General features: G+C 67.6%; 49 protein-coding genes (1 of these 49 running past the window's edge). 31 read left to right on the top strand and 18 right to left on the bottom strand.

The window, feature by feature from the left end:
- From DWV11_RS02865 to DWV11_RS02845, 5 genes are all read right to left on the bottom strand, one after another.
- Positions 1-448 carry the 5' portion of an ABC transporter permease gene (locus tag DWV11_RS02865; protein WP_115787394.1) on the bottom strand. 353 nt of this gene lie to the left of the window's left edge, so 448 of the gene's 801 nt are visible here — the first part of the coding sequence; the start codon lies at positions 446-448; the stop codon falls past the left edge of the window.
- 85 nt (positions 449-533) lie between these two features.
- Positions 534-1511 carry an ABC transporter ATP-binding protein gene (locus DWV11_RS02860; protein ID WP_115787393.1) on the bottom strand — a complete coding sequence of 326 codons (978 nt, stop codon included), beginning with the start codon at positions 1509-1511 and terminating at the stop codon, positions 534-536.
- On the bottom strand, positions 1508-2635 hold the full coding sequence (locus DWV11_RS02855) for a LolA family protein (RefSeq protein WP_210725651.1): 1128 nt from the start codon (positions 2633-2635) through the stop codon (positions 1508-1510). Before DWV11_RS02855 ends, DWV11_RS02860 begins: the two co-directional genes overlap by 4 nt.
- Entirely contained in the window at positions 2625-3593 is a 969-nt protein-coding gene (locus DWV11_RS02850; protein ID WP_115787391.1) for a PaaX family transcriptional regulator, read from the bottom strand. Before DWV11_RS02850 ends, DWV11_RS02855 begins: the two co-directional genes overlap by 11 nt.
- Positions 3590-4834 carry a kynureninase gene (locus DWV11_RS02845; RefSeq protein ID WP_115787390.1) on the bottom strand — a complete coding sequence of 415 codons (1245 nt, stop codon included), beginning with the start codon at positions 4832-4834 and terminating at the stop codon, positions 3590-3592. The genes DWV11_RS02850 and DWV11_RS02845 overlap by 4 nt, the downstream gene beginning before the upstream one ends.
- Before the next feature lie 261 nt (positions 4835-5095).
- On the opposite strand from DWV11_RS02845, the gene DWV11_RS02840 reads away from it, so the two are divergent.
- The 6 genes from DWV11_RS02840 to DWV11_RS02815 all read left to right on the top strand — a co-directional run bounded on the left by DWV11_RS02840 (position 5096) and on the right by DWV11_RS02815 (position 9896).
- On the top strand, positions 5096-5590 hold the full coding sequence (locus DWV11_RS02840) for an HAD domain-containing protein (protein ID WP_115787389.1): 495 nt from the start codon (positions 5096-5098) through the stop codon (positions 5588-5590).
- Positions 5591-5772: 182 nt separating this feature from the next.
- The gene (locus DWV11_RS02835; protein ID WP_115787407.1) at positions 5773-6984 is read left to right on the top strand and encodes an inorganic phosphate transporter; all 1212 of its coding nucleotides are present in this window, start codon (positions 5773-5775) and stop codon (positions 6982-6984) included.
- On the top strand, positions 6981-7202 hold the full coding sequence (locus tag DWV11_RS02830) for a hypothetical protein (protein WP_115787388.1): 222 nt from the start codon (positions 6981-6983) through the stop codon (positions 7200-7202). The genes DWV11_RS02835 and DWV11_RS02830 overlap by 4 nt, the downstream gene beginning before the upstream one ends.
- A 171-nt stretch (positions 7203-7373) precedes the next feature.
- Positions 7374-8321 (top strand): hypothetical protein, encoded by a 948-nt coding sequence (locus DWV11_RS02825; RefSeq protein WP_136017859.1) that lies wholly within the window; start codon positions 7374-7376, stop codon positions 8319-8321.
- Entirely contained in the window at positions 8318-9328 is a 1011-nt protein-coding gene (locus DWV11_RS02820; protein ID WP_245953408.1) for a hypothetical protein, read from the top strand. Before DWV11_RS02825 ends, DWV11_RS02820 begins: the two co-directional genes overlap by 4 nt.
- A 13-nt stretch (positions 9329-9341) precedes the next feature.
- A complete protein-coding gene (locus tag DWV11_RS02815) occupies positions 9342-9896 on the top strand; it encodes a dihydrofolate reductase family protein (RefSeq protein ID WP_115787386.1) in 555 nt (184 codons plus the stop codon).
- A gap of 24 nt (positions 9897-9920) precedes the next feature.
- On the opposite strand, the gene DWV11_RS02810 is transcribed toward DWV11_RS02815, so the two are convergent.
- Positions 9921-10388: a hotdog fold thioesterase gene (locus DWV11_RS02810; protein ID WP_210725650.1), complete on the bottom strand. Its 468-nt coding sequence runs from the start codon at positions 10386-10388 to the stop codon at positions 9921-9923.
- A 202-nt stretch (positions 10389-10590) separates the two neighbouring features.
- Here DWV11_RS02810 and polA point away from each other — a divergent pair, with 202 nt between their 5' ends.
- From polA to rpsA, 4 genes are all read left to right on the top strand, one after another.
- Positions 10591-13233, top strand: a complete 2643-nt coding sequence (gene polA, locus DWV11_RS02805) for a DNA polymerase I (protein WP_245953410.1) — start codon at positions 10591-10593, stop codon at positions 13231-13233.
- Positions 13234-13311: 78 nt separating this feature from the next.
- The gene (locus DWV11_RS02800; protein WP_115787384.1) at positions 13312-14610 is read left to right on the top strand and encodes a GNAT family N-acetyltransferase; all 1299 of its coding nucleotides are present in this window, start codon (positions 13312-13314) and stop codon (positions 14608-14610) included.
- A gap of 57 nt (positions 14611-14667) precedes the next feature.
- Positions 14668-15627 carry a polysaccharide deacetylase family protein gene (locus tag DWV11_RS02795; protein ID WP_115787383.1) on the top strand — a complete coding sequence of 320 codons (960 nt, stop codon included), beginning with the start codon at positions 14668-14670 and terminating at the stop codon, positions 15625-15627.
- A 228-nt stretch (positions 15628-15855) separates the two neighbouring features.
- Complete coding sequence (gene rpsA / locus DWV11_RS02790) at positions 15856-17331, top strand: 30S ribosomal protein S1 (protein ID WP_115787382.1); 1476 nt, start codon at positions 15856-15858, stop codon at positions 17329-17331.
- 158 nt (positions 17332-17489) lie between these two features.
- On the opposite strand, the gene DWV11_RS02785 is transcribed toward rpsA, so the two are convergent.
- Positions 17490-18191, bottom strand: a complete 702-nt coding sequence (locus tag DWV11_RS02785) for a YigZ family protein (RefSeq protein WP_115787381.1) — start codon at positions 18189-18191, stop codon at positions 17490-17492.
- A gap of 57 nt (positions 18192-18248) precedes the next feature.
- On the opposite strand from DWV11_RS02785, the gene coaE reads away from it, so the two are divergent.
- Entirely contained in the window at positions 18249-19457 is a 1209-nt protein-coding gene (gene coaE, locus DWV11_RS02780) for a dephospho-CoA kinase (protein WP_115787380.1), read from the top strand.
- Positions 19458-19476: 19 nt separating this feature from the next.
- On the opposite strand, the gene DWV11_RS02775 is transcribed toward coaE, so the two are convergent.
- Complete coding sequence (locus DWV11_RS02775; protein WP_115787379.1) at positions 19477-19875, bottom strand: RidA family protein; 399 nt, start codon at positions 19873-19875, stop codon at positions 19477-19479.
- A gap of 83 nt (positions 19876-19958) precedes the next feature.
- Here DWV11_RS02775 and uvrB point away from each other — a divergent pair, with 83 nt between their 5' ends.
- From uvrB to DWV11_RS02760, 3 genes are all read left to right on the top strand, one after another.
- The gene (uvrB, locus tag DWV11_RS02770; protein WP_115787378.1) at positions 19959-22073 is read left to right on the top strand and encodes an excinuclease ABC subunit UvrB; all 2115 of its coding nucleotides are present in this window, start codon (positions 19959-19961) and stop codon (positions 22071-22073) included.
- 165 nt (positions 22074-22238) lie between these two features.
- Positions 22239-23267 (top strand): TerC family protein, encoded by a 1029-nt coding sequence (locus DWV11_RS02765; RefSeq protein WP_115787377.1) that lies wholly within the window; start codon positions 22239-22241, stop codon positions 23265-23267.
- 139 nt (positions 23268-23406) lie between these two features.
- Positions 23407-24696 (top strand): MFS transporter, encoded by a 1290-nt coding sequence (locus DWV11_RS02760; RefSeq protein ID WP_115787376.1) that lies wholly within the window; start codon positions 23407-23409, stop codon positions 24694-24696.
- Between the two features lie 19 nt (positions 24697-24715).
- On the opposite strand, the gene DWV11_RS02755 is transcribed toward DWV11_RS02760, so the two are convergent.
- The 4 genes from DWV11_RS02755 to DWV11_RS02740 are packed head-to-tail and all read right to left on the bottom strand — an operon-like array spanning position 24716 to position 30545.
- Positions 24716-26077: an alpha/beta fold hydrolase gene (locus tag DWV11_RS02755; protein ID WP_115787404.1), complete on the bottom strand. Its 1362-nt coding sequence runs from the start codon at positions 26075-26077 to the stop codon at positions 24716-24718.
- A 13-nt stretch (positions 26078-26090) separates the two neighbouring features.
- Positions 26091-26612, bottom strand: a complete 522-nt coding sequence (locus DWV11_RS02750; protein WP_115787375.1) for a GNAT family N-acetyltransferase — start codon at positions 26610-26612, stop codon at positions 26091-26093.
- The gene (locus DWV11_RS02745; protein ID WP_115787374.1) at positions 26609-27988 is read right to left on the bottom strand and encodes a CoA transferase; all 1380 of its coding nucleotides are present in this window, start codon (positions 27986-27988) and stop codon (positions 26609-26611) included. Before DWV11_RS02745 ends, DWV11_RS02750 begins: the two co-directional genes overlap by 4 nt.
- Before the next feature lie 10 nt (positions 27989-27998).
- Positions 27999-30545: a DEAD/DEAH box helicase gene (locus DWV11_RS02740; RefSeq protein WP_115787373.1), complete on the bottom strand. Its 2547-nt coding sequence runs from the start codon at positions 30543-30545 to the stop codon at positions 27999-28001.
- A gap of 57 nt (positions 30546-30602) precedes the next feature.
- On the opposite strand from DWV11_RS02740, the gene DWV11_RS02735 reads away from it, so the two are divergent.
- The 17 genes from DWV11_RS02735 (at position 30603) to DWV11_RS02655 (ending at position 50226) form a co-directional block, all read left to right on the top strand.
- Entirely contained in the window at positions 30603-31421 is an 819-nt protein-coding gene (locus tag DWV11_RS02735; protein ID WP_115787372.1) for a trans-aconitate 2-methyltransferase, read from the top strand.
- A gap of 98 nt (positions 31422-31519) precedes the next feature.
- Positions 31520-33301, top strand: a complete 1782-nt coding sequence (locus DWV11_RS02730) for an ABC transporter ATP-binding protein (protein ID WP_115787371.1) — start codon at positions 31520-31522, stop codon at positions 33299-33301.
- A complete protein-coding gene (locus tag DWV11_RS02725; protein WP_115787370.1) occupies positions 33298-35148 on the top strand; it encodes an ABC transporter ATP-binding protein in 1851 nt (616 codons plus the stop codon). Before DWV11_RS02730 ends, DWV11_RS02725 begins: the two co-directional genes overlap by 4 nt.
- Positions 35145-35525 carry a GntR family transcriptional regulator gene (locus DWV11_RS02720; RefSeq protein WP_115787369.1) on the top strand — a complete coding sequence of 127 codons (381 nt, stop codon included), beginning with the start codon at positions 35145-35147 and terminating at the stop codon, positions 35523-35525. Before DWV11_RS02725 ends, DWV11_RS02720 begins: the two co-directional genes overlap by 4 nt.
- A 166-nt stretch (positions 35526-35691) precedes the next feature.
- A complete protein-coding gene (gene uvrA, locus DWV11_RS02715; RefSeq protein WP_115787368.1) occupies positions 35692-38622 on the top strand; it encodes an excinuclease ABC subunit UvrA in 2931 nt (976 codons plus the stop codon).
- Between the two features lie 107 nt (positions 38623-38729).
- Positions 38730-39464 carry an HAD hydrolase-like protein gene (locus tag DWV11_RS02710; protein WP_115787367.1) on the top strand — a complete coding sequence of 245 codons (735 nt, stop codon included), beginning with the start codon at positions 38730-38732 and terminating at the stop codon, positions 39462-39464.
- On the top strand, positions 39451-40119 hold the full coding sequence (locus DWV11_RS02705) for a lysophospholipid acyltransferase family protein (RefSeq protein WP_115787366.1): 669 nt from the start codon (positions 39451-39453) through the stop codon (positions 40117-40119). The genes DWV11_RS02710 and DWV11_RS02705 overlap by 14 nt, the downstream gene beginning before the upstream one ends.
- Before the next feature lie 41 nt (positions 40120-40160).
- Positions 40161-42194 (top strand): excinuclease ABC subunit UvrC, encoded by a 2034-nt coding sequence (gene uvrC, locus DWV11_RS02700; RefSeq protein ID WP_115787365.1) that lies wholly within the window; start codon positions 40161-40163, stop codon positions 42192-42194.
- A gap of 87 nt (positions 42195-42281) precedes the next feature.
- Positions 42282-43205 carry an RNase adapter RapZ gene (rapZ, locus tag DWV11_RS02695; protein ID WP_115787364.1) on the top strand — a complete coding sequence of 308 codons (924 nt, stop codon included), beginning with the start codon at positions 42282-42284 and terminating at the stop codon, positions 43203-43205.
- Positions 43205-44221: a gluconeogenesis factor YvcK family protein gene (locus tag DWV11_RS02690; protein ID WP_115787363.1), complete on the top strand. Its 1017-nt coding sequence runs from the start codon at positions 43205-43207 to the stop codon at positions 44219-44221. The genes rapZ and DWV11_RS02690 overlap by 1 nt, the downstream gene beginning before the upstream one ends.
- Positions 44222-44230: 9 nt before the next feature.
- Positions 44231-45211 carry a DNA-binding protein WhiA gene (gene whiA / locus DWV11_RS02685; protein ID WP_070349529.1) on the top strand — a complete coding sequence of 327 codons (981 nt, stop codon included), beginning with the start codon at positions 44231-44233 and terminating at the stop codon, positions 45209-45211.
- Positions 45212-45385: 174 nt separating this feature from the next.
- The gene (locus DWV11_RS02680; RefSeq protein ID WP_115787362.1) at positions 45386-46009 is read left to right on the top strand and encodes a superoxide dismutase; all 624 of its coding nucleotides are present in this window, start codon (positions 45386-45388) and stop codon (positions 46007-46009) included.
- A 266-nt stretch (positions 46010-46275) separates the two neighbouring features.
- Positions 46276-47283: a type I glyceraldehyde-3-phosphate dehydrogenase gene (gap, locus tag DWV11_RS02675; RefSeq protein ID WP_115787361.1), complete on the top strand. Its 1008-nt coding sequence runs from the start codon at positions 46276-46278 to the stop codon at positions 47281-47283.
- A 9-nt stretch (positions 47284-47292) separates the two neighbouring features.
- Complete coding sequence (locus tag DWV11_RS02670) at positions 47293-48519, top strand: phosphoglycerate kinase (protein ID WP_115787360.1); 1227 nt, start codon at positions 47293-47295, stop codon at positions 48517-48519.
- A 98-nt stretch (positions 48520-48617) separates the two neighbouring features.
- Positions 48618-49433: a triose-phosphate isomerase gene (tpiA, locus tag DWV11_RS02665; RefSeq protein WP_115787359.1), complete on the top strand. Its 816-nt coding sequence runs from the start codon at positions 48618-48620 to the stop codon at positions 49431-49433.
- A gap of 40 nt (positions 49434-49473) precedes the next feature.
- Entirely contained in the window at positions 49474-49731 is a 258-nt protein-coding gene (gene secG, locus DWV11_RS02660) for a preprotein translocase subunit SecG (protein WP_074589634.1), read from the top strand.
- A gap of 117 nt (positions 49732-49848) precedes the next feature.
- Positions 49849-50226 carry an RNA polymerase-binding protein RbpA gene (locus DWV11_RS02655; protein WP_115787358.1) on the top strand — a complete coding sequence of 126 codons (378 nt, stop codon included), beginning with the start codon at positions 49849-49851 and terminating at the stop codon, positions 50224-50226.
- Here the strand turns inward: DWV11_RS02655 and pgl are convergent.
- From pgl to DWV11_RS02625, 6 genes are all read right to left on the bottom strand, one after another.
- Positions 50197-51015, bottom strand: coding sequence for a 6-phosphogluconolactonase (gene pgl / locus DWV11_RS02650; protein WP_115787357.1), 819 nt, complete (start codon positions 51013-51015; stop codon positions 50197-50199). The genes DWV11_RS02655 and pgl overlap by 30 nt on opposite strands.
- A 6-nt stretch (positions 51016-51021) precedes the next feature.
- Positions 51022-51945: a glucose-6-phosphate dehydrogenase assembly protein OpcA gene (locus DWV11_RS02645; protein WP_115787356.1), complete on the bottom strand. Its 924-nt coding sequence runs from the start codon at positions 51943-51945 to the stop codon at positions 51022-51024.
- Complete coding sequence (gene zwf, locus DWV11_RS02640) at positions 51942-53495, bottom strand: glucose-6-phosphate dehydrogenase (RefSeq protein ID WP_115787355.1); 1554 nt, start codon at positions 53493-53495, stop codon at positions 51942-51944. Before zwf ends, DWV11_RS02645 begins: the two co-directional genes overlap by 4 nt.
- 14 nt (positions 53496-53509) lie before the next feature.
- Positions 53510-55141 (bottom strand): glucose-6-phosphate isomerase, encoded by a 1632-nt coding sequence (locus DWV11_RS02635; RefSeq protein ID WP_115787354.1) that lies wholly within the window; start codon positions 55139-55141, stop codon positions 53510-53512.
- A 6-nt stretch (positions 55142-55147) separates the two neighbouring features.
- Positions 55148-56263, bottom strand: coding sequence for a transaldolase (gene tal / locus DWV11_RS02630; RefSeq protein ID WP_115787353.1), 1116 nt, complete (start codon positions 56261-56263; stop codon positions 55148-55150).
- A gap of 20 nt (positions 56264-56283) precedes the next feature.
- On the bottom strand, positions 56284-57671 hold a 1388-nt coding region (locus DWV11_RS02625; RefSeq protein ID WP_281269598.1), incomplete at its 5' end, for a transketolase-like TK C-terminal-containing protein.

Raw genomic sequence — 57671 nt, 5'->3', positions numbered from 1 at the left:
CGATGGTGTCCCCCGAGAGGAGCGTCACCGGCCCCACCGGGAAGAGCGCGACGCCGGCCAGCACGCCGACGGCGGCGACGGTCACCGTCGCGGTCAGGCAGAATACCGCGGCGGCCGCGTACTTGATGAGCAGGAGCCGGACGCGGCCCGCGGGTGCCACCAGCAGGTACCTGAGGGTGCCGAGGTTCGCTTCGCCGGCGATGGTGTCGCCGGCAACGACTCCTACCGTGAGGGGCAGGAACAGCGGCACCGACACCAGCATTGCGGTCATGCCCACAAAGAGCCCGTTCTGGGAGATGCGGTCCAGGAATGCCGGGCCACGGGCTGGCGGCACCGGATGCGAAGTGAGCCGGACCGCCGTGGCGATCAGGAGGGGAATCGCGGCGAGGGCGAGCAGCATGGCCCAGGTCCGGAGCCGCCGGAACAGCACTGAAAGTTCGGACCCCATGAGCGCCCACGCACCCGGGCGCCCGCTCGCCGACGCTGCGCGCGCGGCGGGTCCCGGGGCCGCACCCCCCCGGGCGGCCATGGCTTCATCCCGCAACGTCGAACCCCTCTCCGGTCAGGGACACGAAGCGCTCTTCGAGGCTGGCGTCTTCCACTCCGAAACCCTGCACCCGCACGCCGGCCGCCACGAGGGCGGCCACGATGTCCTCGGGCGCCACTGTGTGGCCCGGCGGACTGGTGCTGAGCAGCCCGCCATGGTCCGTGTCCTGCAGGACGCCTGCCGGTTCGGGGTGCAGGCCAAGGCCCGAAAGGACGCGCGCCGCGGCCGCAATATCCGGTGTCCGCAGCATGATCCTGGCCGTCCCGGCCGCGCGCAGCTCGCGAAGGGTGCCTTGGGCCACGAGCTTGCCGACGCTCATGACGCCCACATGGGTGCACATTTGTTCGACTTCGGCGAGCAGGTGGCTGGAGACGAACACCGTGGTGCCGCCGGCCGCCAGGGAGCGCACCAGGCTGCGGACTTCGCGTGTTCCTTGGGGATCCAGGCCATTGGTGGGCTCGTCCAGGACCAGCAGTTCCCGGGGCCGCAAGAGGGCATTGGCGATCCCCAGGCGCTGTTTCATCCCCAGCGAGTATGCGCGCACCTTCTTGCCGGCGGCATGGGACAACCCCACTCGTTCGAGGGCCTCATCAACCCGTGCGGCCCGGGTGCTTCGCGGGGCGTGCCGATCCGCGGTGTCCAGCCTGCGCAGGTTCGCCGCTCCCGAGAGGAAAGGGTAGAAGGCCGGTCCTTCCACCAAGGCGCCGACTTCCGGCAGCACGGCCGCCAAGCCCGCCGGGACCGGCCTGCCGAGCACCCGGATCCCCCCGCTGGAGGGGGCGGCGAGGCCGAGCAGCAAGCGGATGGTGGTGGTCTTGCCGGAGCCGTTGGGGCCAAGGAAGCCGAAAACGGAACCCCGCGGAACGGCGAGGTTGATGGAGTCGACGGCGGAACGGCGGCCGAAGCGCTTGCTCAGGCCAAGGGTTTCGATTGCCAGTGCGTCCGGCCCGGAAGTGTCGCTCATTGCGGGGCGGCCGCAGCCTGCAGCCGCTCAAGGGGGACCATTCCCGCGAACACCCGGCCGTCGTCGAGCATCAGCACGGTCACGAGGCTGCTGCTGAGGGCGCGGCCGCCGGGCACCGCCTGGGTGAGCTGCGCGAACGCGGGAGCGGAGCGAACACCGGCGGGAAGCACACCTGCGGGGAAAGCCACCACCGTGTCCCAGCCCTTGCCGGTCACAGTAGGCCGCGTCGCCGCCGGGTGCGTCCCGGGAGCGGGATGTTTGCTCTCCGGCACTGGAACCGGTGAGGTAACGGTCTTCTCCTCGATGGAGGCACCGCGGGGCGGCGTGAAGGCGAACACGGAGGATTCGGGGGCGGCGAGGCTGATGTCGCTGAACGCGAGCGAGAACGCGGGGGCGGCCTGCTCCCGCGCCCGCAGCTGGATTCCAAGCGGCAGGCCGGATGCAGAGTCGACGGCGAGGGTCACCGAATCGAGCAAGGTGCCCGTACTGCGTGGCTTGAGGACCAACTGGTACGCTGTGCGGCCGGCCACGGTGGTCGGGTCCCCGACCGTCACTTCAGTACTGGGGTCCACGGCGGCGAGGAAGCGCTGAGCGAGGGCCTCAGGGGTAGTCATTTCCGGTGTCTTCGGGTCCTGGTCCGCCGGTACGTGGGCGTGCGGGGTGCGGGTCCCCGGCGCCGGTGCGTCAGGCAGCGTGATGTGGGCTGCGCTGTTGTCCGCCGAGTTGTACAGCCAGAGGTCCTTGCCGTTGCGGACCACATCGCGCTCGGCCAGCGTGTCCATGATTTGGAAGCGGGCCTTCGACGGTCCATCCAGGTAGATCCGGGCGGTATGCGGGGTGCCCAGGAGTTCGATCACGGCGGCAAGGCCCTGGTTGGCGCCCGGCCGGGCCGAAGGAAGGGGACCGGCCGAGGGAAGCTGCGGAAGCCCCAGCTCGGAGGACTGGCGGAGTGTTCCGGACAAGGCGCGGACGTCCGAACGGCCGATCATGGCGATGATCTCCGCAGCCGACTTCCCGGGGAGACTGACGGCGGCTCCGGCTTGGTACGAACCGGCCAAAGCCGCTGCCGTCAGCGCTGCAGGCACCATGGCAGCCGGCAACCAGCGCAACCACCTACGGGTCATGGAAACCTCCCGGACCACCCGTCACCGGGCCACCCGCCGTCGGCGGCGGCCATGCTTCCAGAGTACTCCCGGTGCCCTGGCTCATCCCCGTCTGCTGCCTACCCCCCCCGGCCACCGTGCGCACGAAATCCGCGCTCGGACCGGCGTGGACAGCCCGGACGCCCTCAAACACGGCGATCCCGTCCTTCCCGGGCCAGTCAGCGGGAAGGAACACGGGCGGCAGCCCGGGGTCAAGGTACGGAATGATCCGCCAACTGTCGATGCATCGCACGTACGAGGCAAAGGCGGCGGCCGGCGGCGGCGGACCGCCGCCCACGGAAGGGTCCTCACCGGCAGCCCATTCCCGGATGAAATCCCGATGCAGGGCCGCGACGGTCTCGAGGTCCCACCACTGCGCGGCCGCGTCCCGGAGGCCTGCGCTGTGGTGGCCACCACCTGGGACAGGGGTGTCCGTGATGAAGAGCGTGGCCTGTTCCCGCAGCCCCAGCCCCGCCAGCACGTCCTCGATCTCGCCCCGGCGGAACGCCGGCGCGATCCACAGCCCGGCCGCCACCGTGCCGCAGCCGGTCCAGTGCAGCCGCCGCCTGAGCTGGTGCCGTTTCTCCCGTTCCGCCTCGGGAATGGAGAAGGACACCAGGCACCAGGGGTCGCCGTCGGCCATGTGCTGCGGTGCGAAGATCCGGCTGTCTCCCCGGGCCAGCATCGTCGCGGCACCTGAGGTCAGTGCGTAGCCGGCGACGCCGTCCCGCGGCTGCTGCTCCAGGACCGCCTTCTTCTTCAGCCGGCTCAGCGCGGTGCGGGTCACGGCGGCCGGCACGTCCAGCGCCTCCATGAGCCGCAGGAACGCCGACGCCGGCAGCCAGCCGCCGGCGTCGCGCAGGTACAGGCCGATCACCGTCCGCAGCAGGCTGGTGGTGCTCCCGGGGCGGGAGTCGACGTCGTCGAGGAAGGCGCTCACGAGAGCCCGAGCAGCACTTCGCGTATGGAGCGGATGCCGTGTTCGAGTTCGGCAAAGCCCGTGCTCAGTGGCGACAAGCCGATCCGGAGGCCGTGCGGCGGCCGGAAATCCGGGATGACACCGCGCTCCCAGAGCACTTGCGTGACCTCGGCGAAGCGGGGGTGGTCCACGGTAATGTGCGAGCCGCGTTCGGCGGCGTCCCGGGGGCTCACCACCTCCGCGCCGAGAGGCACCAGCCATGCATCGGCCAGGTCGAGTGCGTGTTCGGTGAGCTTGACCGACTTCTCCCGGACGGCGTCCATCCCGACGGAAGCGATGAGCTCCACCATGTCCTTCAGCGGCTGCATCGCGAGGATGGGCGGGGTGCCCGTGATGAAGCGGCGGAGGTTGTCGGCGGGCCGGTAGCTGTCCGTCATGCCGAAGGGATCGTGTGCACCCATCCAGCCCCAGATGGGCTGCTGGAGCTGATCCTGCAGCGCGCTGCTCACGTAGGCGAAGGCGGGGGAGCCCGGGCCGCCGTTGAGGTATTTGTAGGTGCAGCCGACGGCGAGGTCCACGTCCCAGGCGTCCAGTTCCAGCGGCACCGAGCCCACGGAGTGGCACAGGTCCCACAGCATCAGCCCGCCGGCGTCGTGCACCAGCGCGGTGATGGCCGGCGCGTCGGCGAGGAAACCCGAGCGGTAGGCAACGTGGCTGAGGACCACGACGGCGGTCCGTTCGTTGAGCAATTCCGCCAGGTCCGCCGGCCGCACGCCGCTGGCCGGCCGGGAGTCGACCCAGCGGATGGTGGCGTTCCGTTCCGCGGCGATCCCTTCGACGATGAAGCGGTCGGTGGGGAAGTTGTCCCGGTCCACGATGATCTCGTCGCGGCCCGGGCGGGCGTCGACGGCCGCCCGGATCAGCTTGTACAGGAGCACCGAGGTGGAGTCGCCGATGAAGGCCTGGCCGGGGGCGGCGCCGAGCGCCACCTCGCCCAGGCGGTTGCCGACGGCCAGCGGCTCGTCCATCCATTGTTCGTCCCAGCCGCGGATCAGCCGGCTGCCCCAGGCCTCCTCCACGAAGCGGGGGAGCCGCTCCGCCGTGGCCTTCAGCGGCCGGCCCAGCGAATTGCCGTCCAGGTACGCGGAAAGCTGCGCCTCATCCGGGCTGTAGAAAAGGTCCCGGCAGTCCGCCAGCGGATCGGCGGCGTCCAAGGCCGCCGAGGCGGCGGCGAAGTCGGGGGTGCCGGGCCCGGTGTTCATCCTTCCGGGGGTTTCGGCTGCTGTATCGAGTTGGGGATCGCTCAAGGGATGCTCCTCACGCGGGCTGTTTTGGTGCGGCCCAAGCGGCCACCTGCGCAATAGAGTAACACTAACGTGACGGTCGTTTCGATAGTGAAATACAAATGGCCTTTCCGGGCAAGGCGCAAGGTATTCTGCGGCCCTGTTTTCCATGCCGCAGCGGCGTTAGGGTGGGACGTGCCGGGGGGTGCGGGGGACGCGTTCCCGGTGACAGGAGAGGCTATGTCCCGGGTGTCCTTGTACCTCGACGTCGACGGTGTGGTGAGTCCCTTCGCTGTCCAAGGCAGGAGCGGCTGGGGGAGCGAGTGGGAGCTGGCCGACGCCGGCGTACTGGAAGTCGCGTTCGCGCCGGAACTGGTGGTCAGGCTGAATGTCCTGTCCCGGCGGCCCGGTGCCCGCTTTGTGTGGTTGACCACATGGGAACGGCTCGCGCCCGAGTTCCTGTGCCCGGCCATCAAGCTTGACGGGCGGGACTGGCCCGTCCTTTCCAGTGCCGGCCTGGACCTGTCGGCGGACTGGTGGAAGCTGGACGCCATCCGCCGGGACGTTGCCGCCCATCCCGCCGATCGCCTTGTCTGGCTGGACGACCAGCTCAACAGCGAGCCGAGGGCGCTGGCGTGGGCCGATGCCTGGGGCGCCCGGATGCTGCATATTTCGCCCGATCCGCGCAGGGGCCTGACGCCGGACCATCTGGACGCCGTCGAGGCTTTCCTGTGAACCGGAGTCCGGCTCCGGAGTGTTTTGCGCTGTCCCCGATGCAACGTAGGATTCTTAAGGTTTCATGCTGGCCACGGAAGGCCTCCGCAAGGGCGGGCAGGTGAATGTCTGCCGAACATGTGGTGTGGCAGGCGCGGGGAAGTGGAACTGCTGAACGTCGACTCTGCAGATTGGGCAACCAGGTGGAAATCACCTTCATGGTCGCGCTTGTCATAGCGCTGGCCTTATTTTTTGACTTCACCAACGGCTTCCACGACACCGCCAACGCGATGGCCACGCCCATCGCCACCGGCGCCATCAAGCCCAAGACGGCCGTGGCCCTGGCCGCCGTGCTGAACCTCGTTGGCGCCTTCCTGTCCACCGAGGTCGCCAAGACCATCTCCGGCGGGCTCATCCGGGAAGGTACGGACGGCATCCACATCACCCCGGAGATCATCTTCGCGGGCCTCATGGGCGCCATCCTCTGGAATATGTTCACGTGGCTCAAGGGCCTGCCGTCCAGCTCCTCGCACGCCCTGTTCGGCGGACTCATCGGCGCGGCGATCGTCGGCATCGGCTTCCATTCGGTGAACTTCGAAACCGTGCTGCAGAAGGTGATCCTGCCGGCCGTCTTCGCACCGGTGATCGCCGGCGCGGTGGCGTACGTCTGTACCCGCCTGGCCTACGCTTTGACCTCCCGGCACGACCCGGAAACCGGTGACAAGCTCACCCAGAAGCGCGGCGGGTTCCGCACCGGCCAGATCTTCACCTCCAGCTTGGTGGCGCTGGCGCACGGCACCAACGACGCCCAGAAGACCATGGGCATCATCACCCTCGTGCTCATTGCCGCAGGGACCCAGGCGACCGGCAGCGGCCCGCAGTTCTGGGTGATCGCGGCCTGTGCCTTCGCCATCGCCATCGGCACCTACGCCGGCGGCTGGCGGATCATCCGCACCATGGGCTCCGGCCTCACCGAGGTCAAGCCGGCACAGGGCTTCTCCGCCGAGTCCAGCACCGCCTCGGCCATCCTGGCCTCCTCCCATCTGGGCTTCGCCCTCTCCACCACGCAGGTTGCCTCCGGCTCGGTCATCGGTTCCGGCCTTGGCCGCCGGGGCACCACCGTCCGCTGGGGCATGGTTGGCCGCATCGCCATCGGCTGGCTGCTGACCCTGCCGGCCGCCGCCGTGGTCGGCGCCCTGACCGCCCTGCTGGTGGGCACCGGCATCGTCGGCGTGGTCATCGCCGCCGTGGTAGGCATCGCCGTCGTGGTCTTCATGTTCCTGTACTCAAGGAAGTCGCACGTTGGCCACCACAACGCCGTGGAGGTCGAAGAGGCCGGCACGGCCGTCAGGTTCCAGAAGAAGTCCGCGCGCAAGAAGGCCGCGGAGAACAAGAGCAAGGACGCCAAGCGATGAAATGGTTGGAACTGCTGCAGGTTGCAGGAGCCACCTTGGTCTCCGCCGTGGTCCTGGTGGTCCTCTATTCCCTGGGTGTGCGCTTGACCGCGATCGCCGGGGACGTCGAGAACAAGTCGCCGGCGCTGTTCCGTTCCCTGGCCTACCTGTGCTTCGCGGCCTGCGGCGCTGCCGTGCTTTTCGGCATCTACCTGATCGTGCCGTACTTCAGCAAGTAGCGGCCCCCCTTCCGGACTCTGGCTGTTCAGTCCATTCGGGAGAATAATCGGCTGTGTAGCTGCGCAAGCTGACCGGCCTCCTTTCCGGGGGCCATTGCGCCGCCCTGGGGCAGGTGTGGGGCCATGTTCGGACGGCTGAAAACCAACGGCAGATCCGGGACATTCCTTCCGGTGATTCTGGCTGCCTTCGCACTGGTGTCCTGCGGCCCGCCTGCGGGAGCGGAAAGCGCCGGCGCCCAGCAGACTCCCGAACTGACCTCGCCCAGCGCCCCGGCGAGCAGCGATCCGGCGCTGCTGGAACCCACGGTCCAGCCCGTGCCGGGACCGCCCGTCCCGGGTGTTCCCCCGCCTGCCGAAGCGCCGGTGGTCCGGTGGATACCGATTGGTCCTGTTGGCCCCAACGATCCCCAGGAAGGGCGGATGTACCTGTTCGCCCAGGGCCGCGACTGCGAGCAGCTCCGCGACGGCGTGGATGGCACCACTTTCAAGGACGTGTGGCGCGCCGCCGGGGCCGTCTGCTACGCACTGCGCGACGGGACCGCTGCGCAGTGGCAGGACGCTGCGACGGCCCTGTCCGCTGTCCAGGCGCCGCCTGAGGGACGCTGCCTGGAACGGGCGGTCCTCGCAGTGGTGCGCAGCGCCGTCGAGTATCACAATGCGAATCCGGCAACCGCGGTCCCTGTGGAGCCCGGCACCGGCGAAGCCTGCCCGCGCAAGCTCACCGGCCTCACGGTGGTCGACGAGAATTTTGTCCCGGTGCCGGGCCTGAGCCGCCCTTCCGGGCCGCGGGCCGGGGGCAGCTGGGTCCGGCTGGACGGTTATTACGTACGGGTCTCGGAGGTGAAGATCGACGGCGCGGCCTCCGGCGTCGAAACCCGCAGCGACGGCGACTACTCGCCGGTCTACTTCAGGACGCCGCCAGCCGGTGACAAGGCCTCGATCACCGTGACGATCACCGACACCCTGGACGCACCCGGCGAGGTGCAGTTCTTCTACGACGACACCGCCCCCACCGGTGGACCGGGTACTCCCTCTCCTTCCGGGCCGGAGTCTCCGGGGTCGGACTCGCCTCAGCCGAGCCCTCCACCGGCCGGGAACACGGGCACGGAGGGGCCGTGAGCGGCGCGCCGGCCGGGACCGGACCCCCTGACGCAGGCGCGGGCGACGCCGGTGCCGGCGAGGGTGGAGCGCAGGCATCCGCCGTCCCTGAACCTGCCGCTCCTGAATCCGCCGCGGGGGAAGGCAGCCGGGCGCTCCTCGACACGCGCTGGCAGCGCACCCTCGAGGTCCTCTCGGTCATCGGCCCGCCCCTCACCGTGGCGACGGCCCTCCTGGTGTACTTCGGCTGGGCCCGCAGCGACGCGCAGGCCAAGTCGATGGGCCTGGACGTCAGCCTTTTCGGCTACACCGTCCAGGACTTCATCCTGCGCAGCATCCAGTCCCTGTTCCGTCCCCTCGCCTGGCTCGCGCTCATCGGGCTCGCCTGGCTCATGGCGGACCGCGCCCTGAACAGGGTCATTGCCGCGGGCCGCTACCGGCGGCCCCTGGGGATCGCGGCTGCGGTCGTCGCCGCGGCCGGCTACCTGTTCGCCGCTGCCATGTGGATCCTCACCGTTGCCCAGCCCGACCGCACGCTTCTCTACGTGCCCTACCTGATCGCCGGCGGCCTGCTGCTGGGCAGCTGGGGCGTGGCGCTGCGCCGCCGCGCGATGCAGCACGCCGCGCGCAGCCCGATCCTCACCCCGCGCGGACTGGAGCGGGCCTTCATGTTCATCCTGGTGACCCTGCTGCTGTTCTGGGGCACCGCCGACTATGCCCAGGCGCTTGGCCGCGGGGCCGCCGTCGACTACCAGGAGCGCTCCGCCCTGCTGCCCACCGCCGTCGTCTACAGCAAGGAGCGGCTCGCCGTTTCGGCGCCGAACGTGCTCGAAGCTTCCGCCGGCACTGCCACTGCGCCGCTCTACCGCTACAGCGGGCTGCGCTTGCTGGTGGTCAGCGGCGGCCGGATCTTCCTGCTCAACGACGGCTGGACGCTCAAGGACGGCCGCGTGGTGGTGCTCCCGGACAACGGCACCGTCCGGGTGGAGTACGGCAATCCTTCCTCTGGGAACCCCGCACCGCGATGAGTACGCTGGGGCCATGTCCGCTTTCCAGTACTACGTGGCATCGTCCCTCGACGGCTTCATCGCCACCTCCGACGACGACCTTGGCTGGCTCCTCCAGTTCGACAGCACCGAGGGGGTGGGGGAGAGCTACGCGGACTTCATGGCCGGCATCGGCTGCGTGGTCATGGGCGGCCAGACCTACCGCTGGTTGCTGCAGCACGAGCCCGGCAAGTGGCCCTACCCGGACCTTCCCTGCTGGATCTTCACGCACCGGGAATACTCCGCGCCGGCGGGGGCGGACATCACCTTCGTCCGCGGCGACGTCGCCGAATTCGCGCAGGACCTCATCGACAGCGCGTCCGGCAGGAACGTGTGGCTGGTGGGCGGCGGGGACCTCGCGGCCCAGTTTGCCCGGGCGCGGCTGCTGGACGAGATGATCGTCACCCTGATTCCGGTGGTGCTCGGCTCCGGAAAGCAGCTGCTTCCCGTTGACCGCCCGACGGCGCCGCTTGAGTTGCTCTCCTCGCACACCATCGGCGGTGCGGCCGTGGAACTGCGGTACCGGTTTCCAGGCAGGAACGCCGGCTAGCAACCGCGGTCCGCGGCGTTCGGGTCAGTGCCCGCGGTTATCCCGGATCATGTTGGTGATGCGTGCCGTGGACAGCCGCCGGCCGGATTCGTCGGTCATGACCACCTCGTGCGTGGCCAGGGTGCCGCCGAGGTGGATTGCCGTGCAGGTCCCGGTGACCAGGCCGCCGGCAACCGAACGGTGGTGCGTGGCGCCCACCTCGATCCCGACGGCGTGGCGGCCGGGCCCGGCATGCAGGGAGGCAGCGAAGGAGCCGAGCGTCTCTGCCAGCACCACATGGGCTCCGCCGTGCAGGATTCCGGCCACCTGGGTGTTTCCTTCCACCGGCATGGTGGCCACGGCCCGCGCCGGGCCAAGTTCCAGGAACCTGATGCCCATCTTCACCACCAGGGCACCCACGCCGTAGCGCTCCAGCCAGCCATGCAACTCCGCCGGAACCCCGGCAGCGATGAGCTCTTCGGTGAACCGGCCCGGCGTGAAATTGTCCATCATGGCAACTAGGCTGGCACCTGTGAGCGAAACAACCAAACCGGCCGGTACCGTCGAAAACCAGGCCATCGACAACACAGCCATCGAAATCCCCGCCGCCGGGTCAGCGGCAGTCCCGCCCGCCTCCGCAGCGACCCTTCCGGACGCCGTTCCCGGGACCGCAGCCGGTGGCCGCTCCCGGCTGCTGGTGCTTGACGGCCACTCGATGGCCTTCCGCGCCTTCTACGCACTCCCGGCTGAAAACTTCGCCACCTCCGCGGGCCAGCACACCAACGCCGTGCACGGCTTCACCTCCATGCTGATCAACCTCATCCGGGACCAGAAACCCACCCACGTCGCAGTGGCCTTCGACGTCTCGGATGACACCACGTTCCGCAAGGCCGAATACAGCGAATACAAGGGCGGCCGCAACGAGACCCCGGCCGAGTTCGGCGGCCAGATCGGCCTGATCGAACGGGTCATGCGCGCCTGGGACATCAAGACCATCAAGATGCCCGGCTACGAAGCCGACGACATCCTTGCCACCCTCGCGGCGCAGGGCGAAGCGGCCGGCTTCGAAGTGCTCCTCGTCTCCGGCGACCGCGACACGTTCCAGCTCATCACGGACAACGTCTTCGTCCTCTATCCGAGGAAGGGCGTCTCCGATATCCCGCGCATGGACGCCGCGGCCATTGAGGAAAAATACTTCGTCTCCCCGTCCCGCTACTCGGACCTCGCCGCCCTGGTGGGTGAGTCCGCGGACAACCTTGCCGGCGTGCCCGGAGTCGGCCCCAAGACCGCAGCCAAGTGGATCAACCTCTACGGCGGCCTCGACGGGATCCTGGAAAACCTGGACGCGATCGGCGGCAAGGTGGGCGGGGCCCTCCGCGAGAACATCGACGCCGTCAAACGGAACCGCCGCCTCAACCACCTGCTGACGGACCTGGACCTCCCGGTCGGCCTGGACGAGCTCGCCGAGCCACGGCCCATCCGCCAGGCCATCGAAGAACTCTTCGACGAACTCGAATTCAAGACCCTCCGCACCCGGCTCTTCGACCTCTATGGCGACGACACGGCCGGCGCCGCTCCGGACACCATCGACGCACCTGACTTCGCCGTCCTGGAGGACGCGGCGGAACTGCAGGAGTTCTTCGCCGCCGGTGCCGGGATGCGTTCCGCGCTGGCTGTTCAGCTGGTCCCCGGCCGGATCGGGTACGACGCCGAAGCCCTCGCCGTCGTCCGTGGCAACGGGGCGGCCTTCATAGAGCTCTCCAGGCTCGATGCCGCGGCCGAAGCCGTGGTCGCCGGCTGGCTGACGGACCCCGAGGAAGCCAAGGTGATGCACGAGTTCAAGGCTGCGCTGAAGGCTTTGCACCACCGCGGGCTCGGCCTGGAAGGCGTGGTCGACGACACCGCCATTTCCGGGTATCTCATTGAACCGGACCGGCGCAGCTACGAGCTGGCGGAACTCGCCCAGCACCACCTGAAGATCACCCTGGAAGCCGCGGCCTCCACCTCCGGGCAGCTCGAACTGGACCTCGGCGATGGCCCGGACGGCGCGGCGGCCAGCGAACTCGTACGGCAGGCCGCCGTCGGGCACACGCTCAGCAAGCACTTCGAGAAGGAACTCAGCGACCGCCAGGCGAGTGCGCTGCTGACCACTCTCGAACTGCCGGTCGCCCGGGTGCTGGCCGGCATGGAACTCGCCGGCATCGGTGTGTCCCTGGACCGCATGAACGAACAGCTCGCGGACCTGTCCAAGGTGATCCAGCACGCCCAGGAGCAGGCATTCGCGGCGATCGGCCACGAGGTGAACCTGGGTTCGCCCAAGCAGCTGCAAACCGTTCTCTTCGAGGAACTCGGGCTGCCGAAGACCAAGAAGATCAAGTCCGGCTACACCACGGACGCGGCCTCCTTGAAGGCCCTCCTGGAGAAGACCGGGCACGAATTCCTGGTCCAGCTCATGGCCCACCGTGAATCGTCCAAGCTCGCCCAGATGGTGGAAACGCTCAAGAAATCCGTGGCCGAGGATGGCCGCATCCATACGGACTACGCCCAGAACGTCGCCGCCACCGGCCGCATTTCCTCGAACAACCCGAACCTGCAGAACATCCCGGTCCGCAGCGAGGAAGGCCGCCGGGTGCGCGGGATCTTCGTGGTCAGCGAAGGCTATGAATGCCTGCTTTCCGCCGACTACTCGCAGATCGAAATGCGCATCATGGCCCACCTCTCCGGGGACGAAGGGTTGATCCAGGCCTACAGGGAGGGCGAAGACCTGCACCGCTATGTCGGCTCGCATATCTTCAACGTGGCCCCGGAAGACGTCACCAGCGCCATGCGCTCCAAGGTCAAGGCGATGTCCTACGGCCTCGCCTACGGGCTGACGTCCTTCGGCCTGTCCAAGCAGCTGGAGATCTCGGTGGACGAGGCCCGCTCGCTCATGAAGGACTACTTCGACCGTTTCGGCGCCGTACGCGACTACCTGCGCGGCGTCGTCGAGCAGGCGCGCATCGACGGCTACACCTCCACCATCGAAGGCCGCCGCCGTTACCTGCCGGACCTTACCAGCACCAACCGGCAGCACCGCGAACTCGCCGAACGCATCGCCCTGAACTCACCGATCCAGGGCTCGGCCGCGGACATCATCAAGCGCGCCATGCTCGGCGTCGCGGCGGAACTGGCCGGCCAGGGCCTGAAGTCCCGCATGCTCCTGCAGGTCCACGACGAACTCGTGCTCGAAGTCGCCCCGGGCGAGCGGGACGCCGTGGAGAAGCTGGTGGCGGAGCAGATGGGTTCGGCCGCAAAGCTGAGCGTCCCGCTGGACGTCCAGATCGGCGTCGGGACCAGCTGGCACGACGCCGGCCACTGAGGTCCCGCAGGGAACCGCACGCAGGGCGCGCCGCCGGAATGGTGGCGCGCCCTGCTTTGTCTGATTAGTCTCGGTGGGGTGGCAGATCCCAAGGAAAACTACGTCATCGAGCGCTTCCCGTCCGCCCCCAGGGACGAACCCGGCTACCGCCGGGCACGCGACTGGATCCGCGCCGTGGGACACGGCTTCCACGACGAGCAACGCGCCGACGAACACATCGACAAGATCATCGCAATGCACCTGGCCGACGGTCGGGAGCTGGCCGGGGCGTACCTGACCGGCGGCACCCCGTCCCACGCGCTGGACGCCGAGCATCCGGTGGCTACGTTCGCCAGCTTCGAAAAGGAGCTCAATATCGGCTTCGGCCGGCAGCTGCGCACCCACCTGATCAGCGCGGTCACGGTCCGCGGAACGCACCGCCGCAAGGGCCTGCTGCGGCGGATGATGGAGGAAGACCTGGCGGCTGCGAAGGCTGCCGGGACCGCGATGGCGGCACTGACCGCTTCCGAGGCTTCGATCTACGGCCGCTTCGGCTTCGGCGTTGCCACCTTCGAACGGAGCATCAAGGTGGACACGGGTCCGAAGTTCCGGCTCCGGCATGAGGCCGTGGGCAGCGTGGAGATCGCGGACCCTTCCGTCCTCCTGGAACTCGCCCCTGGCCTGTTCGAGCTGGCACACCGCCGCACCCCGGGGTCGATCGTGCGGCAGGACTTCTACCGCAGGCACGTCTCCGGCGCCCTGGGCCGCGATGGCAATGCGGACCGGGCGGTCAAATGCGCCCTGCACTACGACGCCGACGGCGCCGTGGACGGCTACGTCTCCTACAAGTTCGCCGGCTGGGACAGCAAGCCCTACACGGTGGAGGTTCTGGACATCGTGGCAGCGGGCGACGCCGCGTACCTGGAGCTGTGGCAGTTCCTGGGCAGCATCGACCTGGTGGAGCAGGTCAGCTGGCAGGACGCGCCGGTCAACGATCCGCTGGCCTGGGCCTTGGCCGACCCACGCTGCGTCACGGATTCGGACCACCGGGACATGCTGTGGCTGCGGATCCTCAACGTCCCCGCTGCGCTCTCTGCCAGGAGCTACGCCGGCGGCGGACGCCTGGTGCTTGACGTCAGCGACGGCCTGGGCCACGCTGAAGGGCGCTGGGTCCTGGATGCCGCGGAGAGCCGGGCCACGGTGGTACCGGCGCCGCCGGGCGCTGCACCGGACCTGGTCCTCGACGTCGCGGACCTCGGCTCGATCTACCTCGGCGCGGTCAGTCCGCTCACCCTCCTGGCGGCCGGGCGGATCCAGGAGCATACGCCCGGCGCGGCGTTCCGCGCCCAGCAACTGTTCGCCGTCGAACGCCCGGCGCACTGCGCCACCCACTTCTAACCGCACAAACACCAGCACCACCTCCCGCTCCGGCGGGCCATAACAGAACAGGAATCCATGGGGGACTCCATCATCGCCGGCACCGAATCCGGGGCCGGTCACCTTGCCGCAGCCGGTCGCCGCACCGTACTGCTTGCTGCCGCCGGACTGGCGGCCGCGGCGCTCGGCGCTTGCGCCGGACCCGGACAGCGCGGCGGGGCGCCCGGACCGCAAGGGACTGCCACGCCGTCGGCTGTTTCCGTGCAGGAGGCCCCCGCGGCCTCCGCAACACATTCCGGGCTCCTTCCTGCAGGCAAGCGCCCGGCACCGCTCTCCCGGGAGGCCGTCGTCGCCCGGTACGGCGGCCGGCAGCCCGCGGAGTGGGGTATGCACGTCAGCGGGGTCGCCACGCGCAGCAGCTCCGGCAAAGCCGTTCTCACTTTCGATGCCTGCGGCGGTCCCGGGGGAGCGGACTGCGACGAGCGGCTCCTCGACACCCTCCGCAAGCTCAACGTTCCCGCCACGCTGTTCCTCAACGGGCGCTGGATCGCGGCCAACCCCGCGCGCGCTGCGGAACTCGGCGCGGACCCGCTGTTCGAACTGGCGAACCACGGCGCCCTGCACCGGCCCCTCTCCGTGGACGGGCGCCAGGCGTACGGGATTCCCGGGACGGCGAGCGTCGGCGAGGTGTACGACGAACTGATGGATGCGAAGGCGGTGGTGGAGCGGCTGAGCGGCAAGCCGTGCGTCTTCTTCCGTTCGGGAACCGCCCATTACGACGACGTCGCGGCCGCCATTGCGCGGCGGCTCGGCCAGGTGCCGGTGAACTTCAGCGTGAACGGCGACGCCGGGGCTACCTTCAGTCCCGCGCAGGTGACGGGCGAACTGGCCGGGGTGGGTGGCGGCGACATCGTGATTTCGCATTTCAACCACCCGGCCAGCGGCACCGCTGCCGGCTACGCTGCGGCGCTGCCCCGGTTGCTGGACCGGGGAGTGGTTTTCGCCCGCCTCGGCGAAGTGGCAAGGCAGCTGAAGTAGAGGTGAGGGGAGGAACCTGGCCCTGGAGGTAACAGGAGGGCCGCGGCGGCGCCCATTTTGACCCTTGTTGGCGGGTGCGACTAGAATAAACGGGCGTGTACTACGTGCACGCGATCAATACAATCCACAATTCAGGATGACCCGGCCTTGCGCTGTGTCCCGGATCCCGGAACGGGAAGCGGGCGGTTTGCCTGACCGACACACTATCCACAACGGAGCCCCTACTACATGACCATCACCTCCACCGAGAAGCCCGGTGCCCCCGTCGTCGCGATCAACGACATCGGCACCGCCGAGGACTTCCTCGCAGCAGTCGACGCCACCATCAAGTACTTCAACGACGGTGACCTCGTCGAAGGTACCGTCGTCAAGGTCGACCGCGACGAAGTTCTGCTCGACATCGGTTACAAGACCGAAGGTGTCATCCCCTCCCGCGAGCTTTCCATCAAGCACGACGTTGATCCGGGCGACGTTGTCGCCGTCGGCGATCAGGTCGAAGCCCTGGTGCTCACCAAGGAAGACAAAGAAGGCCGCCTGATCCTCTCCAAGAAGCGCGCTCAGTACGAGCGTGCTTGGGGCGACATCGAGAAGGTCAAGGAAGAAGACGGTGTTGTCACCGGTACCGTCATCGAGGTCGTCAAGGGTGGTCTTATCCTCGACATCGGCCTGCGCGGCTTCCTCCCCGCATCGCTCGTCGAGATGCGCCGCGTGCGCGACCTGGCTCCGTACATCGGTCAGCAGATCGAAGCCAAGATCATCGAGCTGGACAAGAACCGCAACAACGTTGTGCTGTCCCGCCGTGCATGGCTCGAGCAGACCCAGTCCGAGGTCCGCTCCACCTTCCTCAACAAGCTGGAAAAGGGCCAGGTCCGTCCTGGCGTCGTTTCCTCCATCGTCAACTTCGGTGCCTTCGTGGACCTGGGCGGCGTAGACGGCCTGGTTCACGTTTCCGAGCTGTCCTGGAAGCACATCGACCACCCGTCCGAGGTTGTCGAGGTCGGCCAGGAAGTCACCGTCGAGGTCCTCGAAGTGGATCTGGACCGCGAGCGTGTCTCCCTGTCGCTCAAGGCTACGCAGGAAGACCCGTGGCAGACCTTCGCCCGCACCCACGCCCTCGGCCAGGTTGTTCCGGGTAAGGTCACCAAGCTCGTTCCGTTCGGTGCGTTCGTCCGCGTCGAAGACGGCATCGAAGGCCTCGTCCACATCTCCGAGCTGGCTGTCCGCCACGTCGAACTGGCTGAGCAGGTTGTCTCTGTTGGCGACGAACTGTTCGTCAAGGTCATCGACATCGACCTCGAGCGCCGCCGCATCTCCCTCTCCCTCAAGCAGGCGAACGAGGGCGTTGACGCCGACAGCACCGAGTTCGACCCGGCTCTGTACGGCATGGCCGCAGAGTACGACGAAGAGGGCAACTACAAGTACCCCGAGGGCTTCGACCCCGAGTCCAACGAATGGCTCGAAGGCTACGAAGCACAGCGCGCCGCTTGGGAGCAGCAGTACGCTGACGCCCAGGCCCGTTGGGAAGCCCACAAGAAGCAGGTTGCACAGCACGCTGCTGACGACGCCGCTGCCGCCGCTTCCGGCGACAACGAGTCTGCTGCCACCAGCTACTCCTCCGAGCCGGCTGCTTCCGAGGCTTCCTCGGGCACCCTGGCTTCGGACGAGGCCCTCGCCGCCCTGCGCGAGAAGCTCACCGGCAACTGATTCCGCTCTCCCTGACGGGAACAGCTGAATAGCCACGAAGGCGCCCCCTCCCTTTGGAGGGGGCGCCTTCCGTTTAACGCCAACGCGGGATCATTTCAGCACACGTCCAATGCGTGGGCCCGCCGGTGGACATAGTGCTGCCATGTCCACTGCCGGCTTCACGGGGAGGACATGTCCAGCCCGGTATCGATCCATTCGGTGCCCTGCGGCAGAAGCCCGGCGCTGCCCGCCGTCAGCGCGGCAAGGCGCGCACCGGCGTCGGCGATGTCTGCAGCGTTGTCCGGCAACGCGAGCCGCAGCACGGTATTGACCGCCTCGTAGCTGCTGTCCGCCATGACGAATCCCGCCGCCCGCAGTTCGTTCTCCAGCCGGCCCGCCTGGGCGTGCGGTACGGGCACCGCACAGATCCGCAGCCGGCTCCGCCGGACCAAAGGCGCGGCGTCCAGCGCGGAGGACACCGATTCGGAATAGGCACGGACCAGGCCGCCGGCGCCGAGGAGGATGCCGCCGAAATAGCGCACGACGACGGCACTGATGTCGCTCAGGTCGCTCACTCCGGGCATGGTCTCGCGTTTGACCAGCGCCTCCAGCATCGGAATGCCGGCCGTGCCCGACGGTTCGCCGTCGTCACTGGAACGCTGGATATCACGGTCGGCACCGAGCACGAAGGCCGAGCAGTGGTGCCGTGCGTCATGGAACTCCTTGCGCAGATCCGCCACGAGGGACCGGGCCGCGTCCTCGTCCGCGGAACGGCGCAGCACGGTGATGAAGCGGGAGCGTTTGATCTCGAGTTCATGGCGGAGGTCGCCGCCGGCCGCAAGGGTGGTGTACGCCGTGGCCCGGGTCTCTTGTTCTGGCACTGACCAATTCTAAGCCGGCTGGCTGGGGCGCCCCGTGCCCGGGCTTAGGGTGGAGGGGTGTTGAAAATCGGACTCACGGGCGGGATCGCCTCCGGAAAATCCCTGGTGGCCCAACGGTTCCGCGAGCTCGGGGCTGTGCTGGTCGACGCCGACGTGATCGCCCGGGAGGTCGTCGAACCCGGCACCGAGGGACTCCGCCGGATCGTGGACGCCTTCGGCCCGGACATCCTGGACCGGGGGGGCCGGCTGGACCGTGCCCGCCTGGGCGGGATCGTGTTCGCCGACCCGGCCCGGCGTGAGGTCCTCAACGGGATCGTCCATCCGCTGGTCCGCGCGCGTGCCGCCGAACTCCTGTCTTCGGCTGATCCACGCGGCATCGTGGTCCAGGACATCCCGTTGCTCGTCGAGACCGGGCAGGGGAGCAACTTCCACCTGGTGGTGGTCGTCGATGCCCCGGAAGAACTCCGCGTCGAAAGAATGACCGGACAACGTGGTATGGCCGAGGCCGAGGCGCGGTCCCGGATCGCGGCGCAGGCCACCCGCGAGGAACGGCTGGCGGCGGCGGACGTGGTCCTGGACAACACCGGCTCGCGGGAGGAAATCGTGGCCCGGGTGGACCGCCTGTGGACGGAGCGGCTGCTGCCCTTCGCCGCGAACCTCGCCGACGGCACACGCGCGGAACGCCCAGGCAGCGCCCGGCTGCTGCCGCCCGACCCTGCTTGGCCCGCCATCGCCGAACGCCTCGCCGCGCGGATCCGGAAGGCTGCGCCGGAGTTGCTGGCCGTCGACCACATCGGCTCGACGGCGGTCCCCGGGCTGCCTGCCAAGGACGTCATTGACCTGCAGCTCACCGTTGATTCGCTCGCGACGGCGGACGGCCTTGCCCCCGCCCTGGCGGACGCCGGCTTCCCCGCGGTTCCCGGTGCGTGGCGGGACACGGCAAAGCCCGGATCCGAAGATCCGGACCTCTGGCAGAAGCGGTTCCACGCGAACGCCGACCCGGGACAGGCAGTCAATGTCCACCTCCGCGTGGCCGGCAGTCCGGGCTGGCGCTACGCCCTCCTCTTCCGGGACTGGCTGCGCTGCGACGCGGAGGCCCGGGCGGACTACGCCATGGAGAAGGAACAGTTGTCCGCGCAGTTCGCCGACGACGCCGGCACTGCCCGCTACGCCGAAGCGAAGGAACCCTGGTTCACCGGGCAGGCGCTGCCACGGATGGAAGCCTGGGCCGCAAGCAGCGGCTGGCAGCCGCCGTCGTACTCCTGACGCCGAAGCGCCCGAAGCGTCAGGGGACCACGGCGGCGATGGCGCTCACCTCGATGAGGGCGCCGGGGACGCCCAAGCCGGCCACGCGCGCCGCCGTGACCAGCGGCGGGGCGCCCTCCCGGGCAAGGTGCGGGGCGATGGCGCCGTACGCGGCGCGGAGGTCGGCGTCGACATGGAGGAGCACCGTCCATTGCACCACGTCGGCCAGGGACGCGCCGGCCGCTTCCAGGGCCAGCCGGGCATTCGTGACCGCCCTGAGCGACTGCTCGGCCACGTCATCCGAGACAATGGCGCCGGTGGCGTCGACGCCGTTCTGGCCACCCAGGTAGATGGTTGCGGCACCCGGCGGGACGACGGCGGCATGGCTGAAGGCCGGGCTGCGGACCAGCCCTTCGGGCTGCACGAAGGTGATTTCCATGGCGCCATCCTGCCACGCGGGACCCGTGAAATGCCGCCGGAACGCGGACAGTAACTGTCCGCGGGCAGGGGTAGATTTGATGCATGAGCCTCGCCCAGGAAATCAACCGAGTCGTCGCACCCTTCGAAGTCGTCAGCGAGTACCAGCCTGCCGGTGACCAGCCGGCCGCCATCGCGGAGTTGACCGAACGCATCAACAACGGTGAAAAGGACGTCGTGCTCCTTGGTGCCACCGGTACCGGCAAGAGCGCCACCACGGCCTGGCTTATCGAACAGGTCCAGCGGCCCACCCTGGTGCTGGTGCAGAACAAGACCCTCGCGGCGCAGCTGGCCAACGAATTCCGGGAACTGCTGCCCAACAACGCAGTGGAATACTTCGTTTCGTACTACGACTACTACCAGCCCGAGGCCTACGTCCCGCAGACGGACACCTTCATCGAAAAGGACTCCTCCATCAACGAGGAAGTGGAGCGCCTCCGGCATTCGGCCACCAACGCGCTGCTCACCCGGCGCGACGTCGTCGTGGTCGCCACCGTGTCCTGCATCTACGGCCTCGGCACGCCGGAAGAGTACATCGCCGGGATGGTGACCCTTCGCAAGGGTGCCGAGCTGAACCGGGACCACCTCCTCCGCAAGTTCGTGTCCATGCAGTACGCCCGCAACGACATGGACTTCCACCGTGGCACCTTCCGGGTCCGCGGCGACACCGTGGAAATCATCCCGATGTACGAGGAACTGGCGCTGCGGATCGAGTTCTTCGGCGATGAGATCGAGAACATCTACACCTTGCACCCGGTCACGGGGGAGGTCATCCGGGAAGAGACCGAGATGTACGTCTTCCCGGCATCCCACTACGTCGCGGGTCCGGAACGGATGAGCCGGGCCATCAAGGGCATCGAAGACGAACTGGCCGAGCGCCTCAAGGTGCTGGAGGGCCAGAACAAGCTGGTCGAGGCCCAGCGGCTGCGCATGCGCACCACGTACGACCTCGAGATGATGCAGCAGATGGGTTTCTGCAACGGCATTGAGAACTACTCACGGCACATCGACGGCCGCGGTTCAGGCACCGCACCGCACTGCCTGTTGGACTATTTCCCGGACGACTTCCTGCTGGTCATCGACGAATCGCACGTGACCGTCCCGCAGATCGGCGCCATGTATGAGGGGGACATGTCCCGCAAGCGCACCCTGGTGGACCATGGGTTCCGCTTGCCATCAGCCATGGACAACCGGCCGTTGAAATGGGACGAGTTCCTGGAACGCATCGGCCAGACCGTCTACCTGTCGGCGACCCCCGGCAAGTACGAGCTTGGCAAGGCGGACGGCTTCGTGCAGCAGATCATCCGTCCCACCGGCCTGATCGACCCCGAAGTGGTCGTCAAGCCCACCAAGGGCCAGATCGACGACCTCCTCGGCGAGATCCGCACCCGCGTGGACCGGGACGAACGCGTCCTGGTCACCACCCTCACCAAACGCATGGCCGAGGACCTCACTGACTACCTGCTCGGCCACGGCGTGAAGGTCCAGTACCTGCATTCCGACGTCGACACCCTGCGCCGCGTGGAACTGCTGCGGGAACTGCGGCTGGGTGTATTCGACGTCCTGGTCGGCATCAACCTGCTCCGCGAAGGCCTGGACCTCCCGGAAGTCTCCCTCGTAAGCATCCTGGACGCAGACAAGGAAGGCTTCCTGCGTTCGTCCACGTCCCTCATCCAGACCATCGGCCGTGCGGCACGTAACGTGTCCGGCCAGGTGCATATGTATGCGGACCGGATCACCGATTCCATGGCCCACGCCATCGAGGAAACCAACCGGCGCCGCGACATCCAGGTGAAGTTCAACACCGAAAACGGCATCGACCCCCAGCCGCTGCGCAAGAAGATCGCAGACATCACCGACCAGCTGGCCCGGGAAGACGCCGACACCGATGCCTTGCTGGGAAGCTTCGACTACGGCAAGGGCAAGCGCGGCATCGCTTCGTCGGCCAAAGCCGGGGCCAGGAAGGGCGCAGCCACCGTGCGCAGCGACGGCCTCGCTGCGGCCCCGGCGGAGGACCTCGTGGGACTCATCGCACAACTTACTGAGCAGATGCATTCGGCCGCCGCCGAACTGCAGTTCGAAATCGCCGCCCGGCTGCGTGATGAGGTCGGTGAACTGAAGCGGGAGCTGCGTCAAATGCAGTCCGCCGGGCACGCCTAGGGTAAGGTTGTGGTCACGTAGGGGAGTATCCCGAGCGCTACGTCCGTCAACACGCCAGGCACAGATGCCTCGCCGGACGCAGCGGGCCGCCGAATCTGCACTAAGTGCCCAGGCAGGCCGGAGAGACTTACACCGCTTCGACGTACCCTGCGAAAGGCATTTTTCATGCAGCTTCCCCTGTGGTTTGAGGTCGGCTCGTTTGTCGTCCTCGGAATCATCCTGCTCGTCGACCTCCTGCTGGTGGTCAAGCGCCCGCACGAACCTTCCATGAAGGAAGCGGGCCTCTGGGTGGGCTTCTACGTCGCCCTTGCCCTGGCCTTCGCCGGCGCCATCTTTGCCTTTGACGGCGTTGAGCACGGCAGCCAGTTCATTGCCGGCTGGGTCACCGAATACAGCCTGAGCATCGACAACCTGTTCGTCTTCATCATCATCATGGCCCGCTTCGCCGTGCCCCGGAAATACCAGCAGGAAGTGCTGATGGTGGGCATCATCATCGCCCTGATCCTGCGCGGGATCTTCATCGCGCTCGGCGCGGTGGTCATCGAGCAGTTCAGCTGGGTGTTCTACATCTTCGGCGCCTTCCTGCTCTGGACGGCCTGGAAGCAGGCCAAGGACGACGGCCATGACGAGGAAGAAGGCTCCGAGAACCCGCTGGTGGGCCGGCTCCGCAAGGTCCTGCCGATGTCCGAGAAGTTCGACGGCGGCAAGCTCCGCACCACGGTCGATGGCAAGAAGGTCTTCACGCCGATGCTGATCGTCTTCGTGACCATCGGCATGACCGACCTGCTGTTCGCCGTCGACTCCATTCCGGCGATCTTCGGCCTCACCCAGAGCGCCTTCATCGTGTTCACGGCCAACATTTTCGCCCTCATGGGCCTGCGCCAGCTCTACTTCCTGCTGGGCGGCCTCATGAACCGGCTGGTCTACCTCAAGCACGCACTTTCGGTCATCCTGGCCTTCATCGGCGTGAAGCTGGTGCTGCACGCGATGCACGTCAACGAACTGCCGTTCATCAACGGCGGCCACCACATCGAATGGGCCCCTGAGATCCCCACCTTCGTATCCCTGGCAGTCATCATCGGCACCATCATCATCGCGGTGGTGGCCAGCCTGCTCAGCCCGGCGGCCAAGCAGTCCAAGCTGGACGCCCGCCTCGAAGAGGACTCCCGCAAGAGCCTCAGCGACGTCGACTAATACAGCGACGTCGACTGACGCCGTCAGGCGCCTTGTCCGGAACCCCGGTCACCATGTGACCGGGGTTCTGGCGTATCCGGGAGCCGTCCGGGCGATGCGGGGATATGCTCGGGTGGTGGCATTGACTCCGACTGAAACCATGGATCCCATAGCAGTCCAGCGCCGTTCCGTCGCCCTCCTGAGCGCAGCGCAGCTGCTCAGCGGCATCGGCAACGGCGCCACCCTCTCCATCGGCTCCCTGCTGGCGGTGCAGCTCAGCGGTTCGGAAGCCTGGGCCGGTTCGGTGACCACAGTCCTGACCCTCGCCGCGGCCGTCGCGGCCCTTCCGCTGGCAGGACTGGCCGAACGCCGCGGCCGCCGCATCGGACTCGTCACCGGGCTTCTCGCGGCGATGGTCGGTGCGCTCCTCGTCATCGTGTCGGCCACCGCCGGCAGTTTCCCGCTGCTCCTGTTGGGCGGCGCCCTCCTCGGACTCGGATCGGCGGCGAACCTGCAGGCCCGTTTCGCCGCCGTCGACCTCGCTGATCCGGCGCGCCGCGGCCGCGACCTGTCCACCGTAGTCTGGTCCATCACTATCGGCGCCGTCGCCGGACCCAACCTGATCCAGCCGGGTGCCGCCGTCGGTGAAGCCCTCGGGCTCCCGGCCAGCGCAGGGCCGTTCATCTTCTCGGTGGCGGGGCTCCTGCTGGCGGCGGTCCTGCTCCTCACGGGGTTGCGCCCGGACCCGCTGCTGCTCGCCCGCCGCCTGAGCGGATCAGAGCCCGACGGCGGCCGGCCCGGTCCGCGCCGCCGTTCCCTCGCACTGGGACTCAAAGCGGTCCGGTCCTCGCCGATGTCCCTCCTCGCCCTCGCCTCCATCGTGTCTGCGCACGGCATCATGGTCAGCGTCATGTCCATGACGCCGCTGCACCTGCAGCAGCTCGTCGAAGGGCCGATCACCGGACACGGTGGCCACACCATGGGGACCGACGCACTGACCATCATCGGCTTCACGATTTCGCTGCACATCGCCGGCATGTTCGCGCTCTCGCCCCTGATGGGCTGGCTGACGGACAAGGCCGGGCGGCTTCCCACCATCGGCCTGGGCTATGTGCTGCTGATCGCCGCCGCGTGCGTGGCGGGCTTCGGGCAGCATGAGCCGGCAGCGGTGACCGCGGGCCTCGTGCTTCTGGGCATGGGCTGGTCCGCCGCCACGATCGCCGGGTCAACCCTGCTGGCCGAGAGCGTGCCGCAGGAGGAACGCGTCACCGTGCAGGGCGTCTCGGACACGCTCATGGGCGCAGCGGGCGCGGTGGGCGGCGGCTTCTCCGGGCTGCTCCTGGCTTGGCTTGGCTACCAGGGACTGAACATGGCCGCGCTGGTCCTCGCCGCCGCCGTCATCGGCGCTCTCCTGCTGCGGATGTTCCGGACGGAAGCGGACACGGCCTAGAAGGCTTCAGGAATCTGCGTCAGCCGCGGACTGTTCTTTCGGAGCGGACTGTGGTCTCCGCGCGGACCATGCCAAGCAGGCGCCGGAAGATGCCTTCGCCGTCTTCACCGATGCCGTCGTGGTGGAAGTCGGCGGTGGTCCAGGCCTGCAGGCCACGGACTGCCGCGGCGGTCTCCATCGACAAGTCGAAATCGACATAGATGTCGTCCCGGTAGACGGCAGCGGCAACCGGAACGGTGTTGGCAGCCAGCTGTTCCAGGTCGTACAGGGGTGCCCAGTCCGGCTTCGCGGCGAGCAGCTCGGCCACCTCGCGCAGCGGCTGCAGGGCGGGGTCCTGCTCGAAGTACCAGGGGTAGACCATTTCGCCGGTGAGCAAGGGTGCGTCAGCATCGGGACGGAAGTCCGGGAATTCCCCGAGCACCCGCCAGGCAGCCCAGTCCGTGGCCTGGCCCTGGCCGTAAATCGATTCGTGCAGCACGGCGTACAAGGGGTTGGCTGCCCGTGACACCTGGGCGCGCACCTGCTCCAGGAAGGCATCGGAGAGCCGTTCACCGTCCGGGGTGGCCACAAAGGCGTCTTCGAGGAGGTAGTGCAGGGCGTCCACGCGCGTGTTGCCGCCCAGGAAGGAGCCGACCATCTGGAAACGCTCGGGAGTGAGCCGGCTGCCGTCGGGAAGCAGTTCCTCGTGCAACTCGAGGTGGCGGGCGATCCGGGTGACCCGTTCACGGTCCTCCGGGTACCAGGCGAAGTATTCGGCGTTGCGTGCTGCGACCCGTTCGAAAGTGGCCCGGTAGACCCGCTCCGCCGGGCCTTGGAGTGGTGCCAGGCCGCCGGTGATGAGGACTTCCTTCAGTCCGGCGGGGGCGAAGGACAGGTAGCTCAGGGCGCAGAAGCCGCCGAAGCTCTGGCCCAGCACGGTCCACGGGGCCGCTCCCAGGGCGGCCCGGATCAGCTCGGCGTCGGCCACGATCGAGTCGGCCCGGAAGAAGGCCAGGTAGCCGGCCTGTTCTTCCGCGCTGCCACGCAGCGGCAGCGTGTTGCGGTCCACGGGGCTGGACAGGCCGGAGCCCCGCTGGTCCAGCATCAGGATCCGGAACTCGCGGGCGGCCGCCTTCATCCACCCGGATAGGGAGGTGACCCGGTTGCCGCGGCCGCCGGGGCCGCCCTGCAGAAACAGCAGCCAGGGCAGCGCGGCGGCCTCGGCATCGGTGTGGTCCGCGGAGACGTATTCCCGCGCGAAGACCGTGATCTCGGCGTCGCCGGGGTGTGCGTGGTCCAGCGGCACTGTGAAGAAGTGCTCCACCGTGCGGACGCCACGGAATGCGTGGCGGGCTCCAACGGTGTGGCCTGCGGTCGCGGCCGCCGGGTTCCCGGCGGCCAGGGCGGCAAATGCCTCAGCCACGGGCCAGGCTTTCGCCGAGGGATACCGCACCGGGGCCGACCGCACCGAAAGAGGCCAGCGCGTCGCCGGTGAGCCGGAAGGTGGTCCACTCGTCCATGGGCGCGGCGCCCAAGCTCTTGTAGAACGCAATGGAGGGTTCGTTCCAGTCGAGCACGCTCCATTCCACCCGGGCGTAGCCGTTCTCGACGGCGGTGGCGGCCAGATGCTGCAGCAGCGCCTTGCCGTGGCCCTCGCCGCGGGCCTCGGGCGTGACGTAGAGGTCCTCGAGGTAGATGCCGTGCACGCCCTCCCAGGTGGAGTAGTTCAGGAACCACAGGGCGAAGCCGCGGACCTCGCCGTCGTCGTTCTCGGCGATGTTCGCATACACCCGCGGGTTGCCGCCGAACAGCGCCCCGTGCAGCATCTCCGGGGTGTTCTTCACGGCGTCCGGCTCTTTTTCGTACACTGCCAGTTCGTGGATCATCTGCAGGATTACGGGGACATCGGCGGGGGTTGCGGAACGGATCACACTCATGGCTCCGAGCTTACCTGCCATCCCAGAGCGGATGATCCGTAGGGGGCCGGCGGGCGCCTGTATTTCAAGGGGACGCCGTCGGCGAGCAAGGGCGGGCCCACGTGGCGGAGGCTGCCGTACGGGCTGTCCATAGCGGAAAGGGCGGGATCAGGGGCGGATCCGCTGCCCTGGCTGTCAAGCAGCGTGGCCGGGAGGGCGAAGAGTTCTTCGGCCGTCCGGGCGAGGGATAGCCTGGCGCTGCCACCTGCTCTGGTGCCGTGCCGCTCGGCCAGAAGGGCGAGGACAGCGGCGGCCACCCCGTAGCCAGTGGCGTGGTCCAGGGCCTGGACCGGCAGCGCGCCCGGGCGGAAACCGTCGTCGTTTGTGCCGTACGCCACTGCGATCCCGGAGGCTGCCTGCACTAGGCTGTCGAAACCACGCCGTCCACTCCATGGCCCCTCGGAACCCCACGCGTCCAGGGTGCCCACCACCAGGCCGGGCCACCGCTCCCGCAGCGATTCCGGGTCCAGGCCGAAGCGCTCCAAGGCGCCGCCCCGGTAACCGCTGATGAACACGTCGGCGGAAGCGATCAGTTCCTCAACCCTGCCAAGCACGCCCGGGGCCGCCAGGTCCGCCTCGGCACTGCGCTTGTCGAAACCAGTGTCGATGAAGGCATCAGCCAGCTCCGGCAGGGCGGGCGGGTCGATGCGCAGCACGTCCGCTCCCAGAGCTCCAAGCAAGCGGGTGGCCACAGGACCGGCGATGACGCGCGTCAGGTCCAGCACCCTGAGGCCGGCCAGCGGGAGGACACCACCGGGAGCAGGGATCCAAGTGTGGCCGCGGACCCGGGAAGGAACTGAGGCGGTGAAGGAAATCCATGGTCCGGACGCGACGGCGGCACGCATGGCTGTCGAGGTCCATGCGTCGCGCGTCCGCACAACGGCCGCTGCGCCGTGGTGCGAGGTGATGAGTGCCTCGGCGTCGTCTGCGGTGACGCGGGAAAGCGCTATGTCAACGTCTCCGGGTGTGGAGACGTTGAGGGCCCGCATGAGGCGTTCGGCGTGGTGCGGGTAGTTGGCATGGAGCCGAATCCAGCCGTCGGCGGTGCGGCGGAACCCCGATATCGGGGCAAACCCTTCAGCGTGGCGCCCGTCGATTCGGAGATGCCCCAAGGAATCGAAGGCGGCTGCTACCCGGGTGGAGCTGGCGGAGTACCTGCCGGACTCCGTCAGTGCGTTGAGGGCCGTGGCAGTCGCCTGGACGGCGCCCATGGCGAGGCCTTCCACGTCCAGCGCGCCGGACCACCATTGCCTGGGCCCGCTGCACTGCGCACGGACGGCGCTGCGCAAGGCGTCCAGCACCCGCAGGCTGCTGGCCAGGTCCGGCACGGCCTCCACGCGTCGCCGCCTACAGCCTGTTTACATCGGTCACCGTCACCACGGCGGTTCCGCTTTCATCCGACGCCGCCAAGTCCACTTCGGCCGAGATTCCCCAGTCGTGGTTTCCTGCGGGATCGTCGAAGATCTGCCGGACGCGCCAGATCCCGGGCTCTTCGGTGATGATCAGCAGGCCGGGGCCGCGGGCGTCGGGCCCGTCGCCGATGTCATCGTGCTCGTCGAAATAGTCATCCAATGCCTCTTCCCAGCGGGGCGCATCCCAGCCGCTGCCTCCGTCGAGCTCTCCCAAGGCTGCCGAATCCTCCGCCGCGAACAGTTCCACCCGCCGGAACATCTCGTTCCGGACCATCACCCGGAACGCCCGGATGTTGGAGGTCAGGGCCGGCGGCGGGGGCGGGGGAGCGTCGTGCGGTGTGGGTGCAGCGCCGGAGGTGAGTTCCTCCCATTCGTCCAGCAGGGACGAATCCACCTGCCGTACGAGCTCGCCGAGCCAGGCGATGAGGTCTTCCAAGTCGTCCCGGAGGGCGTCCTGCGGGACGGTCTGGCGCAGCGCCCGGAAGCCGTCCGCGAGATAGCGCAGCACGATGCCCTCGGAGCGCGCCAGGCCGTAGAACTGGACGAATTCGCCGAAGTTCATGGCGCGCTCGTACATGTCCCGGATCACCGACTTGGGGGTCAGCTCGAAGTCGCCCACCCAAGGGGCCGCCCGCCTGTACACCTCGAACGCATCGCCGAGGATCCCGGCCAGTGGCTTCGGATAGCTGACCGACTCCAGCATGGCCATGCGCTGTTCGTATTCGATGCCGTCCGCCTTCATGGCGGCCACAGCTTCGCCGCGGGCCTTCTTCTCCTGCGCGGAGAGGATCTGGCGCGGCTTCTCGAGGGTCGCCTCGATCACGGAAACCACGTCAAGGGCGTACGACGGCGACTCCGGGTCGAGCAGTTCCAGTGCCGCAAGCGCGAACGGCGAGAGCGGCTGGTTGAGGGCGAAGTTCGGCTGCAGGTGGACCGTCAATCGCAGGGAGCGGCCTTCCTGCTCCTGTTCGTCCACCGGTACGCGTTCCACGACGCCGGCGGCAAGCAGCTCGCGGCAGATGCCCAGGGCCTTCTTCATCAGCTTCAGCTGCGCCGGCCGGGCTTCATGATTCTCGCTCAGCAGGCGGCGCGCCGCCACGAACGGATCCCCTGGCCGTTCCATGAAGTTCAGGACCATCGCGTGGGTGATGGTGAAACTGGAGGACAGGGGATCGGGCACCGACTCCACCAGCTTGTTGAAGGTGGGCTGGCCCCAGGAGACGAAACCCTCGGGCGGACGCTTCTTGACCACCTGGCGCAGCTTCTTCTGGTCGTTGCCGAATTTTGCGGTGGCCTTGGCCATTGCCTTGGCGTTTTCCACCACGTGTTCCGGTGCCTGGACCACCACGGTGCCGGCGGTGTCGTAGCCCGCGCGGCCGGCCCGCCCGGCGATCTGGTGGAACTCACGGGAGTTAAGCAGCCGGGTGCGGACGCCGTCGTACTTGCTCAGCGCGGTGAGCAGCACCGTGCGGATCGGCACGTTGATCCCGACGCCAAGCGTGTCGGTGCCGCAGATGACCTTCAGCAGTCCGGCCTGGGCAAGCTGTTCCACCAGGCGGCGGTACTTGGGCAGCATGCCGGCATGGTGGACGCCGATGCCGTGCCGCACCAGGCGGTTGAGCGTCTTGCCGAAACCGGCGGCGAATCGGAAACCGGCGATCAGTTCGGCGATCCGGTCCTTCTCCTCGCGCGTGCACATGTTGATGCTCATCAAGTTCTGCGCGCGTTCGATCGCTTCCACCTGGCTGAAGTGCACCACGTAGACCGGGACCTGCCTGGTTTCCAGCAGTTCCTCCAGGGTCTCGTGGACCGGAGTCTCCTGGTAGTAGTAGTGCAGCGGAATGGGCCGTTCGGCGGAACTGACGGTCGCCGTCGGGCGGCCGGTGAGATCGGTGAGCCCGGTCTCGAAACGGCTCACATCGCCCAGAGTCGCGGACATCAGCAGGAACTGGGCCTGCGGCAGTTCGAGCAGCGGCACCTGCCAGGCCCAGCCGCGCTGCGGGTCGGCATAGAAATGGAACTCGTCCATGATCACGGCGGTCAGGTCGGCCGCCGCGCCCTCGCGCAGTGCGATGTTGGCCAGGATTTCGGCGGTGCAGCAGATGATCGGCGCGTCCTGGTTGACGCCCGAATCGCCCGTGATCATGCCGACGTTCTCCGCGCCGAAGATGTCGCACAGGGCGAAGAACTTCTCTGACACCAGGGCTTTGATGGGGGCGGTGTAGTAGCTGCGGCCACCGCGGGCCATCGCCGTGAAATGTGCGGCGATGGCGACGTGCGACTTCCCCGAACCTGTGGGGGTGGCGAGGATGACGTTGCCGCCGCCGGCCAGCTCCATGATGGCCTCGTCCTGCGCAGGGTAGAGCTGGAGCCCGCGGCCCTCGGTCCATTCAACGAAGCGGGTGTAGATATCGTCCGGGTCGGGGGATCCGCCGTCCGGGCCGCCGAGTGACATGCCGGAGAGCTGCTCAAGAAGTTTCATTGCCTCCAGCTTAGTGTGGAGCCAGATACCTACGAGGAGACGGCTGTGGCACAGGCGATGACATGGGATCCCGGCAGATACGTGCAGTTCGGGGACTACCGCGACAGGCCGTTCTTCGACCTGACCGCCCGGATCGTCGCGGACTCGCCCCGGCAGGTGGTGGACCTCGGCTGCGGCCCGGGAAACCTGACGGCGACCCTGGCGGACCGCTGGCCGGGGGCCAGTGTCCTGGGCCTCGACTCCTCGCCCGAGATGCTGCGGCGTGCCGCCCGGCAGGTGGAAGGGCACCCCGGCCTTGCCTTCGACGCCGCCGATATCAAGGACTGGATGCCCGGCCGCGAGTGCGACGTCGTAGTTAGCAATGCAGCCCTGCAATGGGTTCCAGCGCACCTGGATCTGCTGCCCCGCTGGCTGGATGCCCTGCCGGCGGGGGCCTGGTTCGCGCTGCAGGTCCCCGGCAACTTCGGGGCACCCTCGCACACGCTGATGCGGGAACTCGCGGCGTCTCCGGATTGGTCGGAGCAGTTGGAGGGCGTGCTGCGCCATGACGACGCCGTGGGCGGGCCGGCGGACTATCTCGCCGTGATGCTCGACGCAGGGTGGAAGGCCGACGCCTGGGAGAGCAGTTACCAGCAGTTGCTGCCGGGGCGGGATCCCGTGCTCGAATGGGTCCGTGGAACGGGCCTGCGACCGGTGCTGGCTGCCTTGTCCACGGAGGACGCGGCTCGTTTCGAGGAGCAATACGCGGCGCTGCTGCGCGAGGCCTACCCCGCAACCCGGCACGGCACGGTGTTCCCCTTCCGGCGCATCTTCGCGGTAGGGCACAAGGCCGGAGGTTACCCGGCTGGCGCCCTGCCGGAAGGCGCGCCCGCTTAAGCCGCCCTGGTTGTGATCTGCACTACAATGGCATTCGCGACAGTGGGGGCTGCATTCGTTTGGCGGCCGTAGCCTCCCGGACATGGAACGGAGGCCGGATGCTCGCAGCTCTCGTACTGCGGCGCCTTGCCCCGTACCGGCTGCACGTCGCAGCCATCGCGTTCCTCCAACTGCTCCAGGTCGGCGCTACCCTCCTGCTTCCCACGCTGAACGCCGAGATCGTCGACGACGGCCTGCTCGCCGGCAACAGCTCCGTGGTGCTGGAACTCGGCGGACGGATGCTGGCCCTGGCCTTCGTCCAGGTGCTGGCGGCAGTATCCGCCGGATACCTCGGAGCCGTCGTCGCGATGAAGATCGGGCGGCGCCTGCGGCAGGAACTCTTCGAGAAGATCCATGCCCTGCCCGCCCAGGAAGCGGAACGCTTCGGACCGGCCAGCCTGGTGGTCCGCACCACCAACGACATCCTTCAGGTCCAGACCGCGGTGATCCTCGTGTTCAGCATGCTCGTCGCCGCCCCGGTCATGGGCGTCGGCGGGGTGCTGCTGGCGGTGGCACAGGACGGTACCCTCGCGTGGCTGGTCTTCGCCATCATTCCGCTGCTGATGCTGATCATGCTCCGGATCGTCCACAAACTGGTCCCGCTGTACCGGCAAGGACAGGGGCTCGTGGACCGCATCAACACCGTGATCCGGGAGCAGATCATGGGCGTCATGGTGATCCGCACTTTCGTCCGGCGCCCGTACGAGAAGGAACGCTTCGCCGCCGCCAACGGCGCGCTCACGGCCAACAACCTGCGTTCGGCGCGGATCGTGGCGGTGATGCTCCCGCTGGTGATGACCGTGGTGAACCTGTCTTCGGTGGCAGTAGTGTGGCTGGGCGGACTCCGGATTGTCAGCGGCGCGATGGAACTGGGCGCTTTGACCGCCTTCACTGCCTACATCATGCAGATCCTGCTCGCGATCATGATGGCCATGTACGTTCTCTCCGCCGCGCCCCGGGCAGAGGTCAGCGCTGAACGGATCAGCGAAATCCTCACCAGCCCTGACGAACGGCAAACGGACAGCGCGAACCAGGTAACGCCCGCCCCGCCACCGGCCTGGCACGGCAGGCACTCGTCGACGCCGGCCCATGGACCGTCCAAGGCGGTCCTGCGCTTCGAGAACGTCTCCTTCGCCTTCCCCGGAGCCGAGGCCCGGGTGCTGGAGGGCATCAGTTTCGGGGCGCCGCCGGGCACGACGACGGCCATCATCGGCTCCACGGGCAGCGGGAAATCCACCCTCCTGCGGCTGGTGCCGAGGCTGCTCGAAGCGAGCGGCGGCAGCATCACCATCGGCGGCGAGGATACGCACGGGATTCCGCTGGACACGCTGCGGCGCGGCATCGCCGCCGTGCCGCAGCGGAACTGGCTCTTCGACGGAAGCGTCGCGGACAACCTCCGGATCGCCCTCCCCACGGCGAGCGACACGCAACTGTGGGAGGCGCTCGACACGGCGCAGGCGGCGTCGTTCGTTTCCGCCCTCCCGGACGGCCTCAATACGGTCCTCGCCCAAGGTGGCGGGCTCTCCGGCGGGCAGAAGCAGCGGTTGTGCCTCGCCCGTGCCCTCCTGCGGCCGGCGTCCATCCACCTTTTCGACGACAGCTTCTCCGCCCTCGACGCCCTTACCGAAACCCGGATCCTCGCGGCGCTGAGGCCGCGACTGGCCACCTCCGTGGTGCTCATGGTGGCCCAACGGGTGCGCAGCGTGGAAACCGCGGACCGGATCCTTGTACTCGATAACGGCAAAATTGTCGGCAACGGCACCCATGCGGGGCTGTTGGCCGAGTCGGAGCACTACCGGGAATTCGTTGCCTCCCAGCTCGACACGGCGGAAGAGCCATGAGCCGGCCGGCGCCGGCGGGGGAGGCCACCGGCCCCAAGCGACCGCTTCGCGGGCGTGCGCTGTTCCGCCTGATCGAAATGTTGGATCCGTCCCGGGCCGCGATGACCGGTGCCTTGCTGTGCATCGCCTGCTTCGTGGTCCTCAACGTCTCCGCGCCGAAGATCCTCGGCGACGCCACTGACGTCGTCGCCGAAGCGGTGCTGGGGGGTGGCTTCAATGCGGCCCGCTTCGCCGCCCTGCTGGTCCCCGTGGCTGTAATCTATGTCGTCGCGTCGGTGTTGAGCTGGGCGCAGGGGACGCTGACCGCAAGCGCCGTCCAAGGGCTCGCATACCGGCTCCGGCAGGCCGTCGAAGACAAGCTGCACCGCATCCCTGTGGCCGATTACGACAGCCGCAGCCGTGGTGACGTGCTGAGCCGGGCGAGCAACGACCTCGACAACGTGGCCCAGCTCCTCAACCAGCTGCTGGGCCAGCTGATCACCTCCCTGCTGATGGCCTTTGCCTCGCTGTGCATGATGCTGCTGATTTCGCCGTTGCTGGCGCTGGTGGCGCTCCTCACCGTTCCCGTCTCGGCCCTGCTGTCGTATATGGTGAGCGGGCCTGCCCGGAACTACTTCGCGCGGCAATGGGCGGCCACCGGAGAGGTCAACTCGATCGTGGAAGAAACTGCCTCCGGCCACGAGACCATCAAGCTGTTCGGCGCCCGGGGCCTCATGGCGGACCGTTTCGCGACCCGGAACAGCACCCTGTATAACGCCAGCGCGCGCGCCCAGTTCCTTTCCGGGCTGGTGCAGCCGCTCATGGCCTTCGTCTCCAACGCCAGCTACGTAGGGGTGGCCCTGGTGGGCGGGCTGCAGTTTCTCGCCGGGGCCATGACGATCGGTGGCATCCAGGCCTTCATCCAGTTCAACCGCCTGTTCAGCCAGCCGCTCGGACAGATCGGCGGAATGGTCCAGGCGCTCCAATCCTGCTCGGCGTCCGCCGCCCGGATCTTCGAACTGCTCGACGCGGCCGAACTCCCGGCCGAGGCGGTGTCCCTGCCGGACGCGGCCTCTGCGAACGGCCGCCGCGGTGCCGTCGCCTTCGAGCACATCTCCTTTCGCTACCGCCCCGACACGCCGGTCCTGGAAGACCTCTCCTTCACGGTGGATCCGGGCCAGACGGTCGCGATCGTGGGTCACACCGGCGCAGGCAAGACCACCCTGGTGAACCTGCTCATGCGCTTCCATGAGCCCGACGCCGGCCGGATCACCGTGGACGGCGTGGACATCACGCAGATGCCCCGGGACGCACTTCGTCAGCACTTCGGCGTCGTCCTGCAGGAACCCTGGATCTTCACCGGGACCATTCGGGAAAACATCGCCTACGGCGACCCCTCCGCCAGCGACGCGGACATCGTCGCCGCCGCCGAGGCGAGCCACGTGGACCACTTCGTCCGTTCGCTCCCCGACGGCTATGCCACCATGCTCAGCAACGGCGGCGAGCCCCTCAGCCAGGGTCAGCGGCAGCTGCTCAGCATTGCCCGTGCCCGGCTGTCGGGGCGGCCCGTCCTGGTCCTGGACGAGGCCACCAGTTGGGTGGACACCCGCACCGAGGTGCTGATCCGGCACGCCATGCACCGGCTCCGGAGCAACCGGACGTCCTTCGTGATCGCACACCGCTTGTCCACGATCAGGGACGCTGATCTAATTCTGGTCATGGACCACGGACGGATTGTCGAGCACGGAACGCACCAGACCCTGCTGGCCCGGGGTGGCCATTACGCCCTGCTGCACAAGGCCCAGTTCGCCGGGAGCGACGAACCGGACACGCCGCTCGACGGCGTCGGTACCGGGACGCCGCGATGAGTGCCCAGGCGGTGTTTCCGGGGGAGTGGCGGCCCAGCCAGACGAGTTCGGTGCCGCTTTTCGAGCAGCTCCGCCTGCGCATCATCGACCTTGCGGACAGCGGCACCCTCCCTGTCGGCAGCCGGCTGCCGGCGGTGCGGAAGCTGGCCGAGCAGCTGGACGTCGCCCCGCACACGGTGGCCCGCTCCTACAAGGAGCTCGAGGCCGCCGGTGTCGTCGCCACCCGCGGCAGGAACGGAACTGTGGTCTGCGCCCGCGACGAACGGTACAGCGTGCTGGCCGCGGTGGCTGCCGAATACGCCGCCGCAGCCCGGGCCCAGGGCGCGAGTTTCGCCGAGGCAGTCCAGCTTCTCGCGGCCGCCTACGACGAAACGTAGCGCGCAGGTCCCCTCCCAACGCCCGCAAGCGCGCGGCGGGGGCCGTCGGGACGACGCTTAGGCGCCCCGCCGCGGTGCGGGCCGCCGTCCGACCCTGGCAGGGAGTACTTCCGGGGTGGGCAACGGCACATGGAAATTCGAAGAAGTTTTCGATTAGCATTAGTGGGTGCCCAAAGCCGTAGCTGAAGACTCCGCCGTCGAAACCCTCAAGAGCGTTCCCCCCGCCCCCGTGCAGCCTGCCGGACATGACCTGTCCCGGCTCGTCGTCAAGGGCGCGCGGGAGCACAACCTCCGCAACGTCGACCTCGACCTGCCCCGTGACGCCATGATCGTGTTCACCGGCCTGTCCGGGTCCGGCAAGTCGTCCCTGGCTTTCGACACCATCTTCGCCGAGGGACAACGCCGCTACGTGGAATCCCTCTCGGCCTATGCCCGGCAGTTCCTTGGCCAGGTGGACAAGCCGGACGTCGACTTCATCGAGGGCCTCTCCCCGGCAGTGTCCATCGACCAGAAGTCCACCAGCAAAAACCCGCGCTCCACGGTGGGCACCATCACCGAGATCTACGACTACATGCGCCTGCTGTGGGCCCGCGTCGGCCGCCCGCACTGTCCCGTGTGCCACGAGCCGATCACCCGCCAGACTCCGCAGCAGATTGTCGACCAGCTCCTCGAGCTCGACGCCGGAACCCGCTTCCAGGTCCTGGCGCCGGTGGTCCGCGGACGCAAGGGCGAGTTCGTGGAGCTCTTCAAGGAACTCACCGCCAAGGGCTACGCCCGCGCCCGGGTGGACGGTGAACTCATCCAGTTGAGCGACCCGCCGAAGCTCGGCAAGCAGTTCAAGCACACCATCGAAGTGGTCGTGGACCGCCTCGTGGTCAAGGAAGGCATCAGCCAGCGCCTCACCGACTCCATCGAAACGGCGCTGTCCCTCGCCGAAGGCCGCGTGCTCGCCGAGTTCGTGGACCTGGACCAGGAGGACCCCCACCGCATCCGGGCGTTCTCGGAGAACTTGGCGTGCCCCAACGAGCACCCCTTGGCCATCGACGAGATCGAGCCGCGCTCCTTCTCCTTCAACAACCCCTTCGGCGCCTGCCCTGCCTGCACCGGCATCGGCACCAAGCTTGAGGTGGACGAGGAACTGGTGGTCCCCAACCCCGAGCTTTCGCTCAACGAGGGCGCCATCGCCCCGTGGTCCCTGGGCACCGCCACCACGGAATACTGGAACCGGCTGCTCGAAGGCCTGGCCATGGAGCTCGGCTTCTCCATGGACACCGCGTGGGAGAAACTGCCCGCCGACGTCCGCCGCACCGTGCTGCACGGCAAGGACCACAAGGTCGTCGTCCAGTACCGCAACCGCTTCGGCCGGGAACGCAAGTACAGCACCGGGTTCGAGGGCGCCATCCAATACGTGCACCGCAAGCACGGCGAAACCGATTCGGACTGGGCGCGCGACCGCTACGAAGAGTACATGCGCCAGATCCCCTGCCCGGAATGCAACGGCGCCCGGCTGAATCCGGCCTCCCTCTCCGTGCTGATCAACGGCAAGTCGATCGCAGAAGTCGCTGCGCTGCCCATGCGCGAATGCGCCGCGTTCCTGGGCAACCTCACCCTGACCGGACGTGAAGCCCAGATCGCGCACCAGGTTCTCAAGGAGATCCAGGCGCGCCTGACCTTCCTCCTGGACGTCGGCCTCGAATACCTGAACCTCGAACGCCCCTCCGGGACCCTGTCCGGCGGCGAAGCCCAGCGCATCCGCCTGGCCACCCAGATCGGTTCGGGCCTGGTGGGCGTGCTGTATGTGCTGGACGAGCCCTCGATCGGCCTGCACCAGAAGGACAACCGCAGGCTGATCGAAACCCTCACCCGGCTGCGCGACCTCGGCAACACCCTGATCGTGGTGGAGCATGACGAAGACACCATCCACGAAGCCGACTGGGTGGTGGACATCGGACCCGGCGCCGGCGAGCACGGCGGCCAGGTGGTGCATTCCGGCCCCTACCGGGAACTCCTGGAAAACCGCGGCTCGCTCACCGGCGACTACCTGTCCGGCCGGCGCAGCATCGAGCTCCCGGCCAAGCGGCGCAAGTACGACAAGAAGCGCGAGCTGAAGGTCATCGGCGCCCGCGAGAACAACCTCAACAACGTGGACGCCACCTTCCCGCTCGGCCTGCTCACCGCCGTGACCGGCGTCAGCGGATCCGGCAAGTCCACCCTGGTCAACGAGATCCTGTACAAGGTGCTGGCGAACAAGCTCAATGGCGCCAAGCAGGTGGCGGGGCGCCACCGTTCCGTGCAGGGGCTGGAGCACCTCGACAAGGTGGTGCACGTGGACCAGAGCCCCATCGGTCGCACCCCGCGCTCGAACCCGGCTACCTACACGGGCGTGTTCGACAACATCCGCAAGCTCTTCGCCGAGACCACCGAGGCCAAGGTCCGCGGCTACCAGCCCGGCCGCTTCTCCTTCAACGTCAAGGGCGGGCGCTGCGAAGCCTGCTCGGGTGACGGCACCCTGAAGATCGAGATGAACTTCCTTCCGGACGTGTACGTCCCGTGCGAGGTCTGCCACGGTGCGCGCTACAACCGCGAAACCCTGGAAGTCCATTACAAGGGCAAAACGATCGCTGATGTACTGAACATGCCGATCGAAGAAGGCGCGGAGTTCTTCGCCGCGTTCACCCCGATCGCCCGGCACCTGAACACCCTGGTCGACGTCGGCCTGGGCTATGTGCGCCTCGGCCAGCCGGCCACCACCCTGTCCGGCGGCGAAGCCCAGCGCGTGAAGCTCGCTTCGGAACTGCAGAAGCGCTCCAACGGCCGGAGCATCTACGTCCTGGACGAACCCACCACCGGCCTGCATTTCGAGGACATCCGCAAGCTTCTCCTGGTGCTCCAGGGCCTGGTGGACAAGGGGAACACGGTGATCACCATCGAGCACAACCTGGACGTCATCAAGTCCGCCGACTGGATCGTGGACCTTGGTCCCAACGGTGGTTCCGGCGGCGGGCGCATCGTGGCCACGGGCACTCCCGAGCAGGTCGCCAAGTCTCCGGACAGCCACACAGGCACCTTCCTCGCGGAGATCCTGGGCCGGGCGTAGGCTCTCCGGCCGGGGACCCCCAGGGTGCGCGCGTGGCGGACCCCCGGTGTATTCCCCGGCCGGAATGTGAATTTCAGGCATGCCTCAACTCGTGAGAAACTAACCCGGTGACTCAAACATCGGTGCCTGTAATCTTCGATCTGGACGGCACCCTTGTCGATCCTGCCGGCGGAATCACAGGGGGTATTGCCGCGGCCCTGGGCGAGATGGGATTGCCTGTACCGGACCAGGAAATCCTGGACTCCATGGTCGGCCCCAAGCTCAGCGACTCCCTCGGAACCATCGCCGGCGTCCCCGCGGAGCTCGTCGGGGAAGTGATCACCCGCTACCGGACCCATTACCTGGCCACCGGAATCGCCGCCAGCCGGCTCTACCCCGGCATCCACGGCCTGCTGGACCACTTTTCCGCATCCGGCCGGCCGGTCGCCGTCGCAACCCAGAAGCCGCTGCGCCTGGCGCAAATTGTCCTTGAGCACCACGGCATTGCCGGATTCTTCACGGTGATCTGCGGATCGTCCGACGACGAGTCCCCGGACGCCGTGCTGCCTTCCGGCAGGAGCGTGCCCGCCGGAAAAGTCGAGATCGTCGGCGCGGCCCTCGCCGAACTGGGCGGCCAATGTGCGGTGATGGTCGGGGACCGCCACCAGGACGTCGCTGGGGCCATGGCCAACGGCCTGGACTGCGTCGGGGTGCGCTGGGGCTTCGCACCGGACGGCGAGCTTGAAGAAGCCGGCGCCGTCGCGGTGGTCCGCACGACGGACGAGCTGCGGAAGAAGATTGAAGAATTGGACGTTGTCCGTGCGGCGGCGCTGAGCGAGGTGCAGAACGATGGAAGCCTTTGATGTCATCCGCTGGACAACCCGCGGACTGATTTCCGGTACCTGCCGGCCCACCGTCGTCGGCCTGGAGAACGTGCCCAAGGACGGCCCCTTCATCATCGCCCCCAACCATCTATCCTTCCTCGACAGCGTGATCGTCCAAGCGCTCATGCCAAGGCCCGTGGCGTTCTTCGCCAAGGCCGAATACTTCACCGGCAAGGGCTTCAAGGGCCGTGCCATGAAGGCGTTCTTCCAGGCCGTGGGTTCCATTCCCGTGGAACGCGGCGAGCAGGCCGCCAGCGTCCAGGCCCTCAAGACCCTGCTGGACATCCTCGACACCGGACGGGGCATCGGCATCTATCCCGAGGGCACCCGCTCCCGCGACGGGCTGCTGTACCGCGGACGCACCGGCGTCGGCTGGCTCGCCCTCACCACCGGCGCCCCGGTGATCCCGGTAGGCCTGATCGGCACGGACAAGCTCCAGTCGATCGAAACCAACGCCGTCCGTCCGCAGCACTTCACCATGAAAGTGGGGGAGCCGCTGTACTTCGAGAAGACGGGTCCGGACCACTCCCTTCCTGCGCGCCGCGCGGTCACGGACCGGATCATGGACGCCATCGCGGAACTCAGCGGCCAGGAACGGGCGGCCGGCTACAACCAGAGCAAGAGCGCCGAATAGCCCTGGCCGCGGGACGCCGTTTCCCTTACTAGACTGGATCCGTGGCAGATCCAGCGAGTTACCGGCCCCGGACGGGCGAAATTCCGACGACGCCGGGCGTGTACCGCTTCCGGGACCCGCACGGCCGGGTCATCTATGTCGGCAAGGCCAAAAACCTCCGCTCCCGGCTGAACTCCTACTTCGCCAACCCCGCCGGGCTCCTGCCGAAGACGCACGCCATGGTCCACGCCGCGAGCAGCGTGGAGTGGACGGTGGTCGCCAGCGAACTGGAGTCCCTGCAGCTCGAATACACCTGGATCAAGGAATTCAAGCCGCGCTTCAACGTCGTCTTCCGCGACGACAAGAGCTACCCCTACCTTGCCGTGACGATGGGGGAGAAGCTGCCCCGCGTACAGGTGCTGCGTGGAGAACGCCGTAAGGGCACCCGCTACTTCGGTCCTTACACCGCCGGTGCCATCCGGGAAACCATGGATACCCTGCTCCGGGTCTTCCCGGTGCGAAGCTGCAGTGCCGGAGTCCTGAAAAGAGCCCAGGCGAGCGGCCGTCCGTGCCTGCTGGGCTACATCGACAAATGCTCCGCCCCCTGCGTCGGCCGGGTCACCCCGGAGGAGCACCGGCAGCTCGCGGAGGACTTCTGCGCCTTCATGGGCGGCGAAGCGGGCAGGTTCATCCGCCGCCTGGAGAAGGAAATGGCGGGCGCCGTCGCCGAACTCGACTACGAACGTGCCGCCCGGGTCCGCGACGACATCGCCGCCCTGCGCAAAGTCTTCGAACGCAACGCCGTGGTGCTCTCGGAGGAAACGGAAGCTGACGTCTTTGGGCTGCACGAAGACGACCTGGAAGCGTCAGTGCAGGTCTTCCACGTGCGCGGCGGCCGCATCCGGGGCCAGCGCGGCTGGGTCGTCGAAAAGGTCGAGGACGTGACCACGCCGGAATTGATCGAGCACCTCCTGCAGCAGGTCTATGGCGAAGACGGCGAGTATCAGGAACGGATCCCCCGGGAAGTCCTGGTGCCCGAAACCCCGGCCAACCATACCGAACTCATCGAATGGCTGGGCGGGCTGCGCGGCGCGAAGGTGGACATCCGGGTTCCGCAGCGCGGCGACAAGGCAGCCCTCATGTCCACTGTCCGGGAAAACGCCGAACAAGCGCTGAAACTGCACAAGGTACGCCGCGCGGGGGACATCACTGTGCGTTCCCAGGCGTTGCAGGAACTCCAGGAAGCCCTCGAACTACCCGTGCCGCTGCTCCGCATCGAATGCTTCGATATCTCCCACGTCCAGGGCACCAACGTGGTGGCGTCCATGGTGGTGGTTGAGGACGGGCTGCCCAAGAAGGCCGACTACCGCAAGTTTTCCATCACCGGCGAGGCGGCCCGCGACGACACCGCCGCCATGCACGATGTCCTGACCCGCCGGTTCCGCCACTACCTGCAGGACAAGGCGGCCCAGCCGCCGAAGTCGGGTGAGATACGCTCGGGTGAGATACGCTCGGGTGAGATGCCCTCCGGCGAAATCCCCTCAGGGGAGGGTGCAGAGCCGGCCGACGACACCGCGGCCCCGGCGAAAGCCAAGTTCGCCTATCCGCCCAACCTTGTCGTCGTCGACGGCGGCCAGCCCCAGGTGAACGCCGCGGCACGTGCCCTCGCGGACCTCGGTATCGACGACGTCTACGTGGTGGGCCTGGCCAAACGGCTCGAGGAAGTCTGGCTGCCGGACAGCGACTTCCCCGTGATCCTGCCCCGCACCTCCCAGGGCCTGTACCTGCTCCAGCGCATCCGCGACGAAGCCCACCGCTTCGCCATCACCTTCCACCGCCAGAAGCGGGGGAAGGCCATGACGGTCTCCGCGTTGGATGGCGTGCCGGGCCTCGGCGAAGCCAAGCGGAAGGCCCTCCTGGCCCACTTCGGTTCGCTCAAGAAGATCAAGGCGGCCTCCGTCGTCGAACTCACCGCCGCCAAGGGCATCGGACCCGCGCTGGCGGAGGCTGTCAGCAGGCATCTGGGCGAGGCGGCCGAAAGCAACGAAGCCGCCGTCGCCATCAACATGACCACCGGCGAAATCCTCGAATCTTAGCTAGGGTAGGAACGCCAGCCAACGCAGGAACCGGCCGCTGCCGCAGCGGCTCCGGTAACGGACCATCTCGAAAACGGGGGAGATTTGATGTCAGAACCAACGGCAGAATCCGGCGCGGAGCAGGACGGACTCGTTCCCGTCAAGCCTGCCGAAGCGGAACTGCTGGTGGTGACAGGTATGTCCGGGGCCGGCCGGAGCACCGCGTCCGACGCCCTTGAGGACCACGGCTGGTATGTCGTTGAAGGCCTCCCGCCGCAGATGCTCGGCACCCTGGCCGAAATCGTCTCCCATGCCCCGGGCTCCATCCCCAAGCTTGCGATCGTCGTCGACGTCCGCAGCAAGGGGCTGTTCAGCGACATCCGCGCTGCCCTCGGCGCCCTGAGCGCCAGCGGCATCACTTTCCGGGTGCTGTTCCTCGACGCCAGCGACGACGTCCTGGTGCGGCGCTTTGAACAGGGCCGGCGGCCCCACCCGCTGCAGGGAGGCGGACGCATCCTGGACGGCATCGCCGCCGAACGCGAGGTGCTCAGGGAACTGCGCGAATCCGCGGACATCGTCCTGGACACCAGCGCGTTCAACGTCCACGGACTCGCCACTGCCATCACCGAGCTCTTCAGCGAAACCGGCCCCGTGACGCTGCGCCTGAACGTCATGAGCTTTGGTTTCAAGTACGGGCTTCCGGTGGACGCCAACTTCGTGGCCGACGCCCGTTTCATCCCCAACCCGCACTGGGTTCCGCAGCTGCGCCCGCACACCGGGCTGGACGCCGACGTCCGGGACTATGTGCTCGAGGCCGCCGGGGTGAAGGAATTCGTGGACCGCTACGTACGGGCCCTTGAACCGGTCCTGGACGGATACCGCACGGAGAACAAGCACTACGCCACCATCGCCGTGGGCTGCACCGGCGGCAAGCACCGTTCGGTGGCGGTCGCCGTCGAGCTTTCCAAACGCCTGGCGCAGTATCCGCGCGTGACAGTCACCACCAGCCACCGCGATCTGGGCCGCGAGTAATGGGCATCCTGACAGGGCCGCTGCCGCTCATCCCGCCGAAAGGTACGCCGGGCAGCCAGAAGGACAAGAGCCCGTCGGTGGTGGCACTCGGCGGCGGCCACGGGCTGGCCGCGTCGTTGTCCGCGCTGCGCCTCCTCACCTCCGAGCTGACCGCCATCGTGACGGTAGCGGACGACGGCGGCTCCTCCGGGCGTCTCCGCGAACAGTACGGCGTCCTCCCGCCGGGCGACCTGCGCATGGCGCTAAGCGCCCTCTGCGATGACACCGACTGGGGACGTACTTGGCGCGACGTCATGCAGCACCGCTTCAAGGCCCCGGACGGCCGCGAAAGCCCGCTCGACAACCACGCCATGGGCAACCTGCTCATCATGACCCTTTGGGAGCTCCTGGGCGATACTGTCGCCGGGTTGAAGTGGGCCGGCGCGCTGCTTGGCGCCCGCGGTCAGGTGCTTCCGATGTCCAGCGTGCCGCTCACCATCGAAGGCGACGTCCGCGTCCCGTTGCCCAACGGCGGGTACGAAGTGCAGACCATCACCGGCCAAGCGAAGTGCGCGGTGGCCGGTTCATTGGAAGATGTCAGGCTCATCCCGCAGGACGCACCGGCCTGCACCGATGCGCTGACGGCCATCGAGCTGGCGGACTGGATCATCCTCGGGCCGGGCTCCTGGTACACCTCCGTGCTGCCGCACCTGCTCCTTCCTGAAATGCGCCAGGCCCTCGTGGGCACAGCCGCCAAGCGCTGCCTGACCATGAACCTGGCCATGGACACGAAGGAAACCTCCGGCATGAGCGCGGCCGACCACCTGGATGCGCTGCGCAAGTACGCCCCGGAGTTCAGCGTGGACGTGGTCCTCGCCGATCCGGAATCCGTGGCCGACGTCGCGACCTTCGAAAAGGCCGCCGGACGCATCGGCGCGGAGGTCGTCTTCGGTAGAGTAGGTGCGTCCCGGCGCCGCCCGGTCCACGACCCCCTCCTTCTGGCGGCGGCGTACCACGATATTTTCGGGAATAGTTAGGAACACGCCATGGCACTGACCGCATCGGTCAAGGAAGAACTTTCCCGGCTGGATATCAAGAAGTCCTCCGTGCGCAAGGCCGAAGTCTCGGCCATGCTGCGCTTCGCGGGCGGGCTGCACATCATCTCGGGCCGCATCGTCATCGAGGCCGAGGTGGACCTCGCCTCCACCGCCCGGCGGCTGCGTGCGGCCATCGCGGAGGTCTATGGGCACCAGAGCGAGATCATTGTCGTCTCCGGCGGGGGACTGCGGCGCGGCAGCCGTTACGTCGTCCGCGTGGTGCGCGACGGCGAGGCCCTCGCCCGGCAGACCGGCCTGCTCGACGGCCGGGGACGCCCTGTGCGCGGGCTGCCCTCCGCCGTCGTGAACGGCTCAGCCGCGGACGCCGAGGCGGTCTGGCGCGGGGCTTTCCTCGCCCATGGCTCGCTGACCGAACCCGGCCGTTCCTCTTCGCTGGAAGTCACCTGCCCAGGCCCGGAGTCCGCCCTCGCGCTGGTGGGCGCGGCCCGCCGCCTCGGAATCCAGGCCAAGGCCCGCGAAGTGCGCGGCGTGGACCGCGTGGTGATCCGCGACGGCGACACGATCGCCGAACTCCTGACCCGGATGGGCGCCCACGACGCGCTGATGGTCTGGGAGGAGCGGCGCATGCGCAAGGAGGTGCGCGCCACGGCCAACCGCCTGGCGAACTTCGATGACGCCAACCTGCGCCGCTCCGCCCAGGCAGCCGTCGCGGCCGGAGCCCGCGTGGACCGCGCCTTGGAGATCCTTGGCGACGACGTCCCGGACCACCTGAAGTACGCGGGTGAACTGCGCGTCGCGCACAAGCAGGCGAGCCTGGACGAACTCGGCCGCCTCGCCGACCCGCCCATGACCAAGGACGCGATCGCCGGCCGGATCCGGCGCCTGCTCGCCATGGCGGACAAACGCGCCGCCGAGCTCGACATCCCGGGCACCGAGGCAAATGTGACTCCGGAAATGATGGACGAATAGCCACCGTGCCTAGAATCGACACGGCGGGGTGAAATACCCGGACGGGTCCCTCGGTTATGCCGATGGTCCGCCGGGAAAGCAGTGCTCCCCAAAGATTTCCGGCCGGTGCTCCGGCCGGATGAACAGAACGAGAGTTAGCAACAGGACCGACGGTCCACAACATTGGAGGGTTTCGTGACAGAGTACGTACTGCCCGAGCTTGGCTACGACTACGCGGCGCTTGAACCGCACATCTCGGCGAAGATCATGGAGCTGCACCACAGCAAGCACCATGCCGCCTACGTTGCCGGCGCCAACAACGCCTTGGCCCAGCTGGCCGAAGCCCGCGAAAAGGGCGACTTCGCCAACATCAACCGCCTGTCGAAGGACCTGGCGTTCCACACCGGCGGCCACATCAACCACTCGGTGTTCTGGAACAACATCTCCCCGGACGGCGGCGACAAGCCGGAAGGCGAGCTGGCGGCCGCCATCGAGGACGCCTTCGGCTCCTTCGACGCTTTCCGTGCCCAGTTCACCGCGGCTGCCCTCGGCCTGCAGGGCTCCGGCTGGGCCTTCCTGGCCTACGAGCCCATCGCCGGCAACCTGTTGATCGAGCAGCTCTACGACCAGCAGGGCAACGTCGCCGTCGGCACCACCCCGCTGCTGATGCTGGACATGTGGGAGCACGCCTTCTACCTGGACTACGTCAATGTGAAGGCCGACTACGTCAAGGCGTTCTGGAACATCGTCAACTGGGCCGACGTCGCCAAGCGCTTCGAAGCAGCCCGCGCCAACGCCACGGGACTCATCGTCCTCTAGCGGGTGATCCGGAAGACACGCAGGTGTAACAAACTTCACATTCGCGTGAATTTCGCCCAAATGGCGGAAAGCCCGCCCCTGCAGTTGCAGGGGCGGGCTTTCTTGAACGTAAGATAGGTCACGGAAGGCGTCGTCAGCCTTCAGCAACGTGGCTGGTCGCCCTCCGATCTGATAATCACTTCTGCCCAAAGACGTGCGGGATTTGTTAGTTGGAATCAAGTTCCGACTCACTAGATGTGCTTGAGAGAGCACCAAGGAGACAAAAAGTGACCACCCGTATTGGTATCAACGGCTTCGGCCGCATCGGACGCAACTACTTCCGCGCAGCGCTGGCCCAGGGCGCCGATCTCGAGATCGTCGCGGTCAACGACCTCACCAGCCCCGAGACGCTGGCCCACCTGCTGAAGTACGACTCCGTCGGTGGTCGCCTGACCCAGTCCGTCGAGGTCGTCGACGGCCAGATCGTGGTGGACGGCAAGGCCATCAAGGTGCTCGCCGAACGCGATCCCGCAAACCTTCCCTGGGGCGAGCTCAACGTGGACATCGTCATCGAGTCCACCGGCTTCTTCACCAAGGCCGCTGCTGCGCAGAAGCACATCGACGCCGGTGCCAAGAAGGTCCTGATCTCCGCTCCCGCCACGGACGAAGACATCACCATCGTGATGGGCGTGAACGACGGTCTCTACGACCCCGCAGCGCACAACATCATCTCCAACGCTTCCTGCACCACCAACTGCCTCGGCCCGCTGGCCAAGGTCATCAACGACTCCTTCGGCATCGAACGCGGCCTGATGACCACCGTCCACGCCTACACCGCCGACCAGAACCTGCAGGACGGCCCGCACGGCGACCTCCGCCGCGCCCGCGCCGCCGCCATCAACATGGTCCCCACCTCCACGGGTGCCGCGAAGGCAATCGGCCTGGTCCTGCCGGAGCTGAAGGGCAAGCTCGACGGTTACGCCATCCGCGTTCCCGTCCCCACCGGCTCCGCCACCGACCTCACCGTCACCGTTTCCCGTGAAGTCACGGTCGACGAGGTCAACGCCGCCGTCAAGGCCGCCGCCGAGTCCAGCCTCAAGGGCATCCTCAGCTACACCGACGCCCCGATCGTCTCCTCCGACATCGTCGGCGACCCCACCTCCTCGATCTTCGACTCCGGCCTGACCAAGGTGATCGGCAACCAGGTCAAGGTTGTGTCCTGGTATGACAACGAGTGGGGCTACTCCAACCGCCTGGTCGACCTCACGGAGCTCGTCGCATCCAAGCTGGGCTAGGGTAGACACATGACATCTCACACCCTCAACGAACTCATCGCTGAAGGTGTCCGCGGGCGGTACGTTCTCGTCAGAAGTGACCTGAACGTGCCGCTCGACGGCTCTACAGTGACCGACGACGGCCGCGTCAAGGCCTCCCTCCCGGTCCTCAAGAAGCTCTCGGACGCCGGTGCCCGTGTGCTCGTAACCGCCCACCTCGGACGCCCCAAGGGCGCACCCGAAGACAAGTACTCCCTGAAGCCCGCCGTGGCGCGTCTCGCCGAACTGGCTGACTTTCCGGTCACCTTGGCCGCGGATACCGTCGGTACCGCCGCGAAGGAGGCCGCAGCCGGCCTGCAGGACGGTGGAGTGCTCGTCTTGGAGAACGTCCGCTTCGATGCCCGTGAAACCAGCAAGGACGACGCCGAGCGCGGCGCCTTCGCTGACGAACTGGTGGCCCTGACCGGGGACAACGGTGCCTTCGTGGACGATGCCTTCGGCGCCGTGCACCGCAAGCACGCCAGCGTCTACGACGTTGCCACCCGCCTGCCGTCCTACCAGGGCGACCTCGTGCACACCGAGGTAGAGGTCCTGCGGAAGCTCACGGCCGACACGCAGCGCCCCTACGTCGTGGTCCTCGGCGGTTCCAAGGTCTCGGACAAGCTCGCCGTGATCGACAACCTCCTGGGCAAGGCCGACACCATCCTGGTGGGCGGAGGCATGCTCTTCACCTTCCTGGCCGCTGCCGGGCACAAGGTGGCAAGCAGCCTCCTCGAAGAAGACCAGATCCCGGTGGTGCAGGACTATCTCAAGCGCGCTTCCGACGCCGGCACCACCTTCGTGATCCCGGTCGACGTCGTCGTGGCAAGCCGCTTCGCCGCTGACGCCGAATTCGAGACCGTCGCCGCTGACGCCATCGAAGCAAGCACCTTCGGTGCCGCAGGCATCGGCCTGGACATCGGACCGGAATCGGCGGCACTGTTCGCCGAACAGATCAAGGGTGCACGCACCGTGTTCTGGAACGGCCCCATGGGCGTCTTCGAGTTCGAGGCCTTCGCCGCCGGCACCCGCGCGATCGCGCAGGCGCTGACGGAAACCGAAGCCTTCACCGTGGTCGGCGGCGGCGATTCCGCCGCGGCCGTGCGCACTCTCGGTTTCGAGGATTCGCAGTTCGGCCACATTTCCACTGGCGGCGGCGCCAGCCTGGAATACCTTGAAGGCAAGGAACTCCCGGGCCTGAGCGTTCTCGACCGCTAGGCATCAACACCCGCCAGCAGGCACCAGGCCGGCAAGGTGCCGCTCCTTTCGGAGCAGCACCTTGCCGGTTTCCCTTTCACTACTTCTTTGGAGCACACGTGACAACCTCTGCCAACGGAAACTTCGTCCGCACGCCGTTCATCGCCGGCAACTGGAAGATGAACATGGACCACGTCCAGGGCATCACCCTGCTGCAGAAGCTTGCCTGGACCCTGTCCGACGCCAAGCACGACTACAGCCGCGTGGAGGTTGCTGTCTTCCCGCCGTTCACCGATCTCCGTGGCGTCCAGACCCTCGTCCAGGGCGACGAACTCAAGGTTGTCTACGGTGGTCAGGACCTGTCCCAGTTCGACTCCGGCGCCTACACCGGGGACATCTCCGGCCAGTTCCTCAACAAGCTCGGCTGCTCCTACGTCCTCGTGGGCCACAGTGAACGCCGCACCATCCACAACGAGACGGACGAGGTCCTCAACGCCAAGGTGAAGGCCGCCTTCCGCCACGAGGTCACCCCGGTCCTGTGCGTTGGCGAAGGCCTTGACATCCGCCAGGCCGGTACCCACGTGGAGCACACCCTCGCCCAGCTGCGCGCCGGCGTCGAAGGCCTCACGGCGGAGCAGGCCAAGGAACTCGTCGTGGCCTACGAACCCGTCTGGGCCATCGGTACCGGCGAGGTCGCAGGGCCGGAAGACGCCCAGGAAATGTGTGCCGCCATCCGTGCGGAACTGGCTTCCTTGTTCGACGACGCCGTGGCCGCCGGAACCCGCCTCCTCTACGGCGGCTCCGTCAAGGCCAACAACGCTGCAGCGATCATGGCCGAAGCCGACGTGGACGGCCTCCTTGTGGGTGGCGCCAGCCTCGACCCGGCCGAGTTTGCTAACATTGTCAGGTTCGAGAGCCACATCACCGCGGCCTAGGCCTGGTAGCTCCCGCTTTCCGCACTCCTGAAAGGCCGTCGTGGACGTTCTTCAAGTAATCCTGCAGATCCTGCTGGGCATCACCAGCCTTCTGCTGACCCTGCTCATCCTGCTGCACAAGGGCCGCGGCGGTGGCCTTTCCGACATGTTCGGTGGCGGCATGAGCTCCGGCCTCAGCTCCTCGGGCGTCGCGGAGCGGAACCTCAACCGCTTCACCATCGTGCTTGGCTGCACCTGGGGCGTGGTGATCATCGGCCTCGGCCTGATCATGCGCTTCACTTCCGGCGGAGATTCCTGACCTCCTGGCCTCCCCAGGCTCCTGACGCGGAAACCGGCACTGCCGCCGTCGGGCTCCCGGCATTAGACTTGGCTGCGTGGCTTAAAGCGATGCAGCCGACTCTCGAGGAGCTTGACGATGGTTCATGGCAGCCAAGGATTCCGTGGCACCAGGGCCGGCGTGACCGCCGGTACAGGTCCCAAAAACGAGTCCGACAGCACTGTCGGCGAAAACTTGCCGCGTATTCGTGTCCCTTATTGGTGCGCCAATGGACACGAGACGCGGCTTGTTTTTCTTAAGCTGCCGGATGACCAGATCCCGGCGAACTGGGACTGCCCGAAATGCGGCCTCGTGGCCGCCCGGGAGCCCGGCATAGCACCCTGCGAACGCCAGGATGACGAGGTCTTCAAGAGCCACCTCGATTACGTTAAAGAAAGGCGCTCCAGCCAGGACGCCGAACGTGTCCTGGCTGGAGCGCTGAAGAGGTTACGCTCCCGCGGGATCCTTGCGGACTAGCTGCTGCGGAACGCGGGACGCCGCGTTCTCGTCGATCAGCCACAGGGTGCGTGAGCGGCCGTGCGGTCCCGCTGCCGGGACCTGCACCGGGTTCGCCCCTGCGAGGGCCAGGCCGACCGCGCCGGCCTTGTCCTCGCCTGCGACAACCATCCAGATCTCCTGCGCCGAGTTGATTGCCGGCAGCGTCAGTGAAATGCGCGACGGCGGCGGCTTGGGGGAGTTTTCCACGCCCACCACCGTGCGGTCGTGGACCCTGATGCCCGCCTGCTCGGGGAAGAGCGAGGCGATGTGCGCATCGGGACCGACGCCGAGCAGCAGCACGTCGAAGCGCGGCAGCTCACCGGCATCCGCCGGGCGGTTGTCCGAGGTGTCGGCAGCGTGCTCGGCTTCGGCGGCGGCCTTCAACCGGGCAGCGTAGTCCGCAGCGGCGTCCTCAGCCGAGGCGAATTCGTCCGAGGACCCGGGCTCGTGGACGCGCTCCGGATCCAGCGGCAGGCCGGACAGCAGTGCCTCGCGTGCCTGGCGGGTGTTGCGGTCCGGGCTGTCCTTGGCCACGAACCGCTCGTCACCCCACCAGAGGTTGACCCGGGACCAGTCCACGGCCGGGGCCGCAGGAGAGGCCGCCACGGCCTTGAGGGTTCCGATTCCCACGGTGCCGCCGGTCAGGACGACAGTGGCTTCCCCGTGCTTGTCCTGCACATCGACCAACTTGGTGATGAGGCGGGCCGCAATCGCGGCCATCAGGACGGTGGAGTCGGGGTGGATGCTTACTCTGGGCTCAACGGTCACGGAACGCTACTCCTTGCTTTCGGTGCGGGGCAGTCCCATAGTAATCACTTCGCCGAAGACGTCGTCCGGATCGAGCCGGCGCAATTCTTCGGCGAGGCAATCGCGCAGGCTGCGGCGAGGCAGCGAAATGCGCTGCGCCGGCTGGCCGGGCTGGGTCAGCTCGGCCACGGTGAGTCCCGGACGGTGCAGCTGGACGTCGCCGGTGGCACGGCTCAGCAGCACCCGGCGGATGCCGGTGCCGGCAGGGTCTTCCACGATCTTCACCGGAGCGTCGAGGAAGAGGGTCAGCCAGGCAGCGAGCAGCAGGGTGCTGGGTGAATCCGAGGCGCCTTCCACGGTGATGGCCGTGACAGGGGAGTCGTCCACCTGGTCCAGTGCCGCGGCGAGCTGCAGGCGCCAGTTCGTCAGGCGGGTCCAGGCCAGGTCGGTGTCGCCGGCCCGGTACGTGGTGCGGATGCGTTCCAGCGCCGCAGCCGGATCAGGCTCGTTGGCCGAATCCGTGATGCGGCGGTGCGAGATCCGGCCGATCGAGGTTTCGCAGGCGTTGTCCGGGGCCCCGTGCGGCCACCAGGCCACGATCGGAGCGTCCGGCAGGAGCAGTCCGGCCACGAGCGATTCGCTCTCCTTGGCCAACGAACCGAAACCGCGCAACACGATGACTTCGGAGGCACCGGCATCGCCGCCCACACGGATCTGGGCGTCCAGCCGGTCCGGGGCCTCGGCTCCGGCGTCGGCCAGCACGATGATCCGGCAGGGGTGTTCGCGGCTGGCCTCGTTGGCCGCCTCGATGGCTTCTTCCTCCAGGCCGGACTTGGTGACGACCACGAGGGTCAGCACCCGGCCCAGGGCGATGACGCCGCCCTGCTCGCGCAGCGAGGTGATCTTCTTGGAGATCTTCGAGGTGGTGGTATCTGGAAGATCTACAATCATGGCCTTCTCCAGCTTCGTCCGTCGCGGGCCAGCAGTTCGTCGGCCGAAGCCGGCCCCCAGCTGCCCGGAGCATAGGGTTCGGGCTGCTCGTCCAAGCCTGCCCAGTATTCCTCGAAGGGGTCCAGGATCTTCCAGGACTCCTCGACTTCCTGGTGGCGCGGGAACAGCGGCGGTTCGCCCAGCAGCACGTCCAGGATCAGCCGCTCGTAGGCTTCGGGGCTGGACTCCGTGAAGGAGTGGCCGTAGCCGAAGTCCATGGTCACGTCGCGGACTTCCATCTGCGTGCCCGGGACCTTCGAACCGAATCGGATCGTGGCGCCCTCGTCCGGCTGGACGCGGATGACCACGGCGTTCTGGCCGAAGTCGTCCTCGCTGTGGTCCCGGAACAGCAGGTTGGGGGCACGCTTGAACACGACGGCGATCTCGGTCACGCGACGGCCGAGGCGCTTGCCGGCCCGTAGGTAGAACGGTGCTCCGCTCCAGCGGCGGGTGTTGATGTCCAAACGGATGGCCGCGTAGGTTTCCGTCTTGGAATCGGCGGGGATGCCGTCTTCCTCGAGGTAGCCCTGGACGAGTTCGCCGCCCTGCCAGCCGCCGGTGAACTGTCCCCGGGCCGAATGCGTGGACAGGTCCTCGGGCAGCTTGACGGCGGCCAGGACCTTTTCCTTCTCGGCGCGCAGGTCGTCCGCGTTGAAGGAAATGGGCTCCTCCATCGCGGTCAGCGCCAGCAGTTGCAGGAGGTGGTTCTGGATGACGTCACGGGCTGCGCCCACGCCGTCGTAGTAGCCGGCGCGGCCGCCCGTACCGATGTCCTCGGCCATGGTGATCTGCACGTGGTCCACGTAGTTGGCGTTCCAGATCGGTTCGAACAGCTGGTTCGCGAAGCGCAGCGCCAGGATGTTCTGGACCGTTTCCTTGCCCAGGTAGTGGTCGATGCGGAAGACCGCGTCCTGCGGGAACACGGATTCGACGATGTCGTTCAGCTTCCGGGCGGATTCGAGGTCATGGCCGAAGGGCTTTTCGATGACCACACGGCGCCACTGGCCGTCCGCAGCCTGGGCCAGGCCGTGCCGGGACAGCTGCCGGCAGACCTGTTCGAACGCCTTGGGCGGAATCGACAGGTAGAAGCCGTGGTTGCCCCGGGTGCCGCGGTTCTCGTCCAGTTCGGCCAGCGTGGCATCGAGCCGCTTGAACGCCTCGTCGTCGTCGAACTCGCCCTGGACGAAACGGATGCCCTCGGACAGCTGGTTCCAGACCGCCTCGTCGAACGGGGTACGGGAGTGCGCCTTGACGTTCTCCCGGACCTCGTTGGCGAAGTCCTCGTTGCTCCAGTCGCGCCGGCCGAAGCCGACCAGCGCGAAGCTCGGGGGCAGCAGCCCCCGGTTCGCGAGGTCGTACACGGCGGGCATGAGCTTCTTGCGGGCGAGGTCGCCGGTGACTCCGAAGAACACCAACGACGACGGACCCGCGATGCGGTTCAGGCGCCGGTCGCGCGGATCCCGCAGGGGATTGCGGACGGCAGTCTTCCTGCCGTTTTCAGTTTCTGGCATGTTTGGATTGTGCCTTAGCTTTCGAGCGCGGTGGCCTGGGAGGCCAGCGCGGCGACGATTTCCTGGAGCTGGGCGACACCCGCGCTCCGCTCCACGAGGTGCAGGCGGAGGACGGGACGTCCGTGGTTTTCGAGGACCTGGGCATCACCTGCGGCCTGGGCTGCGATCAGTTGGCCGAACGTGAAGGGGCGCTCAGGGATCTCGACGTCCCCGGAACCGGCCGCGGTGATCTGCAGGAACGAGCCGATGGCCGGACCGCCCTTGTGGAACTGGCCGGTGGAGTGCAGGAACCGCGGACCCCAGCCGAACGTTACCGGACGGCCGCTGACTGCCGCGAGCTGGTCGCGGACGACTTCGAACGGTGCGTAGGCGATCCGGTCGAAGTAGGCCTGGACACTGAGGTAGCCGTCCTGCCCGAGTCCGCCGAGCAGCGCCTTCACGGCGTCTTCCACCGTGGCTGCACCGGCCAGCCAGGCGCCGCCGCGGACCTCGATGGCACCGTCGGTGAAGTTGGCCGGGGTGGGCTCGGGACGTGCGTCCAGCAGGCCGCGCGCGGCCACCTTGGCGGCTTCGACGTCGGGCTGGTCGAAGGGGTTGATGCCCAGCAGGCGTCCGGCGACGGCGGTGGCGAATTCCCAGACGAACATCTGGGTGGCGAGGCCACCGGCGATCGCCGCTTCGTTCGCTCCGAGTTCGACCTCTGAATCGGCGCCCACCAAGCGGACTACCAGGACGTCGTCGGCACCGCCGCTGACCTCGGGGGCCGAGGGGCCCGCGACGACGGGCAGCACACCGGTGCCGAGTTTTCCGGTGGATTCGGCGATGAGCTGTTCGGCCCAGTCGGCGAAACCGACGATGCCGGAACCGTCTTCGGCGATGACGATCTTGTTGCGCAGCGGGGAGGTGCCGCCGAGGGCGGCGCCCAGGCGCAGTCCGATGTTGTCTTCGGAATCCTCGCGGAGGATTTCCGCGGCTTCTTCCGCTTCGTCCAGGAGGGCCTGGATGTCGACGCCGGCCAGGCCGCAGGGAACCAGCCCGAAGGCGGTCAGGGCGGAGAAACGACCGCCGACGTTGGGGTCGGCGTTGAAGACCGCACGGTAGCCGGCTTCGCGGGACGCCTTGTCCAGCGGCGAGCCCGGGTCGGTGACGATGATAATGCGGCTCGTGGCGTCGATGCCGGCGTCGTTGAACGCCTTTTCGAAGACACGCCGCTGGGAGTCGGTTTCGACGGTGGAGCCGGACTTGGACGAAACCACGATGGCGGTTTCGGCGAGACGCTCCGCGAGGACAGCACCGACCTGTTCGGGGTCGGTGCTGTCCAGCACGGTCAGCTCGACGCCGGCGGTTCCGGCAATGACTTCCGGGGCGAGCGAGGAGCCGCCCATGCCGCACAGGACAATCCGGGTGATGCCTTCTGCCTTCAGGGCATCCCGGAGTTCCAGGATCCCTTCGACCAGGGGCTGGGAAACGGTGGCCGCTTCCACCCATCCGAGGCGGATGGCCGATTCGGATTCCGCGTCGGTACCCCAGAGGGTGTGGTCCTTCGCGAAGATCCGGCTGGCGATCCGGTCTTCAACAAGTGCCGGGACATGCTGCTCGATGGCCTGCTGTGCGGCACCGCTTGCGTCGTAGCTGAGTGAGCTCATGAGGTGTCAGGAAGCCTTCCGTGCGGATGCGAGGGCGCCTTCGACGTCTCCGAGGAGTTCCTTCCAGGATGCGACGAACTTGTCCAGGCCTTCGGATTCCAAGAGGGCGACGACGTCGTTGTAGGAGACGCCGAGGCCTTCGAGGGCGTCCAGGACGGAGTTCGCTTCCTCGTAGCTGCCCGCGATGGTGTCACCGGTGACCACGCCGTGGTCGAAGGTTGCCTCGAGGGTCTTTTCCGGCATGGTGTTCACGACGCCGGCCGCAGCCAGCTCGGTGACGTAGAGGGTGTCCGGGTAGGCCGGGTCCTTGACGCCGGTGGAGGCCCAGAGCGGACGCTGCGGCAGGGCGCCGGCTTCGGCCAGCACGGCCCAGCGTTCGGTGGAGAACTGCTCTTCGTAGACCTGGAACGCCAGGCGGGCGTTCGCGACGCCGGCCTTGCCCTTGAGGGCCTTGGCTTCCTCGCTGCCGATCGCGTCCAGGCGCTTGTCGATTTCGGTGTCCACGCGGGAGACGAAGAACGAGGCGACGGAGTGGATCTTGGACAGGTCGTGGCCGTTTTCCTTGGCCAGCTCGAGGCCGGACTGGAAGGCGTTGATCACGGCGCGGTAGCGCTCCAGGGAGAAGATCAGGGTCACGTTGACGCTGATGCCTTCGCCGAGCACGGCGGTGATGGCTGCGAGGCCTTCAACGGTCGCCGGGATCTTGATGTGGACGTTGTCCTTGGCGACCTTCTTGTAGAGGTGCTTGGCCTCGGCGATGGTGCCTTCGGTGTCCCATGCCAGGCGCGGGTCGACCTCGATGGACACGCGGCCGTCCACGCCCTTGGTGGCTGCTGCGACCGGGGCGAACAAGTCACAGGCATCGGCGACGTCGGTGGTGGTGATCTCGAAGATGGTTTCTTCCACCGAAGCGCCCTTGGCTGCTTCTTCGGCGATCTTCGCGTCGTAGTCGCTGCCGGAGGTGATGGCCGCGTGGAAGATCGACGGGTTGGTGGTGACGCCGACGACGTTCTTTTCCTCGATCAGCTTGGCGAGGCTGCCGCTGTTGAGGCGCTCACGGGACAGGTCGTCGAGCCAGATGGAAACGCCGACGTCGGAAAGCTGCTGGGTGGGAGTAGTCATTTTCTGTTTCTCCTTGGTAATCAGGCCGAAAGGCCGGCGAGGGAGTCTTTGGCTGCCGCGGTGACGGCGCCGGCGAGGGAGTCTTTGGCTGCCGCGGTGACGGCGTCGGCGGTGATGCCGAACTCGTTGAAGAGGCGCTTGTAGTCGGCGGAGGCGCCGTAGTGCTCGAGGCTGATGGAGCGGCCGGCGTCGCCGACGAACTCGGACCAGCCCAGGGCCAGGCCGGCCTCGACGGAGACGCGGGCCTTGACGGCGGCCGGCAGGACGGATTCGCGGTAGGCCGGGTCCTGCTTCTTGAACCATTCCACGCAGGGCACGGAGACAACGCGGGTGGCGATGCCTTCGGCCTGCAGGTTTTCGCGGGCCGCCACGGCCAGCTGGACCTCGGATCCGGTGGCGATCAGGATGACGTCCGCCGGGACGGTGGCGCCGTCCTTGGAAGCCTCGGCCAGAACGTAGGCACCCTTGGCCACGCCGGCGGTGGACGCGAAGGTGTCACCCTCGGCATCGCCCGTACCACGTGCATAGGTGGGGATGTTCTGGCGGGTCAGCACGATGCCGGCCGGGTTCTCGTGGTTCTCCAGCATGGTCTTCCAGGCCACGGCGACCTCGTTGGCGTCACCGGGACGGACCACGTCCAGGCCCGGGATCGCACGCAGCGAGGCGAGCTGCTCCACCGGCTGGTGGGTGGGGCCATCTTCGCCCAGGCCGATGGAGTCGTGCGTCCACACGTACAGGGACGGCACACCCATCAGCGCGCCGAGGCGGATCGCGGGGCGCTGGTAGTCGGAGAAGATCAGGAAGGTGCCCGAGAAGGCACGGGTGCGGCCGTGCAGCGAGATGCCGTTCACGATCGACGCGGCGGCGTGCTCGCGGATGCCGAAGTGCAGCACCCGGCCGTAGGGGTTGCCCTTCCAGGCTTCCGTGGAACGGGAGGCCGGGATGAACGACGGCGAGCCCTCGATGGTGGTGTTGTTCGATTCGGCGAGGTCGGCGGAGCCGCCCCACAGCTCGGGAAGCACCGGTCCGATGGCGTTCAGGACCTTGCCGGAGGCGGCGCGGGTGGAAACATCCTTGCCGGCTTCGAAGACCGGGAGGGCGGCGTCGAGTTCGGCCGGCAGCTTCTTGGCCTCGATGCGCTCAAGCAGCGCGGCCTTCTCCGGGTTGGCCGACTGCCATGCCTCGAAGGAGGCTTGCCACTGGGTACGCGCAGCGGCGCCGCGCTCCACCAGCTGGCGGGCGTGGGCCAGGACGTCCTGGTCCACCTGGAAGGACTTTTCCGGGTCGAAGCCCAGCACGTTCTTCAGGGCGGCGACTTCCTCCGAGCCGAGGGCCGAGCCGTGGATCTTGCCGGTGTTCTGCTTCTTCGGGGCCGGGTAGCCGATGATGGTGCGCAGCGAGATGATGG

The organism is Arthrobacter silvisoli (genome assembly GCF_003369445.1).
GTDB classification, from domain to species: Bacteria; Actinomycetota; Actinomycetes; order Actinomycetales; family Micrococcaceae; genus Arthrobacter; species Arthrobacter silvisoli.
This window is presented reverse-complemented; position numbering and strand designations above follow the sequence as displayed.

What these genes read in the sequence shown, in the direction of transcription:
- DWV11_RS02860 (WP_115787393.1), bottom strand. Translation starts at nt 1,511, where the DNA reads ATGAGCGACACTTCCGGGCCGGACGCACTGGCAATCGAAACCCTTGGC.
- DWV11_RS02855 (WP_210725651.1), bottom strand. Translation starts at nt 2,635, where the DNA reads ATGACCCGTAGGTGGTTGCGCTGGTTGCCGGCTGCCATGGTGCCTGCA.
- DWV11_RS02845 (WP_115787390.1), bottom strand. Translation starts at nt 4,834, where the DNA reads ATGAACACCGGGCCCGGCACCCCCGACTTCGCCGCCGCCTCGGCGGCC.
- DWV11_RS02840 (WP_115787389.1), top strand. Translation starts at nt 5,096, where the DNA reads ATGTCCCGGGTGTCCTTGTACCTCGACGTCGACGGTGTGGTGAGTCCC.
- DWV11_RS02830 (WP_115787388.1), top strand. Translation starts at nt 6,981, where the DNA reads ATGAAATGGTTGGAACTGCTGCAGGTTGCAGGAGCCACCTTGGTCTCC.
- DWV11_RS02815 (WP_115787386.1), top strand. Translation starts at nt 9,342, where the DNA reads ATGTCCGCTTTCCAGTACTACGTGGCATCGTCCCTCGACGGCTTCATC.
- DWV11_RS02810 (WP_210725650.1), bottom strand. Translation starts at nt 10,388, where the DNA reads ATGATGGACAATTTCACGCCGGGCCGGTTCACCGAAGAGCTCATCGCT.
- polA (WP_245953410.1), top strand. Translation starts at nt 10,591, where the DNA reads ATGGCCTTCCGCGCCTTCTACGCACTCCCGGCTGAAAACTTCGCCACC.
- DWV11_RS02795 (WP_115787383.1), top strand. Translation starts at nt 14,668, where the DNA reads ATGGGGGACTCCATCATCGCCGGCACCGAATCCGGGGCCGGTCACCTT.
- rpsA (WP_115787382.1), top strand. Translation starts at nt 15,856, where the DNA reads ATGACCATCACCTCCACCGAGAAGCCCGGTGCCCCCGTCGTCGCGATC.
- DWV11_RS02775 (WP_115787379.1), bottom strand. Translation starts at nt 19,875, where the DNA reads ATGGAAATCACCTTCGTGCAGCCCGAAGGGCTGGTCCGCAGCCCGGCC.
- uvrB (WP_115787378.1), top strand. Translation starts at nt 19,959, where the DNA reads ATGAGCCTCGCCCAGGAAATCAACCGAGTCGTCGCACCCTTCGAAGTC.
- DWV11_RS02765 (WP_115787377.1), top strand. Translation starts at nt 22,239, where the DNA reads ATGCAGCTTCCCCTGTGGTTTGAGGTCGGCTCGTTTGTCGTCCTCGGA.
- DWV11_RS02760 (WP_115787376.1), top strand. Translation starts at nt 23,407, where the DNA reads ATGGATCCCATAGCAGTCCAGCGCCGTTCCGTCGCCCTCCTGAGCGCA.
- DWV11_RS02750 (WP_115787375.1), bottom strand. Translation starts at nt 26,612, where the DNA reads ATGAGTGTGATCCGTTCCGCAACCCCCGCCGATGTCCCCGTAATCCTG.
- DWV11_RS02740 (WP_115787373.1), bottom strand. Translation starts at nt 30,545, where the DNA reads ATGAAACTTCTTGAGCAGCTCTCCGGCATGTCACTCGGCGGCCCGGAC.
- DWV11_RS02735 (WP_115787372.1), top strand. Translation starts at nt 30,603, where the DNA reads ATGACATGGGATCCCGGCAGATACGTGCAGTTCGGGGACTACCGCGAC.
- DWV11_RS02730 (WP_115787371.1), top strand. Translation starts at nt 31,520, where the DNA reads ATGCTCGCAGCTCTCGTACTGCGGCGCCTTGCCCCGTACCGGCTGCAC.
- DWV11_RS02725 (WP_115787370.1), top strand. Translation starts at nt 33,298, where the DNA reads ATGAGCCGGCCGGCGCCGGCGGGGGAGGCCACCGGCCCCAAGCGACCG.
- DWV11_RS02720 (WP_115787369.1), top strand. Translation starts at nt 35,145, where the DNA reads ATGAGTGCCCAGGCGGTGTTTCCGGGGGAGTGGCGGCCCAGCCAGACG.
- DWV11_RS02705 (WP_115787366.1), top strand. Translation starts at nt 39,451, where the DNA reads ATGGAAGCCTTTGATGTCATCCGCTGGACAACCCGCGGACTGATTTCC.
- rapZ (WP_115787364.1), top strand. Translation starts at nt 42,282, where the DNA reads ATGTCAGAACCAACGGCAGAATCCGGCGCGGAGCAGGACGGACTCGTT.
- DWV11_RS02690 (WP_115787363.1), top strand. Translation starts at nt 43,205, where the DNA reads ATGGGCATCCTGACAGGGCCGCTGCCGCTCATCCCGCCGAAAGGTACG.
- whiA (WP_070349529.1), top strand. Translation starts at nt 44,231, where the DNA reads ATGGCACTGACCGCATCGGTCAAGGAAGAACTTTCCCGGCTGGATATC.
- DWV11_RS02670 (WP_115787360.1), top strand. Translation starts at nt 47,293, where the DNA reads ATGACATCTCACACCCTCAACGAACTCATCGCTGAAGGTGTCCGCGGG.
- DWV11_RS02655 (WP_115787358.1), top strand. Translation starts at nt 49,849, where the DNA reads ATGGTTCATGGCAGCCAAGGATTCCGTGGCACCAGGGCCGGCGTGACC.
- DWV11_RS02645 (WP_115787356.1), bottom strand. Translation starts at nt 51,945, where the DNA reads ATGATTGTAGATCTTCCAGATACCACCACCTCGAAGATCTCCAAGAAG.
- zwf (WP_115787355.1), bottom strand. Translation starts at nt 53,495, where the DNA reads ATGCCAGAAACTGAAAACGGCAGGAAGACTGCCGTCCGCAATCCCCTG.
- DWV11_RS02635 (WP_115787354.1), bottom strand. Translation starts at nt 55,141, where the DNA reads ATGAGCTCACTCAGCTACGACGCAAGCGGTGCCGCACAGCAGGCCATC.
- tal (WP_115787353.1), bottom strand. Translation starts at nt 56,263, where the DNA reads ATGACTACTCCCACCCAGCAGCTTTCCGACGTCGGCGTTTCCATCTGG.